This is a genomic window from Amycolatopsis sp. VS8301801F10, from assembly GCF_046195355.1.
Classification (GTDB): Bacteria; Actinomycetota; Actinomycetes; order Mycobacteriales; family Pseudonocardiaceae; genus Amycolatopsis.
This window is the reverse complement of the sequence record NZ_CP176065.1, coordinates 7,898,926-7,956,596: the sequence shown is the minus strand read 5'-3', so window position 1 is coordinate 7,956,596 and position 57,671 is coordinate 7,898,926. Positions and strand designations below refer to the sequence as shown.

The window sequence follows — 57,671 nt, the reverse complement described above, 5'->3', positions numbered from 1 at the left end:
ACGGCTTCCCCCTCTTCTCCACGTTGCCGGAACCCTAACCGGCCGGTCGCCCGATGCTGTCGGCAGAACTGACGCAACCGATGCCCGGTTCGTTCCCCGGTTCAGCTGCTGCCCCCGCCGCACCCCCCGCCGCCACATCCGGAGCCGCATCCCGAACCACCGCAGCCGGACCCGCAGCCCGCTCCGCCGCCGCAGCCCGATCCGCAGCCGGCGGCCCAGTACCCGGCCGCTCCGGCGAACCCGCCCGTGACGCCGGTTCCCGCGATGGCCGCCCCCGCCTGCCGGGTCGCCGGAAGCCCGCGAAGCAGCGCGACCCGCAGTTCGCGATCCGGATGATTCGAAAGCCCGCCGACCGCGACACTCCCGGTCAAGCCGCTCAGCAGGCTCTGGTCCGGCCACGCCGCTTCGGCTGCCGCACGTCCGGCGTCGGTCGGCCGGATCCTCCGGGCAGCCCGGCGGCGGGACAGTGCGGCAAACGTGAACCACCCCGGCAGCAGCACCGAAATCAGCACATAGCCGTTCAGCCAGCCGACGAAAGCGGCCACGCCGGCCGCCGTCAGCACGGACTCCCCGATCGCGGTCCGCTTCCACGCTCTCCGCAGCGCCTGGCCGTCGACGAGCAGGCCGCGCTTAGTGAAGTCGTCGACCATCTCGCGGACCGTGTCGCCCCAGACGAGACCGCGCAGCACGGTCGCGATCCCGACTCCCGTACCGGTCAGCTCGGCGGCTTCGCGGCTCAGCGCGTCGGACGGTTCGGTGGGCGTGCGGTACAGCCGCCCCACGGAATCCGCGCGCAACTGCTCCCGCTCCAGCATCGAGGCGATCGTCGTTTCGGCGACGCGGATCGGCCCGTTCGTCAGCAACGCGACCTGCGCCGCGGACGTCAGCCGGGTTTCGGGATGCCTGCCCCGGTGCAGCCGGGCGGCCGTCCGCCGCCCGAACCGCCAGCAGACCAGCGCCAGCACGAGGATCAGCGCGGCCGGCAGCGCGCGTTCGATCGTCCAGTCCATCGCGGTCCCCCTCCGGATGAACAATCCACGCTACCCGCCTCGCCGGGGTTGCCGCCGGACGAAAACCGCCCTCCCCGGGACGGGAAGGGCGGCATCAGCGGACGTCAGGCGTCGGAGTCCGGGACGAGCTTCAGGGAAATCGAGTTGATGCAGTACCGCTGGTCGGTGGGGGTCGCGTAGCCCTCGCCCTCGAACACGTGCCCGAGGTGGCTGTGGCACGAGGCGCACAGCACCTCGATGCGCCGCATGCCCATGGTGCGGTCCTCGCGCAGCAGCACCGCGTCGGAGTCCGCCGGGTCGTAGAACGACGGCCAGCCGCAGTGGCTTTCGAACTTCGTGTCGCTGCGGAACAGCTCCGCGCCGCAAGCCCGGCACTCGTACACGCCGGTGGTCTTGGTGTCGGTGTACTCGCCGGTGAACGGCCGTTCGGTGCCGGCTTGCCGGAGCACCGCGTACTCCTCGGGGGCAAGCTGCTCCCGCCATTCCTGGTCGGACTTCACCACGCGCGGAGTGGTGCCGACGACGGGTTTCATACCTTTCACCCTTCCCACGTTACCTGGAGAGAAAAGCGACCGTGTGCAGCGCGATGTCCCAGGCGGTGACCAGCAGTCCGAGCACGATCAGCACCACGACCAGCGCGGACACCCAGTAGCGGAGCCCTCCGGTACGGGTGCTGGAATCGGCGAAGTCGGCGACCTGGTCCAGGCACGCCTCGACGGTGAAGGTCGGCCCGGTGCGCTCCATCCGGTCGAGATGGGCGGCGAACGCACGGGCCTCCGGGTCGTACGGATCCAGCCCGACCAGATCCTCGTGGAACCGAGGATTCCAGCCCGGCGGCAGAGCTCCGTTCTCGGCCATGCCTCAACGGTAGGCTATTCGCTCCGCCTGACCCACCTCTGCGGCGAGTGTCACTGAGCGGGAGTACCGCCTCCGAGGCGCGGATCGCTGTTGATCATCAACGTGCCGTCCTCCGCGGCGATGACCTGGACGACCTTCGGCGTCGGCGCACCGCCTTTCGGCGTGAGAGTGATCTGGACGTCGACGGAGCCGTCTGCGTTGTTCTGGCGCTTGTAAACGCTTGCGCCCTTGTAGGAGGACAGCCCGTTCTGCGCCCAGTAAGAGGCGAACGAGGCTTCATCGCCAAAAGCTGCCTGCGCCGACGGGGTCAGCATCGCCCAGGCGCCAGGCGACCCGGCACTCGAGTAGAAGTCCACGACCCGGTCGCCAGCGGGCCCCCACTGCACGTTGCCGCTGGACTTGACCGGCGGTGCCGAAGAACTCGGCGTGGTCGACGGAGTCGCCGGGGCGGAGGAGCTGCTCACCGGCGGCTGAGCGTTCGTCGAAGGCCTGCCCTTGTCCTGGCTGTTGCTCAACACCAGGAACACCACCAACGCCACCGCGACCACCGCCGCGGCCCCGCCAGCGAGGAACGCCATCTTCTTCTTCCGCGCCGCCGCAGGCGAAACCCGATCCCCGGACCCGGCACCGGAGTAATTCGGTGCAGCAGCAGTAGGCGCGGGCCGAACCGCGGGTTGCGGACGCGGCGGCGTATTCGCCGGGGCAGCAGGACGCGAAGCCGCACCCATCGGCATGAACGCCGCGGTCGGCGTCCGAGGCGGGTTCGACGGAGCCTTCGGCGCGGCCGCGGCAGCAGCCGCCGGAGCAGCTGTGCGCGCCCACGGCGGACGGGACCCGTTGCTGCCCGGACCGCGATTGCCCGACAGCAACTGCAGCGGCGCGGCCGGTTCCCCGGCCGCCAGCGCCGCCAGCCGTTCCCGCGCCTCGGCCATGCTCGGCCGCTCGGAAGCTTCGCTGCGCAGCAGGCTCATCAGCAGCGCGGTCGCCGGACCCGCCTGCGTCGGCGGGTTGACCTGCCCGTTCGCCGCCGCGTACAGCAGGGCGAGCTGGTTCGTGGTGTTGCCGTACGGGGTCTGGCCCTCGATCGCCTGGTACAGCGTCGCGCCGAGGGCGAAGACGTCCGAGCTGGGGACCGGGTCGGCGCCGCGGGCCAGTTCGGGCGCGAGGTACGCGGGAGTTCCGCCGATGAGGCCGGTCTGGGTGAGCGTCATGTCGCCGGCCGCGCGGGAGATGCCGAAGTCGGTGATCTTCGCGGTGCCGGTTTCGTCGATGAGGATGTTGCCGGGCTTGACGTCCCGGTGCACGATCCCGGCGCGGTGCGCGGCCACGAGCGCCGCGGCGACCTGCTCGCCGATCCGCGCGACCTGGCCGACCGGCAGCGTGCCGTGTTCGGCCAGCACGGCGGACAGGCTCGGGCCGTTGAGGTACTCCATCACCAGGCACGGGTCGCCGCCGTGCTCGGCGACGTCGAACACGACGATCGCGTTCGGGTGCTGGAAGCGGGCGGCGTTCTTCGCCTCGCGCATGGCGCGCTGGCGCATGTTGTCGCGTTCGGCCTCGGAGACGCCCGGCTGCGGCAGGATCTGCTTGATCGCCACGGACCGTTCCAGGCGCACGTCCACGGCACGCCACACCACGCCCATGGCACCGCTACCAATGTGCTCGACGAGGCGGTAGTGCCCCGCGATCAGCTGCCCGGTGTCGATGACGCCCGCTCCTGACGAAAGTCCCGTGATCGTGGTTGTGCGCAGCGCGGATACCCCTCGCGCACCCGGACGAGTGTAGCGGTCGGAAGTACCTGCCCGCCGTCAGCCAGCCGGTGCCGACGGCACGGGCGCCTCCGGTTCGGCGGCGGGGACGCGCTTCCGCAGCACCCGCACCAATCCTGCCGCGCCGAGCGCCGCGAAGACCGCGTAGCAGGCCAGCAATGCGGGCGGCGTGTCGCCGGTCAGCGCGTCCGCGAATACGACCACCGCGATGGTGCCCGGGACGCTCCCGAGCGCCGTTCCGGCGAGGTAGGGAAGGAGTTTCACGGACGAAACGCCGCACAGGTAGTTCATCGCCGAAAACGGGACGACCGGGATCAACCGCAGCGATGTGATGGCGAGCACCCCGCCGTCGGAGAGCCGGTCGTTGACGGCCCGCACCGGCGCCCGATGGAGGTGCCGCAGGATCAGGTCCCGGCCGAGCAGCCGGGCCAGCCCGTAGGCCAGCGCGGCGGCGATCGTGGTGGCCGCCAAGGCGATGAACACCCCCGCGACGCTGCCGACGAGCAACCCGGCGGCCAGGTTGAACACCGTGCGCGGGATCGGCGCGACGGTGAGCAGCGAGTAGGCCACGAGGAGCACCAGCGGAGTCATCGATCCGGTCTCCGCGGCCCAGACGCGCAGCTGCGCCGGTCCGGGGATCGGCAGCCACAGCGCGGCGGCGCCGAGAAGAGCTAACACGACCAGGGCGACGATCAGCTTGGTTCTCCCGGACACCCCGCCACGGTACGGCACTCGCGGCTACGGTGGCCGCATGGCCAAAAACGGCGATCCGGTCGAGTACCAGGTGGGGGAGCGCACCGTCCGGGTGTCGAGCCCGGACAAGGTGTATTTCCCCGAACGCGGCATCACGAAGCGGCAGGTGGTCGAGTACTACCTCGCCGTGGCCGACCCGTTGCTGCGGGCGATCGGCGAGCGGCCGACGACGCTGAAACGCTACGTCGACGGCGTCACCGGCGAGTGGTTCTACGCCAAGCGCGTGCCCAAGGGCGCGCCGGACTGGCTCGAGACGGCGAGGATCGCCTTCCCGTCCGGCCGCACCGCCGACGAGGTCTGCCCGACCGAACCCGCGGTGTTCGCCTGGGCGGCCAACCTCGGGACCTTCGACTTCCACCCGTGGCCGGTCCGCCGCCCCGACGTGGACCACCCGGACGAACTGCGGATCGACGTCGACCCGCCGGAACGCGCCGGGTTCGCCGACGCGGTCGAAGTCGCCGGCGTCGTCCGCGAGGTGCTCGCCGACGCCGGGCTCACCGGCTACCCGAAGACCTCCGGCGGCCGCGGCGTGCACGTCCTCGTGCGGATCCGCCCGGAATGGGACTTCATCGCGGTGCGGCACGCGGTGATCGCGCTCGGCCGCGAGGTCGAACGGCGGATCCCGGACAAGGCGACGGTCTCCTGGTGGAAGGAGGAGCGCGGCGGCCGCGTCTTCCTCGACTACAACCAGGCCGCGCGGGACCGGACGGTCGCCTCGTCGTGGTCGGTCCGCGGCACCCCGCGCGCGACCGTCTCGACGCCGCTGACCTGGGAGTTGCTCGCCGAGGTCGACCCGGACGACTTTGACGTGCTGACCGTCCCCGGTTTCCTCGCCGAGCACGGCGACCTGCACGCGCCGATGGACGAGAAGGCGTTCGGCCTGGAGGCGCTGCTGGAGTGGTACGAGCGCGACGACCGCGACCTCGGCGGTGCGGAGCTGCCCTATCCGCCGGACTACCCCAAGATGCCCGGCGAACCCAAACGGGTGCAGCCGAGCAAGGCCCGATCCGACCAGGCGTGATCGTCCGATTGCCGGGTGTGATCACTCTGGGTGATCAACATCGCGGCGGATTTTCCGACTGTTTCCGCAGGTCGCGCTGAATTTTTCGACCTCGACTATCCTGGGGAGCGCCGCTGGGTGGTAACGCGCCGAGGTCGAGGTGCGACTATTGCCGGACCGGAGGGGAGCCGGGGACCGGAGGAGGGAGACGTCGTGGACGACCTGATCGCGTTCCTCGCCGCGCGCGTCGGACAGCGGCAGGCGCTGATCATGCAGGCGGTGCAGAAGGGCAAGGCCGGCGAGCCGCTCACCCGCGGCGAGGCCAAGGTCGGGCTGGAGGAGCGGGTCCGTTCCCTCGGCGACCTCGAGCTCGACGTGGTCAACCAGATGATCAACGAGATCGAGGCGACGCGGCGGATCATGCTCGCGCACCGGACTACGGTGTCGGAGAAGGTGCCTGGGTTTCCGTTGTACGGCAGCGAGTACTGGTGTGAGACCTGTCATGTGCCCGCCGACGAGGCTGGGTCGAATTGGTGTTTGACGTTGCGGTTGCTGGCGTTGCCGTATGCGGATCATCCGGATTACAGCGAGCGGTGGAGGCCCTGAGTCGGATCCGGGGCTGCTCGTCGCCTGGCGGCGACATTGCAGACGGTTGTTGCGTGGGCCCCCCGATTTTTTAGTGTGACTACGGCGCTGGGGTGCTTGTCAAGGCGGGAAAGATGCCTTGACAAGCACCCCAGCGCCGTGTTTTTGGCTGTGTATCGGGGGTGGGGGAGGGGTGTGGGCGCCTCGATGGTTGGGTGCATTGGCTGCGGGTGGGGCTAGCGCCCCGGGGTGGTGTGGGGCGGGTGCTTCGTGAAGGCTGTCCTTGCGGACGTCTTGGCGGGAATTCGGGCTGGGCGGGTGGCGTTGGCGTGAGCGTGGACGTTCCGATTTCCGTGCTGGACCGGTCGCCTGTGCGGCGAGGGCGGGGGACCTCGCAGGCGATCCGGGACACCGTCGCGTTCGCGCGGGACATTGAGGCGCTCGGCTACCACCGGTTTTGGGTTTCCGAGCATCACGGCGTGCCTGGGGTTGCCGGTTCCGCGCCTGCGGTGCTTGCGTCAGCCGTTGCGGCTGCGACTTCGCGGATCCGGGTGGGGTCCGGTGGCGTGATGTTGCCCAATCACCGGCCGCTTGTGGTTGCTGAGCAGTTCGGGATTCTGGAGTCGTTGTTCCCTGGGCGGATCGATCTCGGGATCGGGCGGTCGGTCGGGTTCATCGAGCCGGTTCGGCGGGCGCTCGGGCAGGGCAAGGACGCGGCCGACGGCTTCGACGGCCAGGTTCGCGAGCTTCTCGCCTTTTTCCGTGGCGAACACGACGGCGTGCATGCGATTCCGGCCGAAGGGCTGACGGTGCCGGTGTTTCTCCTCGCGACCGGTGCGGGTGCGGATCTCGCCGCGGGGCTGGGGTTGCCGCTGGTGATCGCTCCGGCGCATGGGCAGCGGGCGATGGTGGAGGCGATTTCCCGCTACCGCGAGAATTTCCGGTCCGATGTGGACGATCCCTATGTCGTTGTGTCGACAGCGGTCGCGGTGGCGGACACCGCGGAGGAAGCTCGGCGGCTGCTGGTTCCGGAGGCTTGGTCCACGGTGTACTCGCGCAGTCATGGAGTGTTCCCGCCGCTTTCGCCGGCGGACGAGATTTTGGCGTTGCCGATGACCGACCGGGAGCGTCGGCGTCTTGAGGACACGTTGGCCGGGCAGATCAGCGGCACTCCGGACGAGGTCGGCGCGCGCCTCGCGGACCTGGTCGCTTCGACCGGGGCGGACGAGTTGCTCGTCAGCACCAGTACCTACGACCCGGCCGCGCGCGTCGAATCGTTTGCCGCGCTTGCTGAGGTGGCCGCGGGCGAACGGCTTTCGGTCTAGCCGAGGACGATCGGCAGCTTCTCCGCCAGCGACCCCAGCGCTGCCTTTTCCTCGTCGGTCGCGGCGCGGCGGCCGGTCGCGATCAGGAGCGCGGACTCGTCGTCCAGCGATGCCGGCAGCGGTGCGCCCAGTGCGGTCTCCACCGTCCGCCGGGTCGCTGCCAGGCAGTCCGCGTCTGGACCGTCCACTCCGGACAGATGCAGGACCAGGTCCAGGTGGTGCAGGGTGGCTTCCACGACGTAGGTTTCGAAATAGTCCGCGACCGTCAGCACGTAGTCGCGGGTCTCGACCTTCGCCGCCGGGTCCGCGAGCGCCGCGGCGCGTCCGGCTGCCTGGGCCAGGTCGTCGAAGTGGTGCGCCAGCCACTCGGTGGTGCCGTAGCTGACCGCCGCGCGGCGGGTGAACAGGCTTTCCGGTTCCAGGCCGGTCGGCAGGTCGGTGCTCAGTTCCCAATACTGGGCGGCGGTGTGCGTCGGCTCCTCTTCGGAGGGGGTCGCGAGCGTGATCAGGATGTCCTGCGCGTCGATGACCAGGTGGAACACCAGGTCCTGCACCAGCCAGCCGGTGCAGCCGGACGGGGCCAGCCACTGCCCGCCTTCAAGCGATTTCACGGCGTTCTGGAGTGCGTTCCACGAGCGGAAGAAGAGGTCCACGACGGCACTTTAGCGATCGCGAACCCCCGTGGCATCCGATTTTACAGCCGCAGCAACAACTCGGTGAGCAGCCGCTGCGCCGGATCGGTCAGGTCGATCCCGGAGACCTCGGAAGCCCGCCGCACCCGGTAGCGCACGGTGTTCGGGTGGATGTTCAGCGAGCGGGCGGCCGTGCGGACGTCGCCGAAAGCGTTCAGGTACGCCAGCACCGCGGGGATCAGAATGTCGCCGTGGTCGGCGTCGTGGGCACGCAGTTGTTCCAGTCGCGGATCGCGCAACCGGGGCTGATCTCCCAGGTAGGCCAACACTTCCGACAACAACACGTCGGCCCGGACGTCAGCCAGCGACGCGACGTCGGACGGCCAGTGCCCGCGCGTCATCGCCATCAATACCCGGTCCGCGTCGCCGCGCGACAACGCCGCGTCCGACAGTCTCGGCACAATCCCGCCGAGCGCGGCCCGGACCGGTGCGTCGAGGTGTTTCCGTGCCGCACCAACGATTTCCTTCGCCAACGCCAGCACCGCGGCATCCGAGTGTTCCGGCAGATCCGGCAGCAACGCGTACACCCGGCCGCCGAGCACGCTCACCAGCGCGGTCCGCCGATAGGCCGCTGTGTGCACAGCGATCAGGTGCACCAATTCGGCCCGCCGCAGCAATCGGTCCGAAGCGGCGGTCGACTGCTGCCGCGCGAGGGTGAACGCCAGAACCTGTGCTGGACGCGCCGGATCGGCACCGATGTCGTCCGCGACGGACTCGGCGTCGACGCGCCCTTCCAGCAATCCAGCCAGCAAATCTTCGCGCAACCGGAGCTGTGGATCGGGCAGGGTTCGGGCGCGGATCAGTTGCGGGGCAAGCGTTCTGCTCGCGCCGAGCAGTGCCACCTCGGCTTGTTCGGTCAGCGGCTGCGCGCCTTCCTGCACCCAGATCGTGCCGAGCGGCTGCGAGCCGGCGTGGATCCCGGCCGCGATGCGGCGGCGAATCCCCAGCTCCGGGCGCTCGTCCACGCGCACGATTCCTTCCCCGGCGCGCAATCGCTGGTAGACGCCCCATTCGCGGAGGATGGCGAGGTACCGTTCCGGCCCTTCGCGGCCCAAGATCGACAACCGGCGCAGCTCGTCGACCTCGTCGCCTGCCCTCGAGTACGCCAGCACGCGGCTCGCGGTGTCCTCGATGCTGACCAGGCCGCCGGTGAGCGTCGCGACCGTCTGGGCCAGCGCGAACAGATCGCCGAGCACCTCGCCGGTTTCCGCTTCGCCGCCTGCTCGGGCCGCGTCGACCACGCCGCGCGCCAGCGCCTCGACCTGCTCCCACCGCGCCTCCGCGCCGACGGTGAGCAGCGCGACGCCAGCGTCCGCCGCGACGTCCGTGCCGCCTTCGCCTTTGACCGCCACCGCAGCGGCCCCGGCGCGTCCGGCCGCCCGGATCGCCGCGGCCGCCGACCGGCCCCGCGCGCCGATCACCAGGACCAGGTCGCCGGGGTGCGTTTCGGGCGGGTCCTCCGGGTCGAGGATCACCACGTCCTGCACCGGAACGCCCAGGCCGCGCGGCGCGACGAGCACCCGCACGAGCGGTTCGCCGAGCGTCGCGAGCACGTGCCGCAGCGAGGCGCCGGCGAACGGTTCGGCGGCCGTCATGGGGTAGGCCGATCGGACAAAACCATATGGGCGATTCTAGCCGCTTGAACAAACCCCCGAACGCCGCGCAGCGTTATCTTTCGGGCAACCGACGAGTACGCCAACGAGGGAGCCGCCGTGGACGCCGTGACCCAGACCCCCGCCCCGAAGAACGAGCCGGTGCTGACGTACGCGCCGGGCAGCGCCGAGCGCGCCGAGCTGGAGGGTGCGCTGAAGAAACTGGGTCAGGCCGGTCCCGTCGACCTGACGGTCACCGTCGGCGGGGAGCAGCGCGCCGGCGGCGGCGAGAAGATCGACGTTGTCCAGCCGCACAACCACAGCCACGTCCTCGGCACCATCCAGAGTGCTACGCAGCAGGACGCGACCGACGCGATCGCAGCTGCCGCGAAGGCCGCTCCGGAGTGGCGCGCGCTGTCCTACGACGACCGCGCGGCGATCCTGCTGCGCGCCGCTGACCTGCTGACCGGCCCGTGGCGCGCGACGCTGAACGCGGCCACCATGCTTGGCCAGTCGAAGACCGCGACGCAGGCCGAGATCGACTCCGCGTGCGAGCTGGCCGACTTCTGGCGCTTCAACGTCGCGTTCGGCCGCAGCATCCTCGACCAGCAACCGGTCAGCTCGCCGGGTGTGTGGAACCGGATGGAACACCGTCCGCTCGAGGGCTTCGTGTACGCGATCACGCCCTTCAACTTCACCGCTATCGCCGGCAACCTGCCCACCGCGCCCGCACTGATGGGCAACACCGTGCTGTGGAAGCCGTCGCCGACGCAGAGCTTCGCCGCGCACCTGACCATGCGGCTGCTCGAAGAGGCCGGCATGCCGCCGGGCGTCATCAACCTGCTGCCGGGCGACGGCAAGGCCGTCTCCGAGGTCGCGCTGACGCACCGCGACCTGGCGGGCATCCACTTCACCGGGTCCACCGCCACCTTCCAGCACCTGTGGGGCACTGTCGGCGCGAACATCGCCGGTTACCGCAGCTACCCGCGTCTCGTCGGCGAAACCGGCGGCAAGGACTTCGTGCTCGCGCACTCGTCGGCCGACATCGACGTGCTTCGCACCGCGCTTGTCCGTGGCGCGTTCGAGTACCAGGGCCAGAAGTGCTCCGCCGCTTCGCGTGCGTACGTGCCGCGCAGCGTCTGGGAGCAGCTGAAGGACGGCCTTGCTTCCGAGACCGCCGCCCTCAGCTACGGCGACGTCACCGACCTTTCGCACTTCGGTGGCGCAGTGATCGACCGTCGCGCCTTCGACAAGCACGCTGCCCTCTTCGAGCGCGTTAAGAACGACAGCGAGGTCGAAATCCTCGTTGGTGGCACTGCGGACGACAGCGTCGGCTACTTCGTGCAGCCGACCGTCCTGGTGTCCACGAACCCGAAGCACGAGATCTTCAGCACCGAGTACTTCGGCCCGATTCTGTCGGTGTACGTGTACGAAGACGCTGACTTCGACTCCGTGCTGCAGCTCGTTGACGAGACCGCTTCGTACGCCCTGACCGGCGCCGTCATCGCGAACGACCGCACGGCCGTCGCAAAGGCTTCGCAGGCGCTGCGGTTCGCCGCGGGCAACTTCTACGTCAACGACAAGCCGACCGGCGCGGTCGTCGGCCAGCAGCCGTTCGGCGGGGCGCGCGCCTCGGGCACGAACGACAAGGCCGGATCGGTCTTCAACCTGCTCCGCTGGACGAGCCCGCGCTCGATCAAGGAGACCTTCGTGCCGCCGACCTCCGTGCGCTACCCGCACCAGGGCTGAGAAGGAGACACCGTCATGCTGCGTGCCCCGTTGCTCGCCGCCGCTCGTTCGCAGCGGATGCGTGCGCTGATCGAAGCGGTACCGGTCACCCGGTCCGTAGTGCGCCGGTTCGTGTCCGGCTCGGCTACCGCCGACGCCGTGCGCGCCGCACGGGAACTGGCCGCCGACGGCCGGAAGATCACCATCGACCACCTCGGCGAAGACACCACCGACGCCGCACAGGCCACCGCCACCGTGCAGGCGTACGAGGAGTTGCTGACGGCGCTGTCCGAACAAGGCCTCGCCGAGGGCGCGGACGTTTCGGTGAAGCTGTCCGCGGTCGGGCAGTTCCTGCCGGGCGACGGCGAAGGCGTCGCGCTCGAAAACGCGCGGAAGATCTGCGCGGCGGCCGACGCGGTCGGCGCGACGGTGACGCTCGACATGGAGGACCACACCACCACGGACTCGACGCTCGGCATCCTCCGCGAGCTGCGCGCCGAGTACCCGTGGGTGGGCGCGGTGCTGCAGGCCTACCTGCGCCGCACCGAGCAGGACTGCCGCGAGCTGTCCGGTCCCGGATCGCGCGTGCGGCTGTGCAAGGGCGCGTACGCCGAGCCGGAGTCGGTGGCGTTCCAGGACAAGGCCGAGGTGGACAAGTCCTACGTGCGCTGCCTGCGCGTGCTGATGGCCGGGCAGGGCTACCCGATGGTGGCCTCGCACGACCCGCGGATGATCGCGATCGCCGGCAAGCTCGCCGCCGACGCGGGCCGCACGTCCGCCGACCACGAGTACCAGATGCTGTACGGCATCCGGCCCGAGGAGCAGAAGCGGCTCGCCGCCGAAGGCGAGACGATGCGCGTGTACGTGCCCTGCGGCGACGAGTGGTACGGCTACTTCATGCGCCGGCTGGCCGAACGGCCGGCGAACCTCGCGTTCTTCCTGCGCGGGCTCGTCACCCGGTCCTGAACCATTGCGAAGGCCCGGCACCCGGTGGCGGGTGCCGGGCCTTCGCGGTTCCCCGGGTTAGTGCGCCTGCAGTGGCTTGCTCAGGCCTGCTCGGCTTCTTGCGCGGCGGCGGCCTTGCGCACCTCGTCCATGTCGACCTCGCGGGCCTGGCGGATGAGGTCTTCCAGCGCGGCTTCCGGAAGGGCACCGGGCTGGGAGTAGATGAGGGTCTTGTCGCGGATCACGGCGAGCGTCGGGATCGAGCGGATGTTGAACGCCGCGGCGAGCTGCTGCTCGGCTTCGGTGTCCACCTTGGTGAAGGTGATGTCGCTGTGCTTTTCCGACGCCTTCTCGAACACCGGCGCGAACTGACGGCACGGGCCGCACCAGCTTGCCCAGAAGTCGATCAGCACGAACTCGTTGTCCGTCACCGTCTGGTCGAAATTGTCCGCGGTCAGTTCCACTGTGCTCATAGGCGGTCCAACGAACGGATCGGGTGGGGAATTCCCCGGGGCGGGGTAGCGTCCTGGGGAGTGTCCGACGCTTCCTTGGAGGTTGATGTGGCTGACGGGATCCTGGGGCGGATCGACGAGCTGATCGCGGAGGAGAAACAGCTGCGGGACCGGGCGATCGGGACCGGGCTGTCCTCGGACGACCGGGAGCGGCTGCGCCGGGCCGAAGAAGAGCTGGACCAGTGCTGGGACCTGCTGCGGCAGCGCCGGGCCCGGGTCGAGTTCGACGACGATCCGGACGAGGCGACGGTCCGGCCGGTGAGCGAGGTCGAGGGGTACCGGCAGTAGCCGCTCCCGGTTGGCGAAGGCTAACTGTTAGCTTTTGCCAACCGGTCGGATTTTGTGGCTGATAGCATCCGCGGATGACTGAGCCGTCCGGGCGGCGCGAGCGCAAGAAGGCCGCGACTCGCCGGAAGATCGCCGACACCGCGCTCCGGCTGTTCCTCGAGCGCGGGTACGACGAGGTGGGCATCCGGGACATCGCGGCCGAGGCCGACGTCGCGGTGACCACGGTCTTTTCGCACTTCGCCTCGAAGGAAGCGCTGGTCTTCGAGCAGGACTCGAACTTCGAGGAGAGGCTGCGAGCGGCGGTCGAGCGGCGAGCGTCGCCCGAGTCGCTGATCCCGGCGCTGCGCGAGGAAATCCAGGCGCTGGTGCGGCATTGCACCGCGGACAGCGTCGCGCCGGTCTGGCGGATGATCGACGGGTCGCCCGCGCTGCGGGAGTACGAGGAATCGATGCGCCTGCGGCACGCGGAGTCGCTCGCGGCGGCGATGGCAGCCGATCCCGCGCTCGGACGGACGCCGACCGCGTGCCGGGCCATCGCGCGGTTCGTAGTCGACGCCTATTCGGTGGCCCGCGAGGCGGCTGATCCGGAGGCCGCGGTGGACGAGGTTTTCCGGATGATCGAGGCGGCCTGGGCGGCTGCCAGTCCTGTCGTGTCGCGTTAGGACGATCTGTCGCGCGGTTCCGGCCGCGAGGGGCGGAATTCGGTGCGTCGCCGGGGTTTTCGGCACTCGTGGTGAGGATCTCGGTCTCGAACGGGGGACCGAATCGCACGGGTCGAGTGATGCTTTCTCGAACAGGTGTTCGAGATACTGGTCAGGTGTTCGAAACGACTTCGGCGGGGCAGCCCCGGTCCCGCCACCTCAGACCTCAGCGGGGATTGCTCGGCCGGATCAGCGGGCTGGTGCGTGGCTGGCGGCGCTGTCTCGGCGAGATGGAACCGGTTGACCGAAGTGCTGCGGAAGCCGCACGGCGTCGCCGATCTCTAGGCGGGGCAGAGGGTGCCGTTGTCCGGGATCTTGCCGTCGATCAGGAAGGACTGCGCGGCGGCAGTGACGCAGGAGGATTGGCCGACCGCGCCGTGCGCGACGCCCTGCCAGGTGACAGTCACGGCGCTGGGCATCTGGTCCGCGGCCCGGGTGGTGCCGATCTGCGGCGTCACCGGGTCGGTGGCGGTAGCGGCCACCAGAATGGGCGGGGCTCCCGGCGCACCGCCGGGCGGCAGCGCTTCGCGGCGGACCGGCCAAGCGCCGCACCAGGCGAGTTCCTGCGCGATCGCCGCGCCGAACTGCGGGTACTTCGCGCGCATCCCGGCCGCGGCACGGTCCAGCTGATCGGCGGGCAGCCGGGTCGTCGAGTCGTTGCATCGGGTCGCGATGGTGCCGCCGATGCGCGACGTGCGGCCGCGGACGTCCGCGACGATCGGATTCGCGAAGCCGGCCAGTGCGGTGATGTCGCCGTTCTTCGCGGCGTTCAGCGCGTCGGCGAGGGCGGGCCAGGCCGAACGGTCGGCGAGTCCTTGGTACACCGCGTAGGTCGCCACGCCCGGGCTCATCGTCACGCCGTCGTCAGTGTCCACAGGGGACGTGCGGAGGCGGTCGGTCACCGTCTTCAGCGCGACCTTCGCATCGCCCATCGGGCAGTTGCGGGCGGCGCAGTCCGCGGAGAAGGCGTCGAACGTCGCCTGTGCGCCAGCGGCCACCGCGTCGAGCACGGCCGCTCGGTCGGAGCCCGGGTCCGGGATGCCGTCCAGCACCATGCGGCCGACCTGCGCCGGATAACGCACCGCGTACTCCGAAAGCACCTTCGAACCGTCACCGCGGCCGAGAGCGTTCAGCCGGTCCAGGCCGAGTTGCTTCCGCAACTGGTCGAGGTCCCCGGCGGTGCGCCAGCTGTCCAGCGCGGTCTGCGCGGTGTCGAGGTCGAGCGCGCACTGCTGACCGGCCCGGCGAGCCGCGTCGAGCACCTCGCCGAGGCCGCCATCGGCCGGGTCCGCGCCCAGCAGGTCCGAACGCACCTCCAGCGGCACGCACTGCACGCCGCCGGACAGTCCGGTGCCGCGCCGGTCCACGCCGATCAGCGAGAACTTCTTCAGGAAGTCCGGCGGAAGCTGGGTCGCCAGGCGCGCGGCGAACAGCGAGCCCGGCTCGCCGCCGACGTCGTTGACCACCACGAGCGGGATCGGTCCGTCGCCCGCCTTGAGCACGAGGATGCGGGCGAGCAGATGCTGGGAGTCCTCGGGCGCGTCGAGCGGGGAAGTCATGCGCGCACAGCTGACGTGCAGCGAATCGGGCAGCGCCGGCGCGGTCATCCGCTGCCGGGTGTCCGCGTCGCAGTTGGCCCACCGCAGACTGGGCTTCTTGGGCTCGGCCAGCGGCGGCAACGGCACCGCGGCAGTGCTCGGGGGCGGAGCGGCGGTCGTGCGCCCGTCGTTGTCGATCACCGCCGGGCGCACGGAGGGCCCGGCGGTGCACCCGGCCAGCATGAGCACTCCCAGCGTCGCCGCCGCCAGCCGGGCGCGCGTACGGGAACGGCTGGGGGAACGGCGGTGCACGGGCTGGTCCTCACGTCTGCTCGGCGGAACTCTCCGACGAGCTTGGCACGCCTGGTGTGGGAAGCCAGTGAGCGGGTCCTGCGGCGTGTCCGGTCAGCGGGTGCGCACGACCTCGCCCCGGAAGACCGCCGACAGGTCGTAGCGCGCCGGTTCGTCCAGCTGTGCGTAGCCGCACGACGACGGCTCCCGGTCCGGTCGCCAGCGCGCGAACTGGGCGGTGTGCCGGAAGCGCGACGGATAGCCGCCCTCCGTGTGCTCGTACGAGACCTCCACCACGCGCTCCAGCCGCAGCGGCACCCACGGCTGTTCCTTCGACCGCCAGCGCGTGATGCCGCCCGGGATGCGCTGCCCCTCGCGGACCGCGTCGCCCAGCCACGGGTGCCCTTCGCCGTTCGTGATCAACGGGGCCAGCTCCTGCGCCAGCTCGCGGCGGCGCGCCACCGGGAACGAACCGACCACGCCGACGTGGTGCAGCAGCCCGTTCTCGTCGTACAGGCCCAGCAGGAACGAGCCGACCGCCTCGCCCGGTTCGCCGTCCACGTGCCAGCGCAGCCCCGCCAGCACGCAGTCCGCGGTGCGGGAATGCTTGTACTTGAACAAAACCCGCTTGCCCGGCGAGTACGGCTCGTCGAGCGGCTTGCCGATCACGCCGTCCAGTCCGGCTCCCTCGAACAGCTCGAACCAGTGCCGCGCGGTGCCCGGATCGGTCGTCGCCGGCGTCAGCGCGATGCCCGGAAGGGACTCGAGCCGTTCGCGGCGCGCCGACGTCGGCTCGTCCACGAACGACTCGTCGCCCAGCGCGAGCACGTCGAAAGCCACGAACTGCGCGGGCGACTGCTCGGCGAGCAGCTGGACGCGGCTGTCGGCCGGGTGGATGCGCTCGGTCAGCGCGTCGAAATCGAGCTTGCCGTCGCGGGCCACCACCAGTTCGCCGTCGAGCACGACGCGTTCGGGCAAGGACTCCCGCAGCGTGGCGAGGACTTCCGGGAAATACCGGTTCAGCGGCTTCTCCGCGCGCGACTGCAGGGTGATCTCGTCGCCGTCGCGGAAAACCAGGCAGCGGAACCCGTCCCACTTCGGCTCGAACAGCAGGCCGCCGGAATCGGGAATGGCTTTGGCCGGCTTCGCCAGCATGGGCTTGATCGGTGCCTGCACAGGGAGGGCCATGCGGGCATTCTGGGCGAAACGCGGGATCAGCGCACGCGTGCCGGGCCGGTCGTGTCGAGTTCGAGCCGCACCGCGGTCGGCAGCGTCTCGACGCCGAGCGACTCTCTGGCCCGGGTCAGCACGTACGCGTCGAGGTCTTCCCACACCCGCCGGACTTCGGTGCCCTCGACCAGCCAGAGCGTGATCCGCAACGCCGGTTCGGCCGCGGTGCCCACCGAACGGACGCGAGCCCGGGCAACCCCGTCGACGCTTTCCGCGTCCGTTTGCACCGCGCCGGCCAGCGCGCCGGCCGTGACGGTCAGCTCCGCGCCGGTCGTCTCGTCGAGCTTCAGGTCCGGCCGGCGTTCCGGGCGCAGCGAACGGAAAAACCACCACAGTCCGAACAGGAGCAGCAGCACCCCGAGCACGAGCGCACCGATCCGCGCGTACAGCGCGTGGTCGCGGAGCCAGCCGACCGCGATCGGGTCGAGCAGCGGCCGGTGCCCGCGGAACTGTCCGAGCCAGCCCATGCCGACCACCAGTGCTCCGGCACCGGCCAGAACTCCGAGCACGCCGACCAAGGAGGTCAGCGTGCGCTCGGCACCGTACGAACGGCCTTGCGCGCGACGCGCCGCGGAAGCGCTCATCACCGGTCCTTCGGAGAGTCGACGACCACAGAAACCTTCGGGCGACGCTGCAACGGGAGGTCGTCCAGCACGCGAGAGACGGTCTCCAACAGCCGTGGCCGGAGCTGTTCCTCGGTTTCCAGCCGGCTCGTCGCGCGCACGCGCACCCGGCGAGAGCTGGCTGTCACGGACGCGCCGCGCACGTTGTCCTCCGCGCGCACCGCCAGTCCGACCATCCGCGCGAGCGCTCGCGGCGAGGTGTTCACCGTGATGCCATCAGCGGGATCGGTCATCCGCACCGCGCGGTCTCCTGCACCGAGCGCCAGCAAGAGGAGCACCAGCCCGGCCAGCAGCACGATTCCCGCTGCGATCCGCACCGGCGTGCTGGTCCAGTCCAGGTCGGCGATTGCGGTCTTCCACCGCCGCCACGGCACGAGCAGCGGTTCCTTTCCGGGCTGCCACCAAGCCCAGCCGACCTCGAGCGCCAGCAGCGCGCCGCCGGCCGCGACGGCCAGGCCGAGCAGCGTGGAAAGAAGACGGACGAGGATGCGCATCATCGCACCCTCGGCGGCACATCCGGCAGCAACGCGGTGACCGTCACCGCGACCGAACGCACGTGATAGGAGGTGATGCGTTCGACCTCTTCGACGACCTTCTCGCGCACCTGCCCGGTCACTTCCCGCACCGGCACCGGATAGCGCAACGCGAGGTCGAGGGACAGTTCGACGTCGTTATCGGAGCCGCCGACCTTCGCCGACGCGCCGGACATCCCGGTGCTGACGCCCGCGACGCGGCGTTCGGTGCGCATCGTCCCGGGAACCTGGTCAGCGGCGTGCTGCGCGACTTTGCGCACCACGGCGTGCGCGATGGTCAGCGAACCACGCTCGGCGGGCTCTGGAAGGTCGGTGCGGGACGGCCCTGCCTCGACCGTCCGGGTCACTTGTCCCGGCCCTTCCCGAACAGGTCGCCGAGGTCGAGTTCGCCGTCGAGGACCCGGCCGACCACGAGCCCGATGATGCCGACCGCGAAGGTCACCAGGAAAGCGGTGAACCCCTGCGTGGCGGCCAGGCCGAGAATCAGCCCGGCGAGGATCCCGGTCTGCGTAGCGTTCAACGTGCGCCCTCCTGGGATTGCGTGCTGCGGCGGTTGAGGTGCTGCCTGATCTGAGGTGCCGCGGTGTTCAGTGCGGCGGTTTGCGTGGCGAGTGGTCGTGGCGGACGCGGTGTTTCGGACCCGCTGCCGTTACGCCCTTCCGCAGCACGTCCGGCCCGACTGGCGGCGGTGTGCCTGGGGCCGGAAGCGGCCCGGTCGAAGTGCGGCGCCAGGTCGCGCCGTCGCGGCCGAGTCACCTGGTCACTCGACCCGGCTCGACTCGGGCTCGTCTTCCTCGCCGGGCAGGTGGACGTCGTTGACCGCGATGTTGACCTCGATCACCTCGAGCCCGGTGATCTGCTCGACCGAGGTGATGACGTTGCGCCGCACGTCACGGGCGACCTCCGCGATGCGCGCGCCGTACTCGACGACGACGTCGAGGTCGATCGCGGCCTGCTTCTCGCCGACCTCGACCGCGACGCCCGCGGTGGAGGTCGAGCCGGAGCCCGGGATCCGGTCCCGGATCGCCCCGATCGCCCGCGACACCCCGCCGCCGAGCGCGTGCACGCCCGCGACCTCGCGCGCCGACAGCACCGCGATCTTCTGCACGACCAGCGACGAGATCGTGGTGCGCCCGGCGGTGTCCGTCTGCTCGGCCGCCGCCAGCGCGGCGGACGGGACAGCGGCAGGCACATCGGGCCGGTTCGCGCTCGGCATGGTTCCTCGCTCCCTGTATCCGGACATGGCGCGTCCAGTGTCGCCGCGAGCGGCCCGCGGCGCCGGAGACGTGCCCTCCCGAAGGACCTCCCGACCGGGCGAAAACTCACGCGGCATCCCTCGAACGGGTGAGTGGCAAGCGGTGAAGGACCTCCGGGCAGCGGCCGTGGCTCGCCTGGCGCGCCAGCTTCACCGAGGACACCGTGCAAGTGGGAGGGATGGACTGCGGCGCTGAGGAGACACCGGGCGACGACTCGCGCGGGGCGAGCCGCCGCTGCCCGCGGCGCACATCGCCGTGGCGGTGGGCGAAGGAGGGGCGTCACGGCCACTTGCCACCGAGCCCGCGGACGGCGAGTCGACGGTGCACCGCGCCGGAGTCTCCGTGACAGCGTGGTGACTTGACCGGTGGTCGGCGGCCCTGAGCCGCCGCGTGGTGGCTGCCCGGCGGGCGAGGACTGCTGTTGCTCCGCTGATGGATGGCGGGTGGGTCGGTGCTCGCGCGACGATGGGCGGCTGCGTGGAGGGAGTGTTGTTGCTTCCCAGGTTGATGGAGGCTGCCTGGCGGGTGTGCCAGTGCTCCGCGCGTCGAAGGATGGGTGCCTGGCGGGAGTGCCGGTCCTCCGCACGCTGACGATCGGCCCCGCTCAGGCGGTCCGAGGTTCGTGCTGGAGCAATGGCGTCAACGGCGCAATGCGAACGAGCCCGGCGGCACTGGGCCACCCACCAGCCGCTCAGGCCGGGCTGGTGACCTGGCTCGATCCATCGCCTCGGCGCCGACGAATGCCGCAGGTCGGTGACAGTCGCCACACGGGCCTGGCTTCGCGTGTCCATTCCCCGGCGGAAGACGGCTCCGACCGGGGGATTTGCCGTTCTCGGCCACGCTGAGGCGCGCCGCGAGGGCCGGGGTCGTGCGGATAGGCTCTCCGACCATGCCCGCAGCTGCGCTGACCGACCGGTTTCCCGAGCTAGGGGCCGACGAGCTGATCGCGTCCCTCGTGCCGCCGCCGCGGTTCGGCGAGGCTCGGTTTTCCACTTACCTTCCCAATCCGGACGAGCCCAGCCAGGCGGCCGCGGTCGAGGCGTGTTCGGCGTTCGCTTCCCGGGTCGGGGCGGCCAAGGCCAAGAAGTCCCGGCTGCGGTCGCTGCTGGGCGGCGGCGCGGCGATTCCGGACGGGCCGATGGGGCTTTACCTCGACGGCGGGTTCGGCGTCGGCAAGACCCACCTGCTCGCCTCGACCTGGCACGAGACTCCGGGGCCCAAGGCGTACGGGACGTTCGTCGAGCTGACGCACCTCGTCGGCGCGCTGGGGTTCGCCAACGCGGTCACGCGGCTGTCGGAGCACCGGCTGCTGGCGATCGACGAGTTCGAGCTCGACGATCCCGGCGACACCACGCTGGTCAGCCGGTTGCTGCAAGAACTCACCGACGCGGGCGTCTACGTCGCGGCGACCTCCAACACGCTGCCGGACAAGCTCGGGGAGGGGCGGTTCGCGGCGGAGGACTTCCTGCGCGAGATCCAGGCGTTGTCGCGGCGGTTCGGCGTCGTCCGCGTCGACGGGCCGGACTACCGGCACCGCGGGCTGCCGGACGCGCCGCCGCCGGTCGGCGACGACGAGATCGACGCTTCCGCGGCCGCGCACGAAGGGTCCACTGTGGACGAATTCGGCGCGTTGACGAAGCATCTCGAGCGGCTGCATCCCTCGCGGTACGGGAAGCTGCTCGACGGGGTTCGGCGGGTGCACCTCAAGCACGTGGCGCCGGTGCCGGACCAGATGGTCGGGCTTCGGCTGGTCGCGCTGGCGGACCGGCTGTACGACCGCGCGATTCCGGTGGTCGTGTCCGGCGTGCCGCTGCCCGAGCTGTTCGGCGAGGAGATGCTGAACGGCGGCTACCGCAAGAAGTACCTGCGCGCGATCAGCCGGTTGACGGCTCTCGCGCGCGACGCGGTGACAGCGCCGCCCGCATCGCGGTGACCACGGCTGGGGCGAAGCAGACGCCGCCGGCGATGTCCGTGAGGTAGTGGTAGCCGAGGCCGATCATGCCCACGGCCGCGCAGCAAACCAGCACCGCGCCCACCGCGGCGGCAACAGCTTTGCACCGCACTAGCAGCACCACGACGGTGAGCACGGCTACCAGGCTGACGGTGTGGCCGCTCGGGTAGACGAGCGTGCCGCCTTTCCAGCGGTCGAACGCGGGTTTCAGCGCCCAACTGTTCAGTGCGATGGCGGCGAACGGACCGGCTACGGCGAGCAACGCGTCGAGCCGGGCGCGCCGGTAAAGGCAGATTCCGGCGATGAGGACGACGGCCGGGATGAGCACGTACGGCTCGGTCGGCAGCACCAGTGTGGTGAGCAGGCCTGGGCTCAGCGTCGAGGCAGACCTCTCGGCCCATTGGTCCACCGAGCCGGGGGCATAGCGCGCGACGAGCAACCCCAGCACAAGCGTGGCGAGTGCGCAGAGCGCGGCGAAGAGGGCGAGAGTCCGCCTGGCGGTCACGGAGCGAAGCCTAGTCACATTCGGGACGGCGCGCGGGTCCTCCTTTCGACACTGACGATCGGAGGGACGAGAACTCATGGGGGACATCGAGATCCACGGGACTGTCGAAGAAGGCTTCGAGACAGTCCGCGAGGAGTTCGCTGCGGCGGCCGAGGCGAGCGCGGGCGTGCAGTTGGCGGTCCGCGTGCACGGGCGGCTGGTGGTCGATCTTTGGGCAGGAGACGTCACCGGCGAGACGTTGACCGGCGTCTATTCCTCGACCAAGGGGGCGACTGCGCTGGTGGTCGCGTTGCTGGTGCAGGACGGCGTGCTGGAGCTGGACGAGCCGGTCGCGCGCCGCTGGCCGGAGTTCGCCGCCGCGGGCAAGGGCGGGATCACGGTTCGCGACGTGCTGAGCCACCGTTCCGGCCTGATCGGGGCGGACGGCGGGCTGTCCGCGGAGGAACTCGCGGACGACCGGGCGATCGCTCGGCGCCTGGCGGGGCAGCGGACGTTCTGGCGGCCCGGATCCGCTTACGGCTACAGCGGATTCGCCGGGTTCTCGGTGGTCGCCGAGGTGGTCCGGCGGGTCAGCGGGCGTTCGGTGCAGGAGCACTTCGAGACGCGGATCAGGGAACCGTACGGCCTGGACCTGTATCTGGGGCTGCCCGAGGAGGAAGAACACCGGTACCGCGAAGTGCTGGCGGGCGAGGCGAGCGCGGAGGAACTCGCGGCGTTCCAGGCGTATGTGCCGAGCCCGTACAGCTTGGGCGGCATCGGCTACGGGCTCGATTCGACGCCGCCGCTCGACCAGGTGGCGTTCGTCAACACCCGGCGGGTGCGGGCGCTCGGGCAGGTCTCCGCGGGCGGGGTGGGCAGCGCACGCGGGCTGGCTGGGCTGTACGCGGCCGCGGTGTCCGGTTTGGACGGACGGCCGCCGCTGCTCGACGTGGGCACGCTCGGCGAGTTCGCCATGCTCCATTCGACCGGCCGCGACCTGGTGACCGGCGACGCGGGCCAGTACGCGCTCGGGTTTCAGGCGAAGGGGTTGCGTTATCCGTTCCTCAGCGCGAAGGCGTTCGGGCACAACGGATCCGCCGGGTCCGAGTCCTTCGTGGACCCGCACAGCGGCGTCGCGTTCGGGTACACGCGGCGGCAGTTCTCCGCGACCTGGTCCTACCCGGAACACGACCGGCTGGCCGCAGCGGTCCACTCGGCGGTCAGCCGGTGAAAGCCTGCTGGCCGCGGTGATGCGATGCTGGCCCCATGTCGTTGTTCTCGCGCCGCCCGGCCGAAGCCCCGCCCGGCCCGTTCCGCTTCCGGATCTCCGAGATCTACCAGATCCCGACGCGCGGAGTCGTGGTCACCGGCACGGTCACCGACGGCACCGTCCAGGTCGGCGCGCACGCCGTGGTGCGGCTGCCCGGCGGTGCCCGCCAGGTCGTGGTGACGAGGATCGAAACGGCGCGCCGCAAGCGACAGTCCGCGGAAGCCGGTGCTCAGGCCGGGCTGTACCTCTCCGGCCTCAGCACCGACGACATCCCGACCGTGCCGGGCGGCGACGGGCACCTGCAGGACAACACCGCGCTGAGCGGCGTCGAGGTGACGTCTGCCTGAACGGACGCTCCGGGTGAGCTTCCCGCTGGGGTCTTCACCCGGAGCGCGACATGTGCTCAACCCACCAGAACAGCGGCGGTCCGTCCTAGTGCTGCCCGCGATTCTCGCGAAGGTCAACGAGCCCGGACGACCTGGGCGATCGCGTCGATTCCGCGGTCCAGTTCGGCTTCGGTGATCACCAGCGGCGGTGCCACGCGCAACGTGCGGTCGTGCGTTTCCTTGCACAGCACGCCCAATCCGGCCAGCGCCTCCGACGCTTCCCGTCCCGTCGGACCGCCCGGGGCGATGTCGACGCCCGCCCACAGGCCGCGTCCGCGGACCTCCGAGACGCCGTCGCCGACCAGCTTCGCCAGTCGTTCGTGCAGGTGTGCGCCGAGTTCGGTGGAGCGCTTCTGGTACTCGCCGGTCTGCAGCATCCGCACCACGGCACGGCCAACCGCGCACGCCAGCGGGTTGCCGCCGAAGGTCGAGCCGTGTTCGCCCGGCTTCAGTACGCCCAGTACGTCGCGGCTGCCGACCACCGCGGACACCGGGACGATGCCACCGCCGAGGGCCTTGCCGAGCGTGTACAGGTCAGCGCGGACGCCTTCGTGCTCCAGCGCCAGCACAGTGCCGGTGCGCGCGAGCCCGGACTGGATCTCGTCGGCGATCATCAGCACGTTGTTTTCGTCGCACAGCCGTCGCACCGCGGCGAAGAACCCCGCGGGCGGCACGACGACGCCTGCCTCGCCCTGGATCGGCTCCATCAGCACAGCTGCGGTGCGTGGCGTGATGGCCGCCTTCAGCGCTTCCGCGTCGCCGTAAGGCACCTGGACGAAGCCTGGCGTGAAGGGGCCGTAGTCGGCGCGCGCGGTTTCGTCGTCGGAAAACGAGACGATGGTCGTCGTGCGGCCGTGGAAGTTCGACGCCGCGACCACGATTTCCGCCGTGCCCGCCGGAACGCCCTTCACCTGGTACGCCCACTTGCGCGCGACCTTCACCGCGGACTCCACGGCCTCGGCCCCGGAGTTCATCGGCAGCACCATTTCGGTGCCGGTCAGCTCGGCCAGTTCGCGGCAGAACAGGCCCAGCTGGTCGTGGTGGAACGCGCGCGAAGTGAGCGTGACGCGGCCCAGCTGCTCGGTCGCGGCGGCGATCAGCTCGGGGTTGCGGTGGCCGAAGTTGAGCGCGGAGTAGCCGGACAGGAAGTCCAGATAGGACTTGCCGGCCACGTCGGTCACCGAAGCGCCCTCGGCTTCGGCGATCACGACCGGCAGCGGATGGTAGTTGTGCGTGCTCCATTGCTCGTCGAGCGCGATGAAGCCGTCGGTGGAGGTGGGACGCGCGGTGCCGGCAGGCTGGACGGACGCTGTCATGCGTTCAGGCTAGAGGCCGTTCGCGGGGAGTTCAGCCGGGAAACGTTGCTTTCCCCCGTCGTTCGTTGCGCAATCGAGGGGTGGACCGGCGATTCGCTGCGTCGCTCGACCGGAGGACACCCGGTCGTCCGGTGCGCGGGATCGGCCGCCGGTCCGGTTATCGTCCCGGGATGGCGAAGAAGCAGCAGAACGGGAACCTGGTCCGCGACGCGCTCCGGGCGGGCGACGAGCTGCCGGACCCGGCTTCGTCGCCGGTGGGGCCGGAGAAGAAGGCGAAGGGCGGCAAGAAACTGGAGTCCGCCGGGGAACGGCTCGCCGGGTTGCAGGAAGCGCTGTACGCGGAGGGCATCGGCGGCGGCACCCGCAGCGTGCTGTTGGTGTTGCAGGGCATGGACACCTCCGGCAAGGGCGGTACCGTCGGCCACGTGCTGGGGCTGGTGAACCCGATGGGCGTGCAGTACGCCGGGTTCAAGAAGCCGACCGCCGCCGAACTCAAGCACGACTTCCTGTGGCGCATCCGCAAGAAGCTCCCGTCGCCGGGCCACCTCGGAGTGTTCGACCGCTCGCACTACGAGGACGTGCTGGTGCCGCGCGTGCTCGGCCAGCTCTCCGCGGCGGAGCGACGCAAGCGCTACACGCAGATCAACGCGTTCGAGAAGGAGCTGACCGACAACGGCACCGCCGTGGTCAAGGTGTTCCTGCACATCTCTCCGGAGGAACAGCTCCGCCGGCTCACCGCGCGACTCGACCGGCCGGAGAAGCGGTGGAAGTTCGACCCGTCGGACATCGACGCGCGGCGGCAGTGGCCCGCGTACCAGAAGGCGTACGCCGACGTTTTGAAGCGCACCTCGACCGAGCACGCTCCGTGGTACGTGGTGCCCGCCGATCGCAAGTGGTATCGCAATTGGGCCGTCGCTGAGCTGCTCGTGGAGACACTGGCCGAGATGGACCCGAAGTTCCCGGAGCCGACCTACGACGTCGCCGAGCAGCGGGCCGCGCTGCAGGCTGTTGGCGTGCCCGGCCGATGATCTGAAAGAGTGCTGGTCGTGACCGATTTCGCACTCGAAGACGTTCCGTTCCTCCGCCAGCAGGCCCGCACCCAGCGGTTCACTCTCGGCGCGCCCAAGCAGTTCCGGGTCGCCCCGGACGGTTCGCGGGTGCTGTTCCTGCGCAGCGCCACCGGCACCGATCCGCGGCACAGCCTGTGGTCGTTCGACCTCGCCACCGGCGAGGAGACGAAGCTGATCGACGCCGCCGAGCTGGTGTCCGGCGACGAGGACCTGCCGCCGGAGGAGCGGGCGCGCCGCGAACGGGCCCGCGAGACCGGCGGCGGCGTGGTGGCCTTCGGCGTCGACGACGCGTTCACCGTCGTCACCTTCACGCTGTCGGGCAAGCTGTACACGCTCGACCTCGCGAGCGGCGAGACGCGCATCCTGGTCGACGGGTCGGTGATCGATCCGCGGCCGAACCCGACCGGCACGCACGTCGCGTACGTGCGCGAGCGCCGGCTGCACGTGATCGAGCTGGCGACCGGCGAGGACCGCGAGCTCGCCGGCGAGGACGACGAGGACGTCACCTGGGGGCTCGCGGAGTTCATCGCGGGCGAGGAGATGGACCGCACCCGCGGCTATTGGTGGGCGCCGGACGGGCGCAGCGTGCTCGCGGAGCGCGCGGACCGCGGGCCGGTGCCGCGCTGGACGATCGGCGACCCGGCGAATCCGCAGCAGCCGGCGAACGTCGTAGCGTACCCGTCGGCGGGCTCGCCGAACGCCGAGGTGTCGCTGGCCGTGCTGGGCCTGGACGGCAGCCGCGTCGACGTGGCCCGAGGCGACTGGGAATACCTGGTCACCGTGCACTGGTCGGCGGGCGGGAAGCCGCTGCTGGCGGTGCAGCCGCGGGACCAGAAGCGGCTCACCGTGCTGGCGCTCGACCCGTCCGACGGCTCGGTGGCCGAAGTGCACACCGAGACCGACGAGCACTGGGTCGAGATTTTCCAGGGCGTGCCCGCGTGGACCGCGGACGGCAAGCTCGTGGTGGAAAGCGCCGCTGACGGCGACCACCGGCTCCTGGTGGACGGCAAGCCCGTCACGCCGCCGGGGATGCAGCTGCGGATGGTGCTGCACGTCGGCGAGGAAGTCCTTTTCACCGCTTCGGAAGACGACCCGACGCAGATCCACGTGTATCGCACTGAAGGCGGCTCGGTAAGCCGACTGTCCACAACGGACGGTGTGCACGTCGGGTCGGGCAGTGCCGCGCTCACGGTGCTGTCCTCGTGGAGCCTCGACCACAGCGGACCGAGGGTGACCGTGCTGCGGGACGGCATCGAGATCGGTTCCATCGAATCGTCCACTGTGGACCCCGAGATCGTGCCGAACCTGACCTGGCTGACGCTCGGCGAACGCAAGCTGCGCGCGGCTTTGGTGCTGCCACGCGGATACGAGCCGGACGAAGGCAAGCTGCCGGTGCTGCTCGACCCGTACGGCGGACCGCACGCGCAGCGGGTTCTCCAGAGCCGCAACGCTTTCCTCACCCCGCAGTGGCTCGCCGACCAAGGATTCGCCGTGCTGGTCGTGGACGGCCGCGGGTCGCCCGGCCGCGGACCGGCGTGGGAGAAGGAGATCGCCGGCAAGCTCGCCGACGTCACGCTCGCCGACCAGGTCGACGCCCTGCACGCGGCCGCCGCGGCGCACCCCGAGCTGGACCTCGAACGGGTCGCGATCCGCGGCTGGTCCTACGGCGGCTACCTGTCCGCGCTCGCCGTGCTGCGGCGGCCTGACGTGTTCCACGCGGCGGTCGCGGGCGCGCCGGTCACCGACTGGTCGCTGTACGACACCCACTACACCGAGCGCTACCTCGGCAAGCCGGAGGACGAACCGGAAAGCTACGAGCACAACTCGCTCATCGCGAGCGCCGGATCGCTCGAACGGGCGCTGCTGATCGTGCACGGACTGGCCGACGACAACGTCTTCCCGGCGCACGCGCTGCGGCTTTCCTCGGCGCTGCTGGCGAAGGGCCGCGCGCACGGCTTCCTGCCGCTCGCGGGCGCGACGCACATGACACCGCAGGCCGAAGAGGTCGCGGAGAACCTCATGCGCCTGCAGGTCGAGTGGATCCACCGGGAATTGGGCTCTATTTGATTGCGCCGGCTCCGCCGGCGCGGCGGGATCGCCTTTAAGTCGGCGTGTCGAGGAGCAGCGCACCCGGCCCTGGGGGCCGTGCACGCTGCTCCTCGACACGCCGACGCGATCCCGCGTTTCGGTCCAGTTGGCAGCGTTTTTGGCGTAGCTGCTGTGCGCGCGAAATGTTGCGGTGCCTGTGATCGGTGCTGCCGACCGAGGTGCGTGCGTTGAGCCTTTCCGGAACGGCCGGTGCTTCCAGGAGGAGCACCGGCCGTTTTCGTGTGGCCGACCCGCTGGCGGGCTGCCGGTGGGTGTCCGTAGTGTTGCGCAGGGTAAAGTAAGGCTAGCTTTCCCTAAGAAAGGCGGTTCCATGGCGGATGCGCCCTCAGCGCCGGTCACCTCTCCCTCCGGCGTCGCTTCGACGGAGTGGCTGGCTGGCGGCCCCGGCGGGGCGGACCGGCTGGTCCAGTTGCTTCCCGCGGCGTTGCGCGGGATGGCGGCGGGCGCGGCCGAACGCGGCGGTCCGGTTCCCGCCGGCGGCCCGGCCGCGGTGGCGGCGGCCCTCGCCCGTACCCCGTCCGCCGGGCTCGCACGGGACGGAGTGGGGGCCGAGCATGCCCTGGAAGAGCTTTCCGCCTTGCTCGCCGCTGGATCCGCGGACCCCGCCGACCCGGCGTGCGCCGCGCATCTGCACTGTCCGCCGCTGGCCGTCTCCGTTGCCGCGGACGTCGTCGCTTCCGCGCTGAATCCGTCGATGGACTCCTGGGATCAGGCCCCGGTCGCGAGCGAGATCGAGCGCGAGTTCACCACCGGCATCGCCCGGCTCTGCTACCCGGACGCCGCCCGCCCGGACGCCGTGATCACCTCCGGCGGCACCGAATCCAACCTCCTCGGACTCCTGCTCGCCCGCGAATCCGCAGTCACGCGGCCGGTTTGCGGGGCGAATTCGCACCACAGCGTCGCTCGCGCGGCATGGTTGCTCGGGCTGCCCGCGCCGGTCGTGGTGCCGTGCGTCGACGACCGCATGGTCCCGGCCGCGCTGGCCGAGGCGCTCGCACCGCTCGGCGCGCAAGCCGTGGTCGTGGCGACGGCTGGCACGACCAACACCGGCCGGATCGACCCGTTGCCGGAGATCGCCGAAATCTGCCGCCGGACCGGCGCGCGGCTGCACGTCGACGCTGCGTACGGCGGTCTCGCGCTCTGCAGCGAAAGCCTCCGCTCCCGGGTCGCCGGTCTGGAGCTGGCCGATTCGGTCGCGCTTGACCTGCACAAATTCGGCTGGCAACCGGTCGCCGCCGGCGTCTTCGCCGCGCGCGCCGAGACCGATCTGCAGGCGCTGACCGTCCGTGCCGAGTACCTCAACGCCGACGACGACACCGAAGCCGGACTGCCCGATTTGCTCGGTCGTTCGCTGCGCACGTCCCGGCGGCCGGACGCGTTCCGGATGGCGGTCACGCTGCGCGCCCTCGGCACCGCCGGGATCGGTGCGCTCGTGGAACGCTGCTGTGCCAACGCTTCCGGGGTGCACGCGATGGTCGAAGACCACCCGGCGCTGCGGTCGTGGGGTGCCCCGGAACTGTCCACAGTGGTCTTCCGTCCGGTGGCCGCGGACGAGCTTCCGGGATCGGCTGGAGACGATCTGGTCGCGCAGGTGCGCCGGACGTTGCTGGAGGACGGCACCGCGGTGATCGGTCGCGGTGCGTTGCCGACCGGACCGGACGGCGAGGCGCAGCTGTGGCTCAAGCTCACCCTCCTGCACCCGCACACCAAGCCCGCCGATTACCGCGTCCTGCTCGACGCGGTGGCCACGGTGGCGGCGGACCTGCGGGCGAGGGTCACGCGGGAAAGCCCGGTCGCGTCGTGAGGCGTTACGACATCGCCGGGGTCGGGATCGGGCCGTTCAACCTGTCTCTGGCAGCCTTGGCCGACCCGCTCGACCAGCTGGAAGTCGTGCTGTTCGACGCGCGTCCCGAGTTCCGCTGGCATCCCGGCCTCCTCCTGGACGGCGCGACGCTGCAGGTGCCCTTCCTCGCCGACCTGGTGACGCTCGTCGACCCGACCAGCCGCCATTCCTTTCTCAACTACCTGCGCGAACGCGGCCGGTTGCTGCCGTTCTACTTCGCCGAGCGGTTCCACCTGCCGCGCGCCGAGTACGACGACTACGGCCGCTGGGCCGCGTCCCGGCTGCCGTCCTGCCGGTTCGGGCACGAGGTCACCGGCCTGCGCTGGATCGACCGGGAAGAGGCGTTCGAGCTGACCGTCAGCGGTACGGAACCGGTGCTGGCGGCGGCGGTCGTGCTCGGCGTCGGCACCCAGCCGAGCGTGCCGGAACCGTTGCAGCCCTTGGTTTCCGCGCCGGACGTGCTAGCTCTGCACTCCGCGGACTACCTCACGCGGCGGCCGGAGCTGATCGCCGCGGATTCGGTGACCGTGGTCGGTTCCGGCCAATCGGGAGCCGAGGTGTTTCTCGATCTGCTGAGATCCCGCTCCACAGTGGACGGTCTGCGCTGGCTCGCGCGGACCCCGGCGTTCGCGCCGATGGAGTACTCGAAGCTCGGCCTGGAGCAGTTCACCCCGGACTACACGGCGTACTTCCACGGTCTTCCCGAAGCGGTGCGCGACCAGCTCCTCCCGACGCAATGGCAGCTGTATCAAGGGATCGACGCCGAGACGATGGCCGAGATCCACGACGAGCTGTACCGCCGGAGCATCGGCGGCGGCTGGCCGGGCGCGGTGCTGACCCCAGGCGTCGAGGTGGTGTCCGCGACCTTCGGCGACGGGATCGAGCTGGGGCTGCGGCACGTCCAGCAAGGAACGACCGCGACGCACCGGACGTCTGCCATGGTCGCGGCTACCGGCTACGCGGAAACGCCGACCGGACCGTTGCTGCGGGGCCTCGGCGAAGCCGTCCGCCGCGATGCGCGGGGGCGGCTCGTGATCGGTGCCGATTATCGCGTCGAACTCGACGTGCCCGGGCCGTTGTTCGTGCAGAACGCGGAACGGCACACGCACGGTCCCGGCGCGCCGGATCTCGGGCTCGGCGCGTGGCGGGCGGCGGCGATTCTCAACGCGGTATGCGGAAAACCGGTGTACGACCTGCCCGAACGGACGGCGTTCACCACATTCGGCCTCAACCAGACGGAGAACCAGTGACCCTGACCGACGATGCCGCTTGGCGGGCCGCGGGCTCGCTCGTCACGCACAAAATGCTCGGCGAGCTGTCCTACGAAGCGATGCTGGTCCCGAAGCCTGGCGAACCGACGCGAGCCGGGCACCGCAGCTGGCACCTCGACCTGCCCGACGACGTTTCGTACCGGTTCGAAGCACGCCGAGGCGCGTTCGAGTCGTGGACAGTGTTGCCCGGCAGCGCAATCCGGCTCGCTGCCGGGGTCGAGGCTCCGGCGGACGATCCGCGCACGTTGATCGTCGACGCGCGGGAACGGCTCGGGCTCACCGGCCTGCGGCTGGCCGACGTCCTCGCCGAGCTGACCTCGACAGTCGCCAACGAAGCCGCCCGGCTGCGGCGCGCCCCGACCGCCGCCGAACTGTCCACGATGGACTACAACGTCGCCGACGGGCACCTCACCGGCCATCCCCGGCTGGTGCTCAACAAGGGCCGCGTCGGGTTTTCCGCCCGCGACCGTGCCCGATACGCGCCCGAGTCCGGTGCCGACATCCGGCTGCGCTGGTACGCCGTGCACCGCGATCTCGCGCAGTTCCGCAGCGTGGCCGGGCTCGACGCGGAAACCTTGCTGCGCGAGGAGCTGGATGACCGGACCCGCGCCGAGTTCGCTGCCCGCACGGCACAGCTCGGCGCTCCCGCCGACTACGTCTGGGTCCCGGTGCATCCTTGGCAGGCCGACGAAATCATCGGCACGCTCTACGCGGCCGAGTTGGCGACCGGCCGGATGGCCGAGCTGGGGGAGAGCAGCGACGTCTACCGTCCACATCAGACAGTAAGGACTCTCGCCAACCGCTCCCGGCCGGACCGGCGGGACGTGAAAACCGCCGTCTCCGTGCGAAACACGCTCGTCTACCGCGGCTTGAACTCCGCGGCGACGCTCGCCGGTCCGTCGGTCACCGAATGGCTGCGCCGGATCGACGCGGCCGACCCGCTGCTGTCCGAGAAGTACCGCTTCCAGCTGCTAGGCGAGGTCGCGAGCGTTTCGGTCCGGCATCCGCTGTTCGGTTCGCTGGAGGAACTGCCGTACCGGTTCCACGAAACGCTCGGTGCGCTGTGGCGCGAACCGCTCGTCGCCCGGCTCGCCGAGGGGGAGCAGGCGATCTCGTTCGCCGCGCTGCCGTACCGCGATGCTGCCGGGGAGACCGTGCTGACCAGGCTGATCACGCAGTCCGGAGAGAGTGCGGAGACGTGGCTGTCCCGGTTGTTCGACCTGTTGCTCACGCCGCTGCTGCACTGGCTGCTCCAGTATGGCGTCGGATTTTGCCCGCATGGCCAGAATCTCGTGCTCGTGGTGGACCAGGCCGGCTGTCCGCTGCGCATCGCGATCAAAGACTTCGCGCAGGGCGTTGACCTGCTGGACGAGGAACTGCCTTGCTACGCCGACCTTCCGCCGGACGCGGCTGCCGACATGTTGCGCTGGCCCGCGCACCTGCTCGCGCAGTCGCTGTTCAGCTCGGTTTTCTCCGGGCAGCTGCGGTTCTGGGCGGAACTGCTGCTGGACGACCTGGGCTTGGCGCGCGGCGATTTCTGGGCGCTGGTGCGCGAGGTGGTCGGCCGCTACCGCGACGAAAACCCCGAGGTGGCCGAGCGGTTCGACGCCTGCCGGCTGTTCGCGCCGGACGTCGAGCGGGTCACGCTCAACCGCGAGCATCTCGCCGGGCAAGGCTTCGACAAGGTGGAACGCGACGACGAGTTCGACGTCCGCTGGGGCCGGGTGCCGAACCCGTTGCACGCACCCGATCCGGACGGTGCCTGGTGAGCCCGTTCGACCGTCCGGTCGGGCCGCGATCGCTGGCCGTGCGCGCCGAAGCGGGCACGGCGGCCGCGGAAGTGCTGCGTCGGGTGCTGGCGGAGGACGGTGCGCGGCTGGTGCTTTTGGTGCCGGACCCGCACGCGCGGTTCGCGGCGGTCGAGCTGGCCGCGCCGTTCGCGGCCGAGGTCGTGGACAGCGGATACGGCGTGTGCAGCTACGTTTTCGCCTGGACGCCGGAGCGGGAGCCGCTGCCGGAGACCGGCCCGCTGAAGCCGTATCTCGGCGGGTTCGGGGACCTGCGGGTGCGGCTCGACGCGGCGACGGCGTTTCCGCTCGGAGACCGGACCTGGGCGGTCGTCGGGGACGCGGAGTTCCCGTCCGGCGAACCGGCGGGGCTCGCGCCGCGGACGGTGTTGCGGACGCAGCTGGCCCGGCTGGAGGAGCACGGGCTGGTTCCGTCGATCGGGATCGAGCACGAGGTGGTTTTCCGTACGCCAGAAGGAGATCCGCTCACCGGGCACGGCGTGGACTACGCCGTCGGCGGCACCGAACGCCTCGCGCCGCTGCTGGCGGATCTGCGGTCCGCGACGGCCGGTCTCGGCGTGGAATCGGCGCGGGCGGAGTGCCATCCGGGGCAGTACGAGGTCGTCCTGCGGCATCGGGACGCGCTCGCAGCCTGCGACGACGCGTTGCTGCTGCAGATGCTGACCCGCCGGGCGGCCGCGCGGCACGGTGCGCGGGCGGACTATCTGGCCGCGCCGGAAGCCGGTCAGGGGAATTCCTGCCACGTCCACCTGTCACTGTCCACTTCGGATGGTCCGGCCGGGTTTCGCTCCGCGCTGGGGGCTTTTCTGGCCGGAGTGCTGCGGGACGCGAGGGCGTTGTCCGCAGTGTGGGCACCGACCTGGAACAGCTACGTCCGGTTGCGCACCGCGCCGTTCTCGCCGCGCGAACTGCGCTGGGGACCGGACGACCGGACGTCCGCGATCCGGTTGTGCGAGACGCCGCGCTGGGAGTTCCGCTTCGCCGGTGCGGACGCCCAGCCGCACCTCGTCGTCGCCGCGCTGCTCGCTGCCGGTACGGCTGGCCTGGCGGAACAACTGTCCCCACCGGACGCGGGCACTCTTTGCGGGCAGTTGGCGTCGTCGCCGTGGGAGGCGCTGGCGTTGCTGGAGGAAGGACGGGTCGCGGCGTTGCTGGGGGAGGACGTCGCGGCGCAGCAGGCCGCTTTGCTGCGGGAGGAACTCGACGCCGCGCTCGGCTCGGTCACCGATCTGCACCGCCGCCGGGGCGCCTTGCGCTCCTGAGGACTTGCGCTGACCGGCGGCGGTGCGCAGGCTCAGTGCCGTGAGCGAATACGAGTACGACCTCATCGTCATCGGCTCGGGCCCGGGAGGGCAGAAAGCCGCCATCGCGGCGGCGAAACTGGGGAAGAAAGTCGCCGTCGTCGACCGGCACGACATGGTCGGCGGCGTGTGCGTCAACACGGGCACCATTCCGTCCAAGACGCTGCGCGAAGCCGTGCTGTACCTGACCGGGATGAACCAGCGCGAGCTGTACGGCGCGAGCTACCGGGTGAAACAGGACATCACCATCGCGGATCTGATGGCGCGCACGCAGCACGTCATCGGCCGGGAAGTCCAGGTGGTGCGCGCGCAGCTGCTGCGCAACCACGTCGATCTGATCGGCGGCGTCGGCTCGTTCGCCGATCCGCACACCATCCTGGTCGACGGCAAACACCGCGGCGACCGGCGCACGATCACCGGCGATTACATCGTGATCGCGACCGGCACCCGTCCCGCGCGCCCGGACCAGGTCGACTTCGACGCCGCGCGCGTGCTCGACTCGGACGAGATCCTGGCGATGGAGGAGATCCCGTCCTCGCTGGTCGTAGTCGGCGCGGGGGTGATCGGGATCGAGTACGCGTCGATGTTCGCCGCGCTCGGTTCGCGGGTGACCGTGGTCGAGCAGCGCGACCAGATGCTGGACTTCTGCGATCCGGAGATCGTGGAATCGCTGAAGTTCCAGCTGCGCGACCTCGGCGTCACGTTCCGGTTCGGGGAGAAGGTCGCGAATGTCGCGGTCTCCGACGACGCCACGGTGACCACCTTGGTCAGCGGCAAGCGGATCCCGGCGGACGCGGTGATGTACTCGGCTGGTCGCCAGGGCATGACCGCCGCGCTGGCGCTGGAGAACGCGGGCCTTGCCGCGGACCGGCGCGGGCGGCTGGAGGTCGACGAGCATTACCGGACGTCGGTCGAGCACGTGTACGCGGTCGGCGACGTGATCGGATTCCCGGCACTGGCCGCGACGTCGATGGACCAGGGCAGGCTCGCCGCGTACCACGCGTTCGGCGAACCGGCGAACGACATCGGCGCGCTGCAGCCGATCGGGATCTACACGATCCCGGAGATCTCGTACGTCGGCGCGACCGAGGCGCAGCTGACGTCGTCGTCGGTGCCGTACGAGGTCGGCATCGCGCGGTATCGGGAGCTGGCGCGCGGCCAGATTTCCGGGGACAGCTATGGGATGTTGAAGCTGCTGGTGTCGACGGCGGACCGGAAGCTGTTGGGAGTGCACGTCTTCGGCACCGGTGCGACTGATCTCGTGCACATCGGACAGGCGGTGATGGGCTGCGGCGGGACGGTGGATTACCTGGTGGACGCGGTGTTCAACTACCCGACGCTGTCCGAGGCGTACAAGGTCGCCGCGCTCGACGCGACGAACAAGATCCGCGCGCTGGAGCGGTTCGGCGGCTGAGCTCGCGCCTCGCTCGTTCGAGGGGTATTCGAACATATGTTTGACAGTGCTTTAGAACGTGTGTTCGACTGTAGGGGTGCGTTGGGAACAGTTGCGAGCGGGGAAGGAGGAGCCGGCACTCCCCGGTCTCGGTGCCTTCGGGGATGTGGTGCGCTCGGTGCGCGCGCCGGAGTTCGGCGGCGTCACCTTTCACGAGGTGCGCGCCCGGTCGGTGCTGAACCGGGTGCCCGAATCGTCCGCGGTGCCGTTCCGGTGGTCGGTCAATCCTTATCGCGGGTGTTCGCACGCGTGCACGTACTGCCTCGAAGGCGACACGCCGGTGCTGATGGCCGATGGTCGCGCGAAGCCGATCGCCGAGCTGCGCGTGGGCGACCGGATCATGGGCACGCGCGGGCACGGGGTCGCGCGCAGGCTCGTGCCCACCGAGGTGCTCGCGCACTGGACCACGGTGCGCCCGGCGTACCGCGTCACGCTCGACGACGGCACGCGCATCGTCGCCGGGCCGGACCACCGGTTCCTCAGCGCGCGCGGCTGGAAGTACGTCACCGGAAGCAAACTCGGCACCGCGCAGCGACCGCACCTGGAACCCGGCACGGAGCTGGTCGGAGCCGGCCGCTTCACCCGCACGCTGGACGACACGCTCGGCTACCGTGCCGGGTACCTGTGCGGAATGCTGCGCTCCGGCGGTTTCGCCGCGGAAGCGGACGCCGCCGCGCGAGCCCTGGCCTACCTGCCGGATTTCGGTTCCTCCGTGGGCTTCATGCGCATCCCGCGAGAACCGGACGCGCACTGGGCGCGCGGATTCCTGGCCGGACTTTTCGACCTCGCGGGTGGCTACCGGCGCGGCACGCTCTCCATCGCGCACGACGAGAACGAAGTCGTGGACATGCTGTTCGCCGCACTGGACCGGTTCTCGTTCAGCTACGACACCGTCGGCCACCGCCAGCACCCCGGCCGCAGGCAAGCCCGGCTCACCGGCGGCACCGGCGAGGTGCTGCGGTTCCTGCACCTGGTCGACCCGGCCGTCGCATGGAAACGCTCGCTGGACGGCACCGTGATCGGCGGCGTGCGGCGCACCGTGACGAGCATCGCGCCGCTGGGGCTGGAGCTGCCGCTGTTCGACATCACGACGGGTACCGGCGATTTCCTCGCCGACGGGATGGTGTCGCACAACTGCTTCGCCCGGAATACCCACACGTACTTGGATTTCGACGCCGGCCGGGACTTCGACACGCAGGTCGTGGTGAAGGTCAACGCCCCGGAAGTGCTTGCCGCGCAACTGAACCGGCCGAGCTGGCAACGGGAACCGGTCGCGATGGGCACGAACACCGATCCGTACCAACGCGTCGAAGGCCGCTACCGCTTGATGCCGGGAATCATCCGGGCTCTCGCGGATTCCGGGACGCCGCTGTCGATCCTCACCAAGGGCACCATGCTGAGCCGGGATCTGCCGCTGCTGGAGTCGGCGGGAAAGGACGTCCCGGTGCACCTGGCGGTGTCGCTGGCCCTGCTCGACGGCGACCTGCAACGCCGGCTGGAACCCGGGACCCCGACCCCGCGAGCAAGGCTGGACCTGATCCGCAAGGCCGCCGCGGCGGGCCTGCCGTGCTCGGTGATGGTCGCGCCGGTGCTGCCGTACCTGACGGATTCGCCCGAGGCCTTGGACCCGCTCTTCGCCCAGCTGGCCGAGGCGGGCGCGACCAGGGTGACGGTGCTGCCGCTGCACCTGCGGCCGGGCGCGCGGGAGTGGTTCGCCGCGTGGCTGAAACGGGAGTACCCGGAACTGGCGCCGCGATACCGCCGCCTGTACGCGAAGGGAAGCTACGTCGACCGCGGCTACCGAGAACGACTGGCCACGGTGGTAGCCCCACTGCTGCGACGGCATGGCCTGGATCCGAGGGCTCCTCGAGCGCACGCGGAAACCCGGCCGGAAGCGGTTTCGTCCGGGGAGACCGGAGCCGCAGCGGCAGAACCTGAAGTGCCGGAACAACGCGCGGAGGAGGCGGAACAGTTGCGGCTGCTGTGACCCTGCGTGGTCCGGCATGGTCCGGCATGGTCCGGCGAGCCGAACCGGGCGAGACTGCCTCGGGAGCTGGGAGCTGGGAGCTGGGAGCTGGGAGCTGGGAGCTGGGAGCTGGGAGCTGGGAGCTGGGAGCTGGGAGCTGGGAGCTGGGAGCTGGGAGCTGGGAGCTGGGAGCTGGGAGCCGGGAAGCGCGGAACGGGAGTCGAGGAACGGGAACCGGGAGCGCGGAACGGGAAGCCGGGTACGGAAGACAAAAGCCGCGGAACGGGGAGTCGGGAACGGGAGCCGAGAATCGTGGGGCCGGGAACCAGGCGGCCGCCGCGGTCTAGCGCGGCGAGAACCGACCCCGCCGCCATGCCCTGACGGCAACCTGGCGGCGCGGACGAACCGGCACCCGCGTGACGGTCCACAGCCCGGCAGTCCACGCGGCGAAGCGGCGGACCAGCCGAACCCGATGTTCGGCGCGGGGCGGGCGGGCCCGGGGGCCGCCCGCCCCGCACCTCGCCCCGCACCTCGCCCCGCACCTCGCCCCGCACCTCGCCCCGCACCTCGCCCCGCACCTCGCCCCGCACCTCGCCCCGCACCTCGCCCCGCCCGCCTGCCCAGCCCGCCTGCCCAGCCCATCGCGGCGACCCGCACCCATCCCCCCGGCGGCGGAACCTCCCGCACCCAGCCGACCCGTGCCCGGAAGCGAGCCCGACAAGCCAGCCCACCCGCGCCCGCCAGCACTCCACCCCGAAACCCGCCACCCCCGCCAGGCCCGAGCCAAACCTGCCCGCACCCCCGGACGCCGGGTTCGTTAGCCTCTGTATCCGGCGAAATGCGCGTTCGGCCGAACGCGCCCGCCGCCGCACCGAACCTCGTGGACCTAGGGAGAGCAGTCGCAGTGCTCCGCACTCATCAAGCCGGCACTCTGCGTGCCGGGCAGGCCGGTCAGACCGTCACCCTCACCGGCTGGGTGGCGCGGCGGCGCGATCACGGCGGAGTCATCTTCATCGACCTCCGGGACGCCAGCGGCGTCGCGCAGGTCGTGTTCCGCGAGGGCGAGATGGCCGAGCGCGCGCACGCGCTGCGCTCCGAATTCTGCGTGAAGGTCGTCGGCGAGGTGTCGAAGCGGCCCGAGGGCAACGCGAACCCGGACATCGCCACCGGTGAGATCGAGGTCCTCGCGACCGAGCTGGAAGTGCTGTCCGAGGCCGCTCCGCTGCCGTTCCCGATCGACGATCGGGTCGACGTCGGCGAGGAGGTCCGGCTCAAGTACCGCTACCTCGACCTGCGCCGCAGCGGTCCGGCCGCGGCGATCCGGCTGCGCAGCGAGGTCAGCCGCACGGCGCGCGAGGTGCTGCACGCGCAGGACTTCGTCGAGATCGAGACGCCGACGATGACCCGCTCCACCCCGGAAGGCGCCCGCGACTTCCTCGTGCCCGCGCGGCTCAAGCCCGGGTCCTGGTACGCGCTCCCGCAGTCGCCGCAGCTGTTCAAGCAGCTGCTCATGGTCGGCGGCATGGAACGCTACTTCCAGATCGCCCGCTGCTACCGCGACGAGGACTTCCGCGCCGACCGGCAGCCCGAGTTCACGCAGCTCGACATCGAGATGAGCTTCGTCGAACAGGACGACGTGATCGCGGTCGGCGAAGCCATCGTGAAGGCGCTCTGGAAGCTGATCGGCCACGAGATCGCCACCCCGATCCCGCGGATCACCTACCGCGAGGCGATGGCCAAGTACGGCTCCGACAAGCCGGACCTGCGCTTCGACCTCGAGATCACCGAACTCACCGACTTCTTCTCCGACACGCCGTTCCGCGTGTTCCAGGCCCCGTACGTCGGCGCGGTCGTCATGGCGGGCGGCGCCTCGCAGCCGCGCCGGCAGCTCGACGCCTGGCAGGAGTGGGCGAAGCAGCGCGGCGCGAAGGGCCTGGCGTACGTCCTGGTCAACGAGGACGGCACGCTCGGCGGCCCGGTCGCCAAGAACCTGTCCGAGACCGAGCGCGCGAACGTCGCGGAAGCCGCGGGCGCGAAGCCCGGCGACTGCATTTTCTTCGCCGCGGGCAAGGTTTCCGCCGCGCAGCCGCTGCTCGGCGCCGCGCGCGACGAGATCGGCCGCCGGCTCGGCCTGATCGACGAGGACGCCTGGTCGTTCGTGTGGGTCGTGGACGCGCCGCTGTTCGCGCCGGTCGAGGACATCGGCGACGACGTCGCGGTCGGCTCCGGCAAGTGGACCGCCGTGCACCACGCGTTCACCTCGCCGACCCCGGAGTGGATCGACAAGTTCGAGCAGGACCCGGGCAACGCGCTCGCCTACGCCTACGACCTCGTCTGCAACGGCAACGAGATCGGCGGCGGCTCGATCCGTATCCACCGCGAGGACGTCCAGAAGCGCGTGTTCGCGCTGATGGGCCTCGGCGAGGAGGAAGCGCAGGAGAAGTTCGGCTTCCTGCTCGAAGCGTTCCAGTTCGGCGCGCCCCCGCACGGCGGCATCGCGTTCGGCTGGGACCGCATCGTGATGCTGCTGGCCAAGGCCGATTCGCTGCGCGACGTGATCGCGTTCCCGAAGACCGGCGGCGGCTACGACCCGCTCACCGCCGCCCCCGCGCCGATCACCGCGCAGCAGCGGAAGGAAGCCGGTATCGACGCGAAACCAGCTGTCCCGCAAAGCAAATCGGCTGCCGCACAGGAGAAGTAGTGGCCACGCGCGGCGGGTCCGTCGAAAGCGGCTCGCGGGGCGGGGTGGGATAGGTGCTGCACCTGAGGGCGATCTGCCCGCCGGAGCGCACTGACGAGGCGCTGGAGCTGCTGCGCACCCACCCGGGCGCGGCGCACCTGATCGTGCACCGCGGGGCGTCCGTCTCGCCGGAGGGCGACCTCATCGAGGCGGACGTCGCGCGGGAGGCGGCGGACGAAATCGTCGACGCGCTCTGCACGCTCGGTCTCGACCGCAGCGGCGGCATCACCATGGAATCGCTGGACACCGCGCTTTCCGACGCCGCCGACGCGGCCGAGGAAGCCGCTCCCGGCGAAGGCGCGGACGCGGTCGTGTGGCAGGAGCTGCTGGGCCGCACCGGCGAGGAATCGCGGTGGAACGCCACGTTCCAGGCGTTCCTCGCCATCGCGTGCCTGCTGGCCGCGGTCGGCGTGCTCACCGACTCGTCGGTCACGATCGTCGGCGCGATGGTGGTCGGACCGGAGTTCGGCCCGCTCGCCGCGATCGCGGTCGGCATGGTGCTGGGCCGCTGGGACCTGGTGCGGCGGGCCGGGGTCGCGCTGGCGGCCGGGTTCCCGGTGTCGATGGTGATCACGCTGCTCGGCGTCCTGCTCGGCAGTTCGGTCGGCCTCTTCGATCCGCACGCGATCGTCAACAACCATCAGGTCGATTTCGTGTATCAAGTCGGGCCGGCGTCGTTCGTGGTGGCATTGCTCGCCGGGGCGGCCGGAATGCTCGCGATGACGTCGGCGAAATCGGCCGCGCTGGTCGGCGTGTTCATTTCGGTGACGACCGTGCCCGCGGCGGGTTACGCGATGGTCGCGGCGGTCGCCGGGCGGTGGGACCGGGCCGGTTTTTCGGTGCTGCAGCTGCTGGTCAACCTCTTCGGAATCGTTCTTGCTGCGGCCATTGTGCTGATAGTTCGCCGACGCAAGCAACGTTCCGCCGCGTTGTCGCGTCCGCTTTCCCGTGGGTGATTCCGGGCGTGTCCCGGCGCCCGGAACGTTGTGGTCATGGTTGCTCAGTCACGAGTAGGGTCGGTGACAATGACAGTCGACACCTCCTCCGCCGGCGACGCTGGAGTCCGGGCGGAAGCCGGGGAACTCGCAGTCGCCGCGGCCGTCGCGGCGGGCGAGGCGGTGCTCACGCGCCGGTTCGGGAGCGCGATCACGCTGGTCTCGCCCGAGCACCTCTCCGGAAGCGGCCCGGCGACAGTCGTCCGGGCCCGGGTCGTGTCCTCCTCGTTCGCGCTGCCGCGCACCCTGGTGGTCAAGCACTATCCGGACCCGCCGGAACCCGGCCGGGTCGACCCGTTCGCCCAGGAGGCCGTGAGCTACCAGCTGTTCACCGCGCTCGCTCCGGACGAGCGAATGTGCCCGGAACTCCTGGCCCACGACGGCGGCGACCGCGTGCTGGTGATCGAAGACCTGGGCCGCGCGCCCACCCTGCAGGACAAGCTGACCGCCCGCGACTCCCGGGCAGCCGAGCGAGCCCTGCTGTCCTGGGCTCGCTCGCTGGGCCGCCTGCACGCCAGCACCGCCAGCCGCGAAGCCGATTTCAACGCCCTGCTCCGCCGCTTGGGCGGCCCGGTGCGAACCGACGACGACGGCTTGGCAGGCGTGGCCGACGACGTCGAAGAACTCCTCTCCGAGCTGCTGGACGTGCCCGTCCCCGAATCCGTGCGCGACCGCATCGCCGAAGCCGTCGCCCAAGCCAGGTCGGCAGCCTTCCGCGCGTTCAGCCCGGTCGAACTGGCCCCGGAAAACAACCTGGTCACCGGCGCGGGAGTCCGCTTCCTGGACTTCGAACGCGGCCGGGTCCGCACCGCACTGGTCGACGCCTCGTGCCTGCGCCTGCCGTTCGTGTCGGACCCGCGCGCGATGGCGCTCCCCGCAGGCATGAGCGAAGCGATGATCGCCGCCTGGCGAGCCGAAATCGTCGACGTCTGGCCCTCCTTCGCCGACGACGTCGAGCTGGCGAAACAGCTCACCATCAGCGAAATGCTGCAAGTCTGGCAAATCACCCGGGACCTGCTCCCGAAACTGAACCTGAGCAGGCACGCCACCCCGGTCAGCCGCGAGGCCGCCCTGGTCACGTGGTGGCGCGAACTGGCGAGGCACGCAGGCTACTCGCGCCTGACCGAGGTCGCCGAACACTCCACAAGAGTCGCCGCAGCCCTGGCCGCCCGCCTGGGCCCGCACGCCGACCTGGCCTTCTACCCAGCCTTCCGCTGACCCACCCAGGAGGCCCGTAAGGGCCACCCTCACGGACCACCGCCACCGCCCCGATGCGCCCCCTACCGCCGCATTGGGGCGCTAGCCCCATCACACTCCCCAAAAACCGCCGCCGCTGCACCTAAACAGCGAGGCACCCAGCCCTCCCCCCAACCCCGATACGAAGCCTCCCTGCGGTCTGTGGGTGCTTGTCAAGGCATCTTTCCCGCCTTGACAAGCACCCACAGACCGTCAGCACAATCGAGCTTCGGGGTGCCCCACGCAACCCATCAAGAGCAATGTCGCCGCCAGGCGACGAGCCGACCCCACACCCCCCAGACCACGAAGTACCGGAAGTTCCCACCTCCGTCCATGCCGCGTTACCTCCCCATCACCAGCGGTGAGCCTCCATACCGGATGGTCTAGCCCGTGACCGTGATCAGCGTCGGAGTCACCCCAGAACCAACCCCCGCCCGCCCCGAAACCCACCCCGCAACCCACCCCGAAAAACCCCCTCGCCGAGCAGCCCGCCTAGCAGTCCTGGGCGACTCCACCGCAGTCGGCCTGGGCGACCCCCTCCCCAGCCGAGCCGGATGGCGCGGCGTGGGCCCGCTGGTCGCGGAAGCCCTGGGCGTCGAAAAAACCGGCTACCTGAACCCGTCCTTCACCGGTGCCCGCATGGCCTGCGTCCGCACCGAACAACTCCCGCTGGCAATCGCCCACCGTCCGGACATCGCCCTGGTCGTAGTAGGGATGAACGACACCCTCCGCCCGGACTTCAACCCGGACAACGTCGCCGCGGACCTCACCGTCATCGTCCGTGAACTCACCGCACTGGGCACCACCGTCCTCCCCGTGCGTTTCCACGACCACAGCAAGGTCTTCCGCCTCCCACCGTCGCTGAAGCGAGCACTGAGCGCCCGCGTCACAGAACTGAACGAGGCAATCGACCGAGTTGCCGAGGCAGAAGGCATCACCTGCCTGAACCTGGACACCCTCCCCGGCGCCTACGACCTCACCGTCTGGAGCGTCGACCGCCTGCACCCGTCCGAATTGGGCCACCGCATGCTCGCCCAAGGCTTCACCGCCCTTGCCGCAGCAGCGGGTTTCGAGGTGCCGCAACCGGTGAGCCTCACCTGCTCCGGCGGCGTCGAACCAAGCGCAGCCGCCCATTTCGGCTGGCTGGTGGCCAAAGGCGTGCCCTGGCTCTGGCGACGCGGACGCGAGTTCCTGCCCTACGCCGCGGTCATCATGTGGCGTTCGTTCCGCGAGCGCGTGGGCTGAAGACCCGCAACGCTTCCGCATCCGACGCCGGATTCCGTAGGTAATCGTCGTTCCAGTCCTGGATTCCGGGATACTCCGAGGTTTCCGTCAACTTCCGGCACGCTGCCTCGACGTCGTAAGCAGTGCGCCGCAGTTCGACCCCGGGGCCGAGCCGCGCCCAGTGCGCACCTGTTGTGCCGTAAGGCATCCCGACGCTCCCGGGGTTCACGATCCGGCACCGGTCGGCCAATCGCAGGAACGGCATGTGGGTATGCCCGCACACCACCGTTTCCGCCGTGACGCCGTCCAGGACTTCCGCCCAGCGCGACAACGGGCTGTCCACGAGCGCGACCTCTTCGTCGTCGCGTGGAGTGGCGTGGCAGAACAGCACTTCGCCGAGCCCGTCGACTTCCAGGGTCACCGTCAGCGGCAACCCGTCGAGCAGCGCCACCTGGTCCGGCCGCAGCTGTGCCGCCGCCCACGGGGCGATCGGATCCGGGATCTTCGTCGTGCCGCCGCCGGCGAGCGCGACGAGTTCGCGGTCGGCGTTGCCGCGCACCCACACCGCGTGGTCGCCGAGCGAAACGAGCCGGTCGAGCGTGTGCCGGGGCAGCGGTCCGGCGGCGTGGTCGCCGCACAGGACCACCAGGTCGGCGGCTTGCACGTCGGGTTCGGCGAGGACCGCGTCGAGCGCGGGCAGCACGCCGTGGATGTCGGACAGCACCGCGACCGAGGAGACCATCGCCCCAGTCTGCCCCTCCGGAGGCGCAGCGGGGCCGGGCGAGCGTGGATTGTCGGGGTGGTCGGATACCGTCGTCGGTGTGGCACAGGACGAACTTTTCACGGTGAACCCCGACGTGGGGCCGCCGCCGGAACCCTCCGGAGCGAACCAGGCCGAACCGCAGGCCGACCCGGCGACGTCGCCGCTCGCGGTCCGGATGCGGCCGCGCACGCTCGACGAGGTGGTCGGCCAGCAGCACCTGCTGCGGGAAGGGGCTCCGCTGCGCCGGCTGGTCGAGGGGGCCGCCCCGGCGTCCGTGCTGCTCTACGGCCCGCCCGGCACCGGCAAGACCACGCTGGCGAACCTGGTGTCGATCGCCACCGGACGCCGGTTCGTCGCGATGTCCGCGCTGTCGGCGGGCGTCAAGGAGGTGCGCGGCGTCATCGAGGAGGCGCGGCGGCGCCGGCAGTACAACACCGAGAACACCGTGCTGTTCATCGACGAGGTGCACCGGTTCTCGAAAACCCAGCAGGACGCGCTGCTCGGCGCGGTCGAGGACCGGACGGTGCTGCTGGTGGCGGCGACCACGGAGAACCCGTCGTTCTCGGTCGTGTCGCCGCTGTTGTCGCGGTCCTTGGTGCTGCAACTGCGGCCGCTGACCGACGACGACATCGTCGCGGTGCTGGAGCGCGCGCTGACCGACGAGCGCGGGCTCGGCGGTGCGCTCACCTTGACCGACGATGCGCGGGCGCACCTCGTGCGGCTCGCCGGCGGCGACGCGCGTCGTGCGCTCACGGCGTTGGAAGCGGCCGCGGACGCCGCGTCCGCCACGGAGAACAAGACGATCGACCTGGCCGTAGTCGAGTCCACTGTGGACAAAGCGGCGGTGCGCTACGACCGCGACGGCGACCAGCACTACGACGTGATCAGCGCGTTCATCAAATCGATCCGCGGCTCGGACGTCGACGCGGCGTTGCACTACCTGGCACGGATGATCGAGGCGGGGGAGGACCCCCGGTTCCTCGCGCGGCGGCTGGTGGTGCACGCGAGCGAGGACGTCGGACTGGCGGATCCGACCGCGTTGCAGGCCGCGGTGGCGGCGGCGCACGCGGTGCAGTTCATCGGGATGCCGGAGGGGCGGCTCGCGCTGGCGCAGGCGACGATCCACCTGGCTACCGCGCCCAAGTCGAACGCGGTCGTGACGGCGATCGACACGGCGTTGAGCGACGTCCGGTCGGGGAAGATCGGGACTGTGCCGCCGCATCTGCGCGACGGGCACTACGCGGGGGCCAAGCAGCTGGGCAACGCCCAGGGATACCGGTACCCGCACAACGTGCCGGAGGGGGTGCTGGCCCAGCAGTATCCGCCGGACGAACTGGTGGGGCGGGACTATTACGAGCCCACCCAGCGCGGCGGGGAGCGGACGCTGGCGGAGCGGGTGCCCCGGCTGCGGCGGACGATTCGCGGGGAGCGGCAGGGGTGAGCGGGCCGGGCGGCGTGAAGGTCGCCACTTTGCCGCCGGTCCGGCTTTAGCCGGGAACATCCGGGTCGGCCGCGGGTTGCTCCTTCTCGAGGAGAGGGGGCGGCGATGACGTTGCTGACCGTCTGGCCTGACGATCAGCCTGGGCATGTGGTGCTGCGGACTGAGGACTTCGGGGCGATTGTCGCGGAGCTGCGGCGGGTGGGGGCTGGGTTCGCTCGGTGGCCCCTGGCCGACGGCTCCGGCGGGGACTGGCTGGCTCGGTATCGGGAAGTGCTTGACGCTCGGGTCGGCGGGGATTGTTCGGTGGAGGTTGCTGCTGGGGAGCCTTCGCTGGTGGAGCGTCGGTGGGGTGGGGTCGAGGAGCGGTTCTTCGTTCAGGGGGCCGCGGTTTGGTATCTGCATGCCGGGCGGGAGGTGCATGCGGTGTTGTGCGAGCCGGGGGATGTGCTGACGGTTCCGGCCGGGGTTTCGCATTGGCACGACGGCGGGCTGCGGGCGGGGTATGTGACTGTTCGGGTTCGGCGGTCTGGCGGGGGGTGCCGGGGCGGGGTGGTGCGGGCGGTGGAGCCGGGGGAGTTTCCTGGGTTTGAGGAGTTGGTTGCTGGGCGGGGTGGCGGGGCGGTGTTGAGTGGGTGAGGTCCTTGGGGCGGCTCGTCGCCCTGGCGGGCGACATTGCGCCCGGGTGGTTGCGTGGGGCACCCCGAAGCTTGATTGTGCTGACGGTTCGGGGGTGCTTGTCAAGGCGGGAAAGATGCCTTGACAAGCACCCCCGAACCGCAGGGAGGCTTCGTATCGGGGTGCGGGGGAGGGGCTGGGTGCCTCGCTTTTTGGGTGCAGCGGTTGCGGTTAGTCGGGGGAGGGGTGGGTGCAGCGGTGCGGTTTTAGGGCTGTGAGGGGGGACCTGAGGGGACTCTGGGGGCCGTGAAGGTGGTCCTCACGGGATGGCGCCGGTTCCGGGAGTGGGGCAGGTGCGGTGCGGGCGCTGAGGCTGCCGATTCCCGTGGTGGGCGGCACGATGGCCGGATGACCACTGTCGCATTTCTTGGCACCGGAATCATGGGCCGTCCGATGGCTGCCAATCTTGCTCGCGCTGGGGTGAGCGTGCGGGCTTGGAACCGTACTCGGGCCAAGGCTGAGTCGCTTGTTTCCGAGGGCGTCACCGTGGTGGGGTCGCCCGGCGAAGCGGTGGAGGGGGCCGATTTTCTCGTTACCATGCTCGCGGACGGGCCTGCGGTCGATGAGGTTTTTCGCGGGCTTTCGCTTGAAGCGGGGACGATTTGGCTGCAGACCAGCACCGTCGGCGTCGAGTGGGTGGATCGGCTCGCGGAGGCGGCCGTCGCGGCCGGGGTGCCGTTTGTCGATTGTCCGGTGATGGGGACGAAGGGGCCTGCCGAACAAGGGCAGCTTCAGGTGCTCGCGGCTGGGCCGGACAACGTGCGCGACAGTGCGGCTCCGGTGTTCGACGCGATCGGGTCCACGACTCGCTGGCTCGGCACTGAACCCGGCACGGCGACGCGGCTCAAGCTGGTGATGAACGCTTGGATTCTCGCGCTCACCAACGGTACCGGGGAGAGTCTGGCCCTCGCGAAGGTTCTCGGGGTCGATCCGCAGTTGTTCTTCGACGTCATGAGCGGCACTGGGTTCGACGTGCCTTACGCGCGAGCGAAGGGTCCCATGATGCTGTCCGGCGAGTACCCGGCCAGCTTCCCGGCGTCGCTCGCGGCCAAGGACGCGCGGCTTGTCGTCGAGGCGGCGGGGGAGGCGATCGACGTCGGCGGGGCGGCGGCCGCGTTGGCCCATCTGGAAGCCGCGGTCGAGGCGGGGCACGGCGAGGACGACATGGCGGCGGTGTACGAGGGGATCGTCAAGCGTTGAGCAGCGACGCGACCCGGTCGACGCCGATGCCGGAGATGAGCAGGCGTTCCTTCGCGTTTCCCAGCAGCCGTGCGGTCCACGGGGTGAAGCCGCCGTCGCCGACGGGGGCCAGTCCGGTGCCGAAGTCGGCGGTGACGGTGAAGCAGAGGCCTGAGTAGTAATCGCGGCCGACGGCGCGGTCTGGGGCGTCCGAGACGGCTACGTCGGGTAACGCGGCTCGCACCGAGGCGGCGAAATCGGCGAACCGACTGTCCAATGTGGTCACTTCGAAGCCCGCGGAGCTTGCGCCGGCGGCGCGGACGGCGGTGGTGAGCAGGCGCGCGTGCTCGATCAGGTGTTCACGTTCGAAGGCCAGGTTGCCTCGGTCGCGACCGGCGGTGACTGCGGCGAAGAGGGAGAAGTGCGCGAAGAGCCCGGGGGCCGGAGGCTGGGCTCGGACGACGCGTTGCACGGTGGCGAGCCGCACCGGCGAGGAACCGGTGCGGCGGACCGCGGCTTCCAGTGCGAGTCCGTTGGTCGGGTCCGCGGCGACTTCCGTGCCGCGGCCGGTCGGGACGACTCGGTGCTGGGCTAGTCCGGCCACGGCGGAATGCGTGCCGAGCGGGGTCACCGGGGAGAGGGTCACCCGTTCGAATTCCGGCGGCGCGGCGGAAAGCAGAGCGTCTTCGACGCGCCGCAAGACCTCGAACGGCAGGGGCGCGGGGGTGGTGAACCGGTCTTCGCGGTAGCGGCGCAGGACGTCCGGTCCGCGCAGTTTCGCGGCCCGGCGGCGGGCGACTTCCAGTTGCAGCGTCGTCAGGTCCGCGCCGGGAAGGCCGGCGAGCACGTCGGCGGCGGCGCCGCCCGGCCCGGCCAGCACGCGGGGAAGCGGGCCGCGTCCGTTCGAGGAGTCCATGGGCTGTAGGAGACCAGCCCCGGCGCGTCTTCGCGAACGGTTTTCCGCGAACGGCGACTGCGCTGGGTGACCGCTGCGGCGGGGGGTCCCCGCCGAGAAGCGCCGCAGGCGGTAACCTCACACCACCTAAGACCCCGCACCACCCGAGGAGGGCCCGTGTCGGCAGGGCAGATCGCCGCGCTGATCGCCGCAGGAGCTTTCGTACTGCTGGTCTTGCTGCTGGCGATCCCGCTGCTCAAGCTCGGCCGCACGCTGGACGAGGCGACGATCGCGATCCGCAAGGCGCACGAGAACAGCGACCCGATCCTGATCGGGGCCAACGAGACGATCACGCACGTCAACTCGCAGCTCGAGCGGGTCGACGGGATCACCGCGAACGCACAGGCGGTGAGCGGCAACGTGTCCGCGCTCTCGTCGGTGTTCACCGCGACGCTCGGCGGCCCGCTGGTGAAGACCGCCGCGCTGTCCTACGGGCTCAGCAAGGCCATCCGCGCGCGCCGCAAGAAGCAGGAAGCGAAGGCCTCCAAGGCGCAGCGCCCGGCCCGCCGGGGGAAGAAGTGAAGCGGCTGTTCTGGCTCGGGGTCGGGGTCGTCGCCGGGGTCGCGCTGAGCCGCAAGGCGAGCGAAACCGCTCGCCAGGCCACGCCGGCCGGGCTAGCATCGAACTTGGGCGACGCCGTGCGGGAACTCGCGGGCGCCGTCGGTTCGTTTGGCGCCGAGGTGCGCGCCGGGATGAACGAACGGGAACAGGAGCTGCACGACATGGTCGAGGAGCGGACCGCCGCCGTCGCGCCGCCTGCGGGCGCGGGCAGGCACGCGGCACGTCGCCCCGCCCGGCGAGCTCGCCGGGCGGAGGGCTGATCTCCGCGCGCCTTCCGCCGCCTCCGACCCCCTGTTTCCTTTTCCCGGCCGAAGCCGGGTCTTCAGCACAAGGACTTCACCCGTGGACACACACGAAATCACTGACCGTTTCCTGCGCCACTTCGAAAGCCGCGGCCACACGCGCGTGCCGAGTGCCCCGCTGATCCTCGACGACCCGAACCTGCTGTTCGTCAACGCGGGCATGGTCCAGTTCAAGCCGTACTTCCTCGGCGAGGCCCCGCCGCCGTACCCGCGCGCGACCTCGGTGCAGAAGTGCGTGCGGACGCCGGACATCGACGAGGTCGGCAAGACCACCCGGCACAACACGTTCTTCCAGATGGCGGGCAACTTCTCGTTCGGCGACTACTTCAAGGAAGGCGCGATCGAGAACGCCTGGGAGCTGATCACCAAGTCCCAGGACGACGGCGGCTTCGGCCTCGACCCGGACCGGATCTGGGCGACCGTCTACGAGAAGGACAGCGAGGCGGCCGGGCTGTGGCGCAAGCTCACCGGCCTGCCCAGCGACCGGATCCAGGTCCGCGACGGCAAGGACAACTACTGGGACATGGGCGTGCCCGGTCCCGGCGGCCCGTGCTCGGAGATCTACTACGACCGCGGCCCCGCGTACGGCCGCGAGGGCGGCCCGGTCGCCGACGAGGACCGCTACATCGAGATCTGGAACCTCGTCTTCATGCAGGACGTCCGCGGCGACCTGAGCCCCAAGGCGGGCCACCCGCCGATCGGCGAGCTGCCGAAGAAGAACATCGACACCGGCATGGGCGTCGAGCGCGTCGCGACGATCCTGCAGGGCGTCGAGAACGTGTACGAGACCGACCTGGTGCGCCCGGTGATCGGCCGCGCCGAGGAGTTCTCTGGCCGCCGCTACGGCGCCAACCACGCCGACGACGTGCGCTTCCGCGTCATCGCCGACCACGCGCGCACCGGCGTGCTGCTGATCGGCGACGGCGTCACCCCGGGCAACGACGGCCGCGGCTACGTGCTGCGACGGCTGCTGCGCCGCATCGTCCGCTCCACGCGCCTGCTGGGCGTGCAGGAGCCGGTGCTGCAGGAGTTCGCGAAGGTCGTCAGCCAGACCATGGGCCCGACCTACCCGGAGCTGGTCAGCGGCTTCGACCGGATCTCCGAGGTCGTGCGCATCGAGGAGGAGGCGTTCCTCGCCACCCTCACCAGCGGTTCGCGCATCTTCGACCTGGCCGCGGCCGAGACGAAGAAGGGCGGCGGCGACGTGCTCGCCGGCGACAAGGCGTTCCAGCTGCACGACACCTACGGCTTCCCGATCGACCTGACGCTGGAGATGGCGGCCGAACAGGGCCTGACCGTGGACGAGGCGGGCTTCCGCACGCTCATGGAGGAGCAGCGCAAGCGTGCCAAGGCGGACGCGGCGGCGCGCAAGAGCGGCCACGGCGACCTGTCCGAGTACCGCAAGGTGCTGGAGCAGCACGGCGAGACCGAATTCCTCGGCTACACCGAGCTGCAGGCGGACGCGAAGGTCGTCGGCCTGCTTGAGGACGGCCTGCCGGTGCGCAGCGTCGGCGCGGGCCGCAAGGCCGAGCTGGTGCTCGACCGCACCCCGTTCTACGCCGAGAGCGGCGGGCAGATCGCCGACACCGGCGTGCTGGTCGGCGACGGCGTCGAGCTGAAGGTGCTCGACGTGCAGAAGATCGTGCCGGGCCTGTTCGTGCACCGCGTCGAGGTGACCCAGGGCGAGGTCGGCATCGACACCCGGCTCACCGGATCGGTGGACGCGAACCGCCGGCTCTCGATCGAGCGCTCGCACTCGGCGACGCACCTGGTGCACGCGGCGGTTCGCGGCGCGTACGGCAAGCGCGCGGCGCAGGCCGGTTCGCTCAACGCGCCGGGCCGGATGCGGTTCGACTTCACCACGCCGGGCGCGGTGTCGACCGACATCCTCACCGAGGTCGAGCAGGAAGTGAACGACTACCTGCAGACCGACGTCGAGGTGCAGAGCTACACCACGACCAAGGACAAGGCGCTCGAGCTCGGCGCGGTCGCGCTGTTCGGCGAGAAGTACGGCAACGACGTCCGCGTCGTCGACATGGGCGAGTACTCGCGCGAGCTGTGCGGCGGCACGCACGTCGGCCGGATCGGCCAGCTGGGCCTGGTCAAGCTGGTGTCGGACGCGTCGGTCGGCTCCGGCGTGCACCGCGTCGAGGCGCTGGTCGGGCCGGACGCGCTCAAGCACGTCCGCAAGGAGCAGCTGCTCGTGTCGCAGCTGGCGAACACGTTCAAGGTGCCGTCCGACGAACTGCCCGGCCGGATCGAGGACGTGCTGACCCGGCTGAAGAACGCCGAGAAGGAGATCGAGCAGCTGCGCACGAAGCAGGTGCTCGGCTCGGCCGGCGCGCTGGCGGACAAGGCGCAGGACGTCAACGGCGTCTCGGTGGTCGCCGAGGTCGTGCCGGACGTCGACGGCAACGGCCTGCGCGCGCTCGCCTCCGACATCCGCGGCCGCCTCGGCGACCGCGCCGGCGTCGTGGCGCTGTTCGCGCCCTCGGGGGAGAAGGTGGCCTTCGTGGTCGCCACGACTTCCGCGGCGCGCGACAAGGGCATCGCGGCGGGCAAGCTCGTCCCGTCGTTCGCCGAGGCGATCGGCGGACGCGGCGGCGGCAAGCCGGACATGGCCCAGGGCGGCGGCAGCAACCCGGCGGGCGCGGAGCAGGCCGTGACGGCGCTGCGCGCGGCGGTCGCGAACGTTGGCCGCTAATCCCCGGAGAGGCCCGGATCGGCCCGGCGAGTCCGATCCGGGACGGGGCAGGCGGCTCGCGGTCGATGTCGGGTCTGTCCGGGTGGGCGTCGCGCTGAGCGATCCCGCCCCCGTCCTCGCGAGCCCGCTCGTTACCCTCTCCCGTGATGCGAAGGACGACAGCGATCTGGACCGGCTTGCCGACCTCGTCACCGAACACGAGGTGGTCGAGGTGATCGTGGGCTTGCCGAGGACGCTGGCGAACCGGCAGGGCGCGGCCGCGGACCTCGCGCTCGCGTATGCGGAGAAGCTCGCCGGGCGCGTGGGGGACGTGCCCGTGCGGCTGGCGGACGAGCGGTTGACGACGGTCACCGCGTCGCGAATGCTGTCCCAGCGGGGGGTCAAGGGACGCAAGCAGCGCGCCGTGGTCGACCAGGCAGCGGCAGTCGAGATCCTGCAAGCCTGGCTCGACGCCGCCGCCGCGCACCGCGCCCGGAAAGGCGACTCATGACCGACCCCCGCGGCCCCGGCAACCCGGGCGGCCGCCGTCGGCTGCGCGATCCCGGCAACCCGGAGATGCCGGAGCCCGCACCGGGTTCCGAAGCTCCGGCGGGACGGCGCAGGCGACGCGAGCCTGAAGACGAAGCACCTCCTCGCCGTGCGGCCGAGGGCATGCCGCCCGGCGAACGACGACGTCCGCCGCGTCCTCCCGCCGCGGAAGGACGCCGGCGCGCGCCCGAGGGAGCGCCCCGTCCGGCTGACGAAGCGCCCCGGCGCGTCGCACCGGACGCGGTGCCTCCGGCCGAACCGCCTCGTCGCCCGGCCGCCGATGCACCGCCAGTCCGGCGCCGTCGTCCGGTCGCGCCGCAAGAGCGGCCGAAGCGGTCGACGGAGAACTGGGACCTGCCGCCGCACGCGGCCGACGACCTTCCGCGCGCTCGGCCTCGCCGCATCACGCCAGGCGAGGCACCGGTGGCCGGGGACGGAGTCCCGGATGTCGAGCCGCCAGCCGGTCGGCGCCGTCGTCGCGAAGACGTTCCGCCGGTGGACGCCGAACCTCCGGCCGGCCGTCGCCGTCTCGAAGACGCACCGCCGCCGAGCGAGCCGCCCGCCGGCCGTCGCCGCCGGCGCGAGGACATTCCGCCTCCCGTCGACGTCGAGCCGCCGTCCGGCCGTCGTCGCCGGGAGGACGTCGAGCTGCCGGCGGAAGCTGCCGCGCCGGGCCGCCGCCGGGCGCCGGAAATGCCGCCGCCTCCGGTTCGGCGCGCGCCCGCTCCGCCGCCGGACGGCTCCATGCCGCCGGATCCGCGGTTCGCCGAGGCCTCGATGCCGCGCGATCCCCGGTTCGCGGACGCGTCGATGCCGCCGGATCCGCGGTTCGCCGAAGCTTCCATGCCGCGCGACCCGCGGTTCGCGGACGCGTCGATGCCGCGCGATCCGCGCAACCAGCCGCGTCGCCGGCCGGTCGAGCAGCCCACCGACGTGATCCCGGCCGTGCCCGCCGCGCACGAACCGGAGCACCCGGACGAACAGCCGATCGACGGCCTCTTCGAGGACGAATACGACGAATACGGCGAGTACGAGGATTACGACGAGGATTACGACGCCTACGACGAGGACGGCTACCCCGCCGAAGACGGGGCCGAGCCGCCGGCCGAGGAGCCGCCCGCGAAGAAGCCGCGCAAGAAGCGCAAGCGCGCGATCGGCTGGATCGCCGCCGTGCTCGTGCTCGTCCTGCTCAGCGGCGGCGCCTATTTCGGGTACCAGAAGATCTTCGGCTACGCGGACTTCGACGGCCCCGGCGAAGGCGACGCGCTCGTGCAGATCGAACAGGGCGACACGACGTCCGCGATCGGCGCGAAGCTCACCGACGCGGGCGTGGTCGCGAGTTCCCGGGCGTTCGTGAAGGCGGGCGCGGAAAACACCGCGCTGAGCAAGATCCAGCAGGGCTACTACCTGCTGCGCCAGCACATGTCCGGCGAGGGCGCGGTCGACCTGATCACCTCGCCCGCGGCGCGGGTCGGGCGGCTGGAAATCCGGCCGTACACGCAGTTCGACGACATCACGCAGCCGGGCGGCAAGGTCACGCCGGGCGTGTTCAGTCTGATGTCGAAGGCGTCGTGCGCGACCTTGAACGGCAAGAGCACCTGCATTCCGGTGGAGGAACTGCGCAAGACCGTCGCGGACGCCGACCTCAAGGCGTTCGGCGCGCCGGAGTGGGCGCTGGCCGACGCGGGCAAGGCGCTGAGCAAGGACAAACGGCTCGAAGGCCTGATCGCGCCTGGCGTGTACGACGTGAAACCCGGCTGGACCGCGACCGAGCTGATCACCGATCTGGTGAAGCAGTCGGCCGACACGATCCAGGCCGCCGGGCTCACCGCGCAGAACACCGGGCCGGGAATGTCGCCGTACCAGACGCTGATCATCGCGTCGCTGATCGAGCGCGAGGCGATCAAGCCGGACTTCGGCAAGATCTCGCGAGTGATCTACAACCGGCTCGCGCAGCGCATCCGGCTGCAGCTGGACTCGACGGTCAACTACGTGCTGGACCGCCCGACGCTGCTCACCAAACCCGAGGACCGGGCGAAAGCGGGACCGTACAACACCTACGCCAACTACGGTCTCCCGCCGACGCCGATCGCGGTGCCCAGCATGGACGCGATCAAGGCCGCGGTCAGCCCGACTCCCGGCGACTGGGCGTACTTCGTGAAATGCGAGAAGGACGGGCATTCCTGCTTCGCGGTCACGAACGACCAGCACAACGAGAATCGGCACCTGGCGGAGCAACGTGGCGTCATCTGACCGGCCGCGCCGCGCGGCGGTGCTGGGCAAGCCGGTGGCGCATTCGCTGTCGCCGGTGCTGCACCGCGCGGCGTTCGCGGCGCTGGGCCTGCACGGCTGGACCTACGACCGGATCGAGACGGACGCCGACGAGCTGCCCGGGTTCGTCGACGGTCTCGGTCCGGAGTGGGTCGGGCTTTCGGTCACCATGCCCGGCAAACGAGCCGCGCTCGACCACGCTGCCGAGGCCACCCCGCGCGCGACCGCGGTCGGTGCGGCGAACACGCTCGTGCGTCGTCCGGACGGCTGGCTCGCCGACTGCACCGACGTCGACGGAGTGACCGGCGCCCTGCGGTACGCCGGTGGTTACTCGCCTTCCGCCAGCGACCAGGCCGTGGTGCTCGGCGCGGGCGGGACCGCGGCGGCCGCAGTCGTCGGATTGGCCGCGTTGGGTGTCACGACGGTGCGTTTGGTGGTGCGGGAACCGGCGCGGGCCGCGGAAACCGTGGCGGCGGCCCAGCGCGCGGGCCTGGCCGTGGACGTGCTGCGCTGGTCCGAAACGGACTTCGCGGAGCTGGCGGACGGCTCCGCGGTGCTGGTCAACACGGTGCCACCGGACGCGGTCGTGCCGCACCTCGAGGAGCTGTCCCGGATCGGCAGCGTGCTCGACGTGATCTACCACCCGTGGCCGACCCCGCTGGCCGAAGCGGTCGAACGCCGCGGCGGACGGCTCGCGACCGGGCTCGACATGTTGCTGCACCAGGCATTCGGACAAGCGGAGCAGTTCACCGGACACCCGGCGCCGCGCGAGGAAATGCGAGCGGCGCTGCGCGAGGCGAGCGGGAACATTCTGCCGTTGCCGATTTCCTGACGGCCTGGCCGGCTGTTTTCAGCTGACGGCAGGGGATCCGCGAGCCGGCCCTGCGGCCTTGGCGGTGGCCGGATCAGCGACAATCGGCGGAGTACGGTGGGCGGCATGAAGATCGCGATCCTCGACGACTACCAGAACGTGGCTCTCCAGTGTGCGGACTGGGAGCCGCTCGGGGCAGAGATCGAGGTGTTCACCGAGCCGTTCTCCGGGCCGGACGACGCGGTGGCCCGGCTGGCCGGGTTCGACGTCGTGGTCGCGATGCGCGAGCGCACGCCCTTCCCGGCCGCGGTGCTCGACCGGCTGCCCGCGCTGAAACTGCTGGTCAGCACCGGTCGGCGGAACGCGGCGATCGATCTGGACGCGGCGAAGCGGCGCGGCGTGGTGGTCTCCGCGACCGGCGCGCTCGCCTCGCCGACGGTGGAGCACGCGTGGGCGCTCATCCTGGCCGCTGCGCGCAATCTGCCGGCGGAATTCCGGTCGATGCGCGACGGCGGCTGGCAGGTCGGGCTCGGGATGGCGTTGCGGGGCAAGACACTCGGCCTGCTCGGGCTCGGCAGGCTCGGGTCCGAGGTCGCGCGCATCGGGCAGGCGTTCGGGATGGAACCGATCGCGTGGAGCGAGAATCTCACTCCGGAACGGGCGGCCGAGCACGGCGTCACCGCGGTGTCCAAAGAGGACTTGTTCGCGCGGGCCGATGTGCTTTCGGTCCATTTGGTCCTGTCCGAGCGCACGCGCGGATTGGTGGGTGCCGCAGAATTCGCCGCGATGAAGCCGACCGCGCTGCTGGTGAACACCTCGCGGGGACCGATCGTGGACGAGCCGGCGCTGCTGGATGCGTTGCGCAACAAGAAAATCGCGGCAGCAGCGCTGGATGTCTACGACGTGGAGCCGCTGCCCGCGGACCATCCTCTCAGGACGTTGGACAACGCGATCCTGACGCCGCACATCGGATACGTGAGCCGGGAGACCTACGAGGTTTTCTACGGCGGCGCGGTGGAGGACATCGCGGCGTTCCAGGCGGGCAAGCCGATCAACGTGCTGAACGGCTAGGGGAACGGCCGGACCTCCGGCGGGTAAACCGTCCCGCCCGGCGGCACGGTCAGATCGGTGAAATACCGTGCCATCGCCGCGGAAGCGGCCGTACTCGGCACGTCGAGCGTCGTGTGCCCGGCGCCGTCCACCACGACCACGTGGCCGTCGCCGAGTTCCCGTGCGGTGGCCTGAGCGTTCGCGAGCGGGGTGACCGGGTCGTTCCGGTTGGCCAGGATCAGGATCGGATGCGGGCGCGGCCGGTTCCACGGGCCGAGGTACCGGTCCTCGTCGTGCGCGGGCCAGCCGACGCACTGCGCCATCGAAAACACCGGCGCGATCCCGAAATACGGCTGCCGTTTCGCTTCCGCGGCAGCGAGTCCGGCGTACGCGGCGGTGTCTTGCGGGAGTTCGCTGTCCAGGCATTGCACGGCGAGAAATCCGGGCGAATGCGTCGGCACCCGCGGGTCGAGCACTGGTACGGGGGATACCGGCGAGGACGGCACGAGCGCGGCGAGCGTCTTCGCCAGCCGCGGCCACCGGGAGGATTGGTACAGCGCCCGGTCGATCGTCTCCATCAGCGACGACACCGTCATGCCGCCGACCGGACCGTGCGTCAGCCGGGCGAACACCGCGGCGAACTTCTGCTTCAAGTCACCGCCAGCGAACGCGCATTTGCCCGGCCCAGCCGCGGCGCAGGCGGCGAAAAACGCTTCGAGTTCCTGTTGCTGAGCAGTCGCGACGTCGGCGCGCACGTCGACCGGTTTGTGCTGCTGCCC

At 70.8% G+C, this 57,671-nt stretch carries 53 protein-coding genes (2 of these 53 only partly in view); 32 read left to right on the top strand and 21 right to left on the bottom strand.

Features of this window, described 5'->3' with window-relative positions:
* The 6 genes from F9C11_RS36455 to F9C11_RS36430 form a co-directional block, all read right to left on the bottom strand.
* Positions 1-2, bottom strand: partial view of a TIGR04222 domain-containing membrane protein gene (locus F9C11_RS36455; protein WP_409181893.1) — a 2-nt sliver only. The gene continues 949 nt to the left of window position 1, outside the view; a 2-nt sliver of its 951-nt coding sequence is all that appears in the window; the start codon is cut by the window's left edge — 2 of its three bases fall inside, at positions 1-2; its stop codon lies beyond the left edge, outside the window.
* Between the two features lie 99 nt (positions 3-101).
* A complete protein-coding gene (locus F9C11_RS36450) occupies positions 102-1,010 on the bottom strand; it encodes a TIGR04222 domain-containing membrane protein (protein ID WP_409181892.1) in 909 nt (302 codons plus the stop codon).
* A 104-nt stretch (positions 1,011-1,114) separates the two neighbouring features.
* Positions 1,115-1,543 (bottom strand): peptide-methionine (R)-S-oxide reductase MsrB, encoded by a 429-nt coding sequence (msrB, locus tag F9C11_RS36445; protein WP_409181891.1) that lies wholly within the window; start codon positions 1,541-1,543, stop codon positions 1,115-1,117.
* Between the two features lie 19 nt (positions 1,544-1,562).
* A complete protein-coding gene (locus tag F9C11_RS36440; RefSeq protein ID WP_116206679.1) occupies positions 1,563-1,868 on the bottom strand; it encodes a hypothetical protein in 306 nt (101 codons plus the stop codon).
* A gap of 50 nt (positions 1,869-1,918) precedes the next feature.
* The gene (locus F9C11_RS36435; RefSeq protein WP_409187050.1) at positions 1,919-3,559 is read right to left on the bottom strand and encodes a serine/threonine-protein kinase; all 1,641 of its coding nucleotides are present in this window, start codon (positions 3,557-3,559) and stop codon (positions 1,919-1,921) included.
* Between the two features lie 117 nt (positions 3,560-3,676).
* A complete protein-coding gene (locus tag F9C11_RS36430; protein WP_409181890.1) occupies positions 3,677-4,351 on the bottom strand; it encodes a TVP38/TMEM64 family protein in 675 nt (224 codons plus the stop codon).
* Between the two features lie 37 nt (positions 4,352-4,388).
* On the opposite strand from F9C11_RS36430, the gene F9C11_RS36425 reads away from it, so the two are divergent.
* The 3 genes from F9C11_RS36425 (at position 4,389) to F9C11_RS36415 (ending at position 7,300) form a co-directional block, all read left to right on the top strand.
* Positions 4,389-5,411 carry a DNA polymerase domain-containing protein gene (locus tag F9C11_RS36425; RefSeq protein ID WP_409181889.1) on the top strand — a complete coding sequence of 341 codons (1,023 nt, stop codon included), beginning with the start codon at positions 4,389-4,391 and terminating at the stop codon, positions 5,409-5,411.
* Between the two features lie 192 nt (positions 5,412-5,603).
* A complete protein-coding gene (locus tag F9C11_RS36420) occupies positions 5,604-5,996 on the top strand; it encodes a DUF6221 family protein (RefSeq protein ID WP_037713305.1) in 393 nt (130 codons plus the stop codon).
* Between the two features lie 308 nt (positions 5,997-6,304).
* Positions 6,305-7,300, top strand: coding sequence for an LLM class flavin-dependent oxidoreductase (locus F9C11_RS36415; RefSeq protein ID WP_409187049.1), 996 nt, complete (start codon positions 6,305-6,307; stop codon positions 7,298-7,300).
* Here the strand turns inward: F9C11_RS36415 and F9C11_RS36410 are convergent.
* Both F9C11_RS36410 and F9C11_RS36405 read right to left on the bottom strand, forming a co-directional pair.
* Positions 7,297-7,953, bottom strand: coding sequence for a maleylpyruvate isomerase N-terminal domain-containing protein (locus F9C11_RS36410; protein ID WP_409181888.1), 657 nt, complete (start codon positions 7,951-7,953; stop codon positions 7,297-7,299). The genes F9C11_RS36415 and F9C11_RS36410 overlap by 4 nt on opposite strands.
* 41 nt (positions 7,954-7,994) lie before the next feature.
* Positions 7,995-9,587, bottom strand: coding sequence for a PucR family transcriptional regulator (locus F9C11_RS36405; RefSeq protein WP_409181887.1), 1,593 nt, complete (start codon positions 9,585-9,587; stop codon positions 7,995-7,997).
* A gap of 117 nt (positions 9,588-9,704) precedes the next feature.
* Between F9C11_RS36405 and pruA the strand changes: the two genes are divergently transcribed.
* Both pruA and F9C11_RS36395 read left to right on the top strand, forming a co-directional pair.
* The gene (pruA, locus tag F9C11_RS36400) at positions 9,705-11,333 is read left to right on the top strand and encodes an L-glutamate gamma-semialdehyde dehydrogenase (RefSeq protein ID WP_409181886.1); all 1,629 of its coding nucleotides are present in this window, start codon (positions 9,705-9,707) and stop codon (positions 11,331-11,333) included.
* 15 nt (positions 11,334-11,348) lie between these two features.
* A complete protein-coding gene (locus F9C11_RS36395; RefSeq protein ID WP_409181885.1) occupies positions 11,349-12,278 on the top strand; it encodes a proline dehydrogenase family protein in 930 nt (309 codons plus the stop codon).
* A gap of 80 nt (positions 12,279-12,358) precedes the next feature.
* Here the strand turns inward: F9C11_RS36395 and trxA are convergent, their stop codons facing one another.
* Positions 12,359-12,730 (bottom strand): thioredoxin, encoded by a 372-nt coding sequence (gene trxA, locus F9C11_RS36390; RefSeq protein ID WP_009075676.1) that lies wholly within the window; start codon positions 12,728-12,730, stop codon positions 12,359-12,361.
* 87 nt (positions 12,731-12,817) lie between these two features.
* Here trxA and F9C11_RS36385 point away from each other — a divergent pair, with 87 nt between their 5' ends.
* Together F9C11_RS36385 and F9C11_RS36380 are read left to right on the top strand one after the other, a co-directional pair.
* A complete protein-coding gene (locus tag F9C11_RS36385; RefSeq protein ID WP_409181884.1) occupies positions 12,818-13,057 on the top strand; it encodes a DUF2630 family protein in 240 nt (79 codons plus the stop codon).
* A gap of 74 nt (positions 13,058-13,131) precedes the next feature.
* Positions 13,132-13,719 (top strand): TetR/AcrR family transcriptional regulator, encoded by a 588-nt coding sequence (locus F9C11_RS36380; RefSeq protein WP_409181883.1) that lies wholly within the window; start codon positions 13,132-13,134, stop codon positions 13,717-13,719.
* A gap of 320 nt (positions 13,720-14,039) precedes the next feature.
* On the opposite strand, the gene F9C11_RS36375 is transcribed toward F9C11_RS36380, so the two are convergent.
* The 7 genes from F9C11_RS36375 to F9C11_RS36345 form a co-directional block, all read right to left on the bottom strand.
* Entirely contained in the window at positions 14,040-15,539 is a 1,500-nt protein-coding gene (locus tag F9C11_RS36375; protein ID WP_409187048.1) for an alpha/beta fold hydrolase, read from the bottom strand.
* Positions 15,540-15,701: 162 nt separating this feature from the next.
* Positions 15,702-16,775 carry an ATP-dependent DNA ligase gene (locus tag F9C11_RS36370; RefSeq protein WP_409181882.1) on the bottom strand — a complete coding sequence of 358 codons (1,074 nt, stop codon included), beginning with the start codon at positions 16,773-16,775 and terminating at the stop codon, positions 15,702-15,704.
* Between the two features lie 26 nt (positions 16,776-16,801).
* A complete protein-coding gene (locus tag F9C11_RS36365; protein WP_409181881.1) occupies positions 16,802-17,401 on the bottom strand; it encodes an alkaline shock response membrane anchor protein AmaP in 600 nt (199 codons plus the stop codon).
* Entirely contained in the window at positions 17,401-17,934 is a 534-nt protein-coding gene (locus F9C11_RS36360) for a DUF6286 domain-containing protein (RefSeq protein ID WP_409181880.1), read from the bottom strand. Before F9C11_RS36360 ends, F9C11_RS36365 begins: the two co-directional genes overlap by 1 nt.
* A complete protein-coding gene (locus tag F9C11_RS36355) occupies positions 17,934-18,320 on the bottom strand; it encodes an Asp23/Gls24 family envelope stress response protein (RefSeq protein WP_409181879.1) in 387 nt (128 codons plus the stop codon). Before F9C11_RS36355 ends, F9C11_RS36360 begins: the two co-directional genes overlap by 1 nt.
* Entirely contained in the window at positions 18,317-18,493 is a 177-nt protein-coding gene (locus F9C11_RS36350) for a hypothetical protein (RefSeq protein ID WP_009075692.1), read from the bottom strand. The genes F9C11_RS36355 and F9C11_RS36350 overlap by 4 nt, the downstream gene beginning before the upstream one ends.
* A 240-nt stretch (positions 18,494-18,733) precedes the next feature.
* Positions 18,734-19,189, bottom strand: coding sequence for an Asp23/Gls24 family envelope stress response protein (locus tag F9C11_RS36345; protein ID WP_409181878.1), 456 nt, complete (start codon positions 19,187-19,189; stop codon positions 18,734-18,736).
* Positions 19,190-20,118: 929 nt separating this feature from the next.
* Between F9C11_RS36345 and zapE the strand changes: the two genes are divergently transcribed.
* Positions 20,119-21,162, top strand: coding sequence for a cell division protein ZapE (gene zapE / locus F9C11_RS36340; RefSeq protein ID WP_409181877.1), 1,044 nt, complete (start codon positions 20,119-20,121; stop codon positions 21,160-21,162).
* Here the strand turns inward: zapE and F9C11_RS36335 are convergent.
* Positions 21,104-21,685: a hypothetical protein gene (locus F9C11_RS36335; RefSeq protein ID WP_409181876.1), complete on the bottom strand. Its 582-nt coding sequence runs from the start codon at positions 21,683-21,685 to the stop codon at positions 21,104-21,106. The two genes, zapE and F9C11_RS36335, sit on opposite strands and share 59 nt — an antisense overlap.
* Before the next feature lie 76 nt (positions 21,686-21,761).
* On the opposite strand from F9C11_RS36335, the gene F9C11_RS36330 reads away from it, so the two are divergent.
* Together F9C11_RS36330 and F9C11_RS36325 are read left to right on the top strand one after the other, a co-directional pair.
* Positions 21,762-22,895: a serine hydrolase domain-containing protein gene (locus F9C11_RS36330; RefSeq protein WP_409181875.1), complete on the top strand. Its 1,134-nt coding sequence runs from the start codon at positions 21,762-21,764 to the stop codon at positions 22,893-22,895.
* 35 nt (positions 22,896-22,930) lie between these two features.
* Positions 22,931-23,281 (top strand): EF-Tu/IF-2/RF-3 family GTPase, encoded by a 351-nt coding sequence (locus tag F9C11_RS36325; protein ID WP_409181874.1) that lies wholly within the window; start codon positions 22,931-22,933, stop codon positions 23,279-23,281.
* A 113-nt stretch (positions 23,282-23,394) separates the two neighbouring features.
* On the opposite strand, the gene rocD is transcribed toward F9C11_RS36325, so the two are convergent.
* Positions 23,395-24,636 carry an ornithine--oxo-acid transaminase gene (gene rocD, locus F9C11_RS36320; RefSeq protein ID WP_409181873.1) on the bottom strand — a complete coding sequence of 414 codons (1,242 nt, stop codon included), beginning with the start codon at positions 24,634-24,636 and terminating at the stop codon, positions 23,395-23,397.
* A 170-nt stretch (positions 24,637-24,806) separates the two neighbouring features.
* Between rocD and F9C11_RS36315 the strand changes: the two genes are divergently transcribed.
* From F9C11_RS36315 to F9C11_RS36260, 12 genes are all read left to right on the top strand, one after another.
* Complete coding sequence (locus tag F9C11_RS36315) at positions 24,807-25,664, top strand: PPK2 family polyphosphate kinase (RefSeq protein ID WP_409181872.1); 858 nt, start codon at positions 24,807-24,809, stop codon at positions 25,662-25,664.
* An 18-nt stretch (positions 25,665-25,682) separates the two neighbouring features.
* Positions 25,683-27,773: a prolyl oligopeptidase family serine peptidase gene (locus tag F9C11_RS36310; protein ID WP_409181871.1), complete on the top strand. Its 2,091-nt coding sequence runs from the start codon at positions 25,683-25,685 to the stop codon at positions 27,771-27,773.
* A 352-nt stretch (positions 27,774-28,125) separates the two neighbouring features.
* Positions 28,126-29,619, top strand: coding sequence for a pyridoxal phosphate-dependent decarboxylase family protein (locus F9C11_RS36305; RefSeq protein ID WP_409181870.1), 1,494 nt, complete (start codon positions 28,126-28,128; stop codon positions 29,617-29,619).
* Positions 29,616-30,908: a lysine N(6)-hydroxylase/L-ornithine N(5)-oxygenase family protein gene (locus tag F9C11_RS36300; RefSeq protein WP_409181869.1), complete on the top strand. Its 1,293-nt coding sequence runs from the start codon at positions 29,616-29,618 to the stop codon at positions 30,906-30,908. The genes F9C11_RS36305 and F9C11_RS36300 overlap by 4 nt, the downstream gene beginning before the upstream one ends.
* Positions 30,905-32,698, top strand: coding sequence for an IucA/IucC family protein (locus F9C11_RS36295; RefSeq protein WP_409181868.1), 1,794 nt, complete (start codon positions 30,905-30,907; stop codon positions 32,696-32,698). Before F9C11_RS36300 ends, F9C11_RS36295 begins: the two co-directional genes overlap by 4 nt.
* On the top strand, positions 32,695-33,999 hold the full coding sequence (locus F9C11_RS36290) for a glutamine synthetase (protein WP_409181867.1): 1,305 nt from the start codon (positions 32,695-32,697) through the stop codon (positions 33,997-33,999). The genes F9C11_RS36295 and F9C11_RS36290 overlap by 4 nt, the downstream gene beginning before the upstream one ends.
* A gap of 40 nt (positions 34,000-34,039) precedes the next feature.
* Complete coding sequence (sthA, locus tag F9C11_RS36285) at positions 34,040-35,452, top strand: Si-specific NAD(P)(+) transhydrogenase (RefSeq protein ID WP_409181866.1); 1,413 nt, start codon at positions 34,040-34,042, stop codon at positions 35,450-35,452.
* Between the two features lie 76 nt (positions 35,453-35,528).
* Positions 35,529-37,478 (top strand): intein-containing Rv2578c family radical SAM protein, encoded by a 1,950-nt coding sequence (locus F9C11_RS36280; RefSeq protein ID WP_409181865.1) that lies wholly within the window; start codon positions 35,529-35,531, stop codon positions 37,476-37,478.
* Positions 37,479-38,361: 883 nt separating this feature from the next.
* A complete protein-coding gene (gene aspS, locus F9C11_RS36275) occupies positions 38,362-40,158 on the top strand; it encodes an aspartate--tRNA ligase (protein ID WP_409181864.1) in 1,797 nt (598 codons plus the stop codon).
* 53 nt (positions 40,159-40,211) lie between these two features.
* Complete coding sequence (locus F9C11_RS36270; protein ID WP_409181863.1) at positions 40,212-41,153, top strand: DUF389 domain-containing protein; 942 nt, start codon at positions 40,212-40,214, stop codon at positions 41,151-41,153.
* A gap of 69 nt (positions 41,154-41,222) precedes the next feature.
* Positions 41,223-42,410 carry a phosphotransferase gene (locus F9C11_RS36265; RefSeq protein ID WP_409181862.1) on the top strand — a complete coding sequence of 396 codons (1,188 nt, stop codon included), beginning with the start codon at positions 41,223-41,225 and terminating at the stop codon, positions 42,408-42,410.
* Positions 42,411-42,818: 408 nt separating this feature from the next.
* Positions 42,819-43,673: an SGNH/GDSL hydrolase family protein gene (locus F9C11_RS36260; RefSeq protein ID WP_409181861.1), complete on the top strand. Its 855-nt coding sequence runs from the start codon at positions 42,819-42,821 to the stop codon at positions 43,671-43,673.
* Here F9C11_RS36260 and F9C11_RS36255 read toward each other — a convergent pair.
* On the bottom strand, positions 43,639-44,394 hold the full coding sequence (locus F9C11_RS36255) for a metallophosphoesterase family protein (RefSeq protein WP_409181860.1): 756 nt from the start codon (positions 44,392-44,394) through the stop codon (positions 43,639-43,641). The genes F9C11_RS36260 and F9C11_RS36255 overlap by 35 nt on opposite strands.
* Positions 44,395-44,473: 79 nt before the next feature.
* Between F9C11_RS36255 and F9C11_RS36250 the strand changes: the two genes are divergently transcribed.
* From F9C11_RS36250 to F9C11_RS36240, 3 genes are all read left to right on the top strand, one after another.
* Positions 44,474-45,856 carry a replication-associated recombination protein A gene (locus F9C11_RS36250; RefSeq protein ID WP_409181859.1) on the top strand — a complete coding sequence of 461 codons (1,383 nt, stop codon included), beginning with the start codon at positions 44,474-44,476 and terminating at the stop codon, positions 45,854-45,856.
* Between the two features lie 105 nt (positions 45,857-45,961).
* Positions 45,962-46,492 (top strand): cupin, encoded by a 531-nt coding sequence (locus F9C11_RS36245; RefSeq protein WP_409181858.1) that lies wholly within the window; start codon positions 45,962-45,964, stop codon positions 46,490-46,492.
* Between the two features lie 285 nt (positions 46,493-46,777).
* On the top strand, positions 46,778-47,731 hold the full coding sequence (locus F9C11_RS36240) for an NAD(P)-dependent oxidoreductase (RefSeq protein ID WP_409181857.1): 954 nt from the start codon (positions 46,778-46,780) through the stop codon (positions 47,729-47,731).
* Here the strand turns inward: F9C11_RS36240 and F9C11_RS36235 are convergent.
* Positions 47,721-48,626, bottom strand: coding sequence for a hypothetical protein (locus F9C11_RS36235; RefSeq protein WP_409181856.1), 906 nt, complete (start codon positions 48,624-48,626; stop codon positions 47,721-47,723). The genes F9C11_RS36240 and F9C11_RS36235 overlap by 11 nt on opposite strands.
* A gap of 156 nt (positions 48,627-48,782) precedes the next feature.
* Between F9C11_RS36235 and F9C11_RS36230 the strand changes: the two genes are divergently transcribed.
* From F9C11_RS36230 to F9C11_RS36200, 7 genes are all read left to right on the top strand, one after another.
* On the top strand, positions 48,783-49,187 hold the full coding sequence (locus F9C11_RS36230; protein WP_409181855.1) for a DUF948 domain-containing protein: 405 nt from the start codon (positions 48,783-48,785) through the stop codon (positions 49,185-49,187).
* Positions 49,184-49,486: a hypothetical protein gene (locus F9C11_RS36225; RefSeq protein ID WP_409181854.1), complete on the top strand. Its 303-nt coding sequence runs from the start codon at positions 49,184-49,186 to the stop codon at positions 49,484-49,486. Before F9C11_RS36230 ends, F9C11_RS36225 begins: the two co-directional genes overlap by 4 nt.
* Positions 49,487-49,568: 82 nt before the next feature.
* Positions 49,569-52,232, top strand: a complete 2,664-nt coding sequence (alaS, locus tag F9C11_RS36220; protein ID WP_409181853.1) for an alanine--tRNA ligase — start codon at positions 49,569-49,571, stop codon at positions 52,230-52,232.
* Positions 52,222-52,722: a Holliday junction resolvase RuvX gene (ruvX, locus tag F9C11_RS36215; protein WP_409181852.1), complete on the top strand. Its 501-nt coding sequence runs from the start codon at positions 52,222-52,224 to the stop codon at positions 52,720-52,722. The genes alaS and ruvX overlap by 11 nt, the downstream gene beginning before the upstream one ends.
* Positions 52,723-53,255: 533 nt before the next feature.
* Positions 53,256-55,013 carry an endolytic transglycosylase MltG gene (gene mltG / locus F9C11_RS36210; RefSeq protein WP_409181851.1) on the top strand — a complete coding sequence of 586 codons (1,758 nt, stop codon included), beginning with the start codon at positions 53,256-53,258 and terminating at the stop codon, positions 55,011-55,013.
* A complete protein-coding gene (locus tag F9C11_RS36205) occupies positions 55,000-55,863 on the top strand; it encodes a shikimate dehydrogenase (RefSeq protein WP_409181850.1) in 864 nt (287 codons plus the stop codon). The genes mltG and F9C11_RS36205 overlap by 14 nt, the downstream gene beginning before the upstream one ends.
* Positions 55,864-55,968: 105 nt before the next feature.
* Positions 55,969-56,913 (top strand): D-2-hydroxyacid dehydrogenase family protein, encoded by a 945-nt coding sequence (locus F9C11_RS36200; RefSeq protein WP_409181849.1) that lies wholly within the window; start codon positions 55,969-55,971, stop codon positions 56,911-56,913.
* Here the strand turns inward: F9C11_RS36200 and F9C11_RS36195 are convergent.
* Positions 56,910-57,671 carry the 3' portion of an alpha/beta fold hydrolase gene (locus F9C11_RS36195; protein ID WP_409181848.1) on the bottom strand. Its footprint extends 735 nt past the window's final position, so only the last 762 of its 1,497 coding nucleotides appear in the window; the start codon falls outside the window, past its right edge; its stop codon occupies positions 56,910-56,912. The two genes, F9C11_RS36200 and F9C11_RS36195, sit on opposite strands and share 4 nt — an antisense overlap.

Excerpts from the sequence above, each read along its gene's own strand:
- F9C11_RS36265 (WP_409181862.1), top strand. The coding sequence starts at position 41,223 with ATGACAGTCGACACCTCCTCCGCCGGCGACGCTGGAGTCCGGGCGGAA.
- zapE (WP_409181877.1), top strand. The coding sequence starts at position 20,119 with ATGCCCGCAGCTGCGCTGACCGACCGGTTTCCCGAGCTAGGGGCCGAC.
- F9C11_RS36330 (WP_409181875.1), top strand. The coding sequence starts at position 21,762 with ATGGGGGACATCGAGATCCACGGGACTGTCGAAGAAGGCTTCGAGACA.
- F9C11_RS36425 (WP_409181889.1), top strand. The coding sequence starts at position 4,389 with ATGGCCAAAAACGGCGATCCGGTCGAGTACCAGGTGGGGGAGCGCACC.
- rocD (WP_409181873.1), bottom strand. The coding sequence starts at position 24,636 with ATGACAGCGTCCGTCCAGCCTGCCGGCACCGCGCGTCCCACCTCCACC.
- F9C11_RS36235 (WP_409181856.1), bottom strand. The coding sequence starts at position 48,626 with ATGGACTCCTCGAACGGACGCGGCCCGCTTCCCCGCGTGCTGGCCGGG.
- trxA (WP_009075676.1), bottom strand. The coding sequence starts at position 12,730 with ATGAGCACAGTGGAACTGACCGCGGACAATTTCGACCAGACGGTGACG.
- F9C11_RS36325 (WP_409181874.1), top strand. The coding sequence starts at position 22,931 with ATGTCGTTGTTCTCGCGCCGCCCGGCCGAAGCCCCGCCCGGCCCGTTC.
- F9C11_RS36315 (WP_409181872.1), top strand. The coding sequence starts at position 24,807 with ATGGCGAAGAAGCAGCAGAACGGGAACCTGGTCCGCGACGCGCTCCGG.
- F9C11_RS36360 (WP_409181880.1), bottom strand. The coding sequence starts at position 17,934 with ATGCGCATCCTCGTCCGTCTTCTTTCCACGCTGCTCGGCCTGGCCGTC.
- F9C11_RS36450 (WP_409181892.1), bottom strand. The coding sequence starts at position 1,010 with ATGGACTGGACGATCGAACGCGCGCTGCCGGCCGCGCTGATCCTCGTG.
- F9C11_RS36440 (WP_116206679.1), bottom strand. The coding sequence starts at position 1,868 with ATGGCCGAGAACGGAGCTCTGCCGCCGGGCTGGAATCCTCGGTTCCAC.
- F9C11_RS36395 (WP_409181885.1), top strand. The coding sequence starts at position 11,349 with ATGCTGCGTGCCCCGTTGCTCGCCGCCGCTCGTTCGCAGCGGATGCGT.
- msrB (WP_409181891.1), bottom strand. The coding sequence starts at position 1,543 with ATGAAACCCGTCGTCGGCACCACTCCGCGCGTGGTGAAGTCCGACCAG.
- F9C11_RS36200 (WP_409181849.1), top strand. The coding sequence starts at position 55,969 with ATGAAGATCGCGATCCTCGACGACTACCAGAACGTGGCTCTCCAGTGT.
- F9C11_RS36305 (WP_409181870.1), top strand. The coding sequence starts at position 28,126 with ATGGCGGATGCGCCCTCAGCGCCGGTCACCTCTCCCTCCGGCGTCGCT.
- F9C11_RS36345 (WP_409181878.1), bottom strand. The coding sequence starts at position 19,189 with ATGCCGAGCGCGAACCGGCCCGATGTGCCTGCCGCTGTCCCGTCCGCC.
- F9C11_RS36245 (WP_409181858.1), top strand. The coding sequence starts at position 45,962 with ATGACGTTGCTGACCGTCTGGCCTGACGATCAGCCTGGGCATGTGGTG.
- F9C11_RS36370 (WP_409181882.1), bottom strand. The coding sequence starts at position 16,775 with ATGGCCCTCCCTGTGCAGGCACCGATCAAGCCCATGCTGGCGAAGCCG.
- F9C11_RS36255 (WP_409181860.1), bottom strand. The coding sequence starts at position 44,394 with ATGGTCTCCTCGGTCGCGGTGCTGTCCGACATCCACGGCGTGCTGCCC.
- F9C11_RS36405 (WP_409181887.1), bottom strand. The coding sequence starts at position 9,587 with ATGACGGCCGCCGAACCGTTCGCCGGCGCCTCGCTGCGGCACGTGCTC.
- F9C11_RS36380 (WP_409181883.1), top strand. The coding sequence starts at position 13,132 with ATGACTGAGCCGTCCGGGCGGCGCGAGCGCAAGAAGGCCGCGACTCGC.
- F9C11_RS36375 (WP_409187048.1), bottom strand. The coding sequence starts at position 15,539 with ATGCTGGCCGGGTGCACCGCCGGGCCCTCCGTGCGCCCGGCGGTGATC.
- F9C11_RS36365 (WP_409181881.1), bottom strand. The coding sequence starts at position 17,401 with ATGAGCGCTTCCGCGGCGCGTCGCGCGCAAGGCCGTTCGTACGGTGCC.